This is a genomic window from Kitasatospora sp. NPDC040550 (genome assembly GCF_055594965.1).
This window is the reverse complement of the sequence record NZ_JBVIWC010000003.1, coordinates 110,443-167,414: the sequence shown is the minus strand read 5'-3', so window position 1 is coordinate 167,414 and position 56,972 is coordinate 110,443. Positions and strand designations below refer to the sequence as shown.

48 protein-coding genes and 1 pseudogene (2 of these 49 only partly in view) are annotated in these 56,972 nt (G+C 73.7%); 24 read left to right on the top strand and 25 right to left on the bottom strand.

What is annotated here, in order from left to right; translation table 11 throughout:
- Positions 1 to 1,117 carry the 5' portion of an MFS transporter gene (locus ACZ58X_RS06000; protein WP_470332479.1) on the bottom strand. 101 nt of this gene lie to the left of the window's left edge, so only the first 1,117 of its 1,218 coding nucleotides appear in the window; it begins with the start codon at positions 1,115 to 1,117; its stop codon lies beyond the left edge, outside the window.
- Positions 1,118 to 1,261: 144 nt separating this feature from the next.
- Complete coding sequence (gene proC / locus ACZ58X_RS05995; RefSeq protein ID WP_470332478.1) at positions 1,262 to 2,089, bottom strand: pyrroline-5-carboxylate reductase; 828 nt, start codon at positions 2,087 to 2,089, stop codon at positions 1,262 to 1,264.
- A 185-nt stretch (positions 2,090 to 2,274) separates the two neighbouring features.
- On the opposite strand from proC, the gene ACZ58X_RS05990 reads away from it, so the two are divergent.
- On the top strand, positions 2,275 to 2,724 hold the full coding sequence (locus ACZ58X_RS05990) for a hypothetical protein (RefSeq protein ID WP_470332477.1): 450 nt from the start codon (positions 2,275 to 2,277) through the stop codon (positions 2,722 to 2,724).
- Positions 2,725 to 2,743: 19 nt separating this feature from the next.
- Here ACZ58X_RS05990 and ACZ58X_RS05985 read toward each other — a convergent pair whose 3' ends face one another.
- The 11 genes from ACZ58X_RS05985 to ACZ58X_RS05935 all read right to left on the bottom strand — a co-directional run bounded on the left by ACZ58X_RS05985 (position 2,744) and on the right by ACZ58X_RS05935 (position 15,019).
- The gene (locus ACZ58X_RS05985) at positions 2,744 to 3,259 is read right to left on the bottom strand and encodes a hypothetical protein (protein ID WP_470332476.1); all 516 of its coding nucleotides are present in this window, start codon (positions 3,257 to 3,259) and stop codon (positions 2,744 to 2,746) included.
- 104 nt (positions 3,260 to 3,363) lie between these two features.
- Complete coding sequence (gene ilvD, locus ACZ58X_RS05980) at positions 3,364 to 5,208, bottom strand: dihydroxy-acid dehydratase (RefSeq protein WP_470332475.1); 1,845 nt, start codon at positions 5,206 to 5,208, stop codon at positions 3,364 to 3,366.
- Between the two features lie 219 nt (positions 5,209 to 5,427).
- Positions 5,428 to 6,198 (bottom strand): class I SAM-dependent methyltransferase, encoded by a 771-nt coding sequence (locus ACZ58X_RS05975; RefSeq protein ID WP_470332474.1) that lies wholly within the window; start codon positions 6,196 to 6,198, stop codon positions 5,428 to 5,430.
- A 45-nt stretch (positions 6,199 to 6,243) separates the two neighbouring features.
- Positions 6,244 to 7,047: a sugar phosphate isomerase/epimerase family protein gene (locus ACZ58X_RS05970; protein WP_470332738.1), complete on the bottom strand. Its 804-nt coding sequence runs from the start codon at positions 7,045 to 7,047 to the stop codon at positions 6,244 to 6,246.
- A gap of 576 nt (positions 7,048 to 7,623) precedes the next feature.
- Complete coding sequence (locus tag ACZ58X_RS05965) at positions 7,624 to 8,586, bottom strand: Ppx/GppA family phosphatase (protein WP_470332473.1); 963 nt, start codon at positions 8,584 to 8,586, stop codon at positions 7,624 to 7,626.
- A 121-nt stretch (positions 8,587 to 8,707) separates the two neighbouring features.
- The gene (locus tag ACZ58X_RS05960; protein ID WP_470332472.1) at positions 8,708 to 9,562 is read right to left on the bottom strand and encodes a glycerophosphodiester phosphodiesterase; all 855 of its coding nucleotides are present in this window, start codon (positions 9,560 to 9,562) and stop codon (positions 8,708 to 8,710) included.
- 140 nt (positions 9,563 to 9,702) lie between these two features.
- Positions 9,703 to 11,013, bottom strand: coding sequence for an SUKH-4 family immunity protein (locus ACZ58X_RS05955; RefSeq protein ID WP_470332471.1), 1,311 nt, complete (start codon positions 11,011 to 11,013; stop codon positions 9,703 to 9,705).
- A gap of 88 nt (positions 11,014 to 11,101) precedes the next feature.
- Complete coding sequence (locus ACZ58X_RS05950) at positions 11,102 to 11,512, bottom strand: type II toxin-antitoxin system VapC family toxin (RefSeq protein ID WP_470332470.1); 411 nt, start codon at positions 11,510 to 11,512, stop codon at positions 11,102 to 11,104.
- 79 nt (positions 11,513 to 11,591) lie between these two features.
- Positions 11,592 to 11,741 carry a FitA-like ribbon-helix-helix domain-containing protein gene (locus ACZ58X_RS05945; RefSeq protein WP_470332469.1) on the bottom strand — a complete coding sequence of 50 codons (150 nt, stop codon included), beginning with the start codon at positions 11,739 to 11,741 and terminating at the stop codon, positions 11,592 to 11,594.
- 67 nt (positions 11,742 to 11,808) lie between these two features.
- Positions 11,809 to 14,520: a toxin glutamine deamidase domain-containing protein gene (locus ACZ58X_RS05940; protein ID WP_470332468.1), complete on the bottom strand. Its 2,712-nt coding sequence runs from the start codon at positions 14,518 to 14,520 to the stop codon at positions 11,809 to 11,811.
- A gap of 28 nt (positions 14,521 to 14,548) precedes the next feature.
- Positions 14,549 to 15,019, bottom strand: a complete 471-nt coding sequence (locus ACZ58X_RS05935) for a hypothetical protein (RefSeq protein ID WP_470332467.1) — start codon at positions 15,017 to 15,019, stop codon at positions 14,549 to 14,551.
- A 239-nt stretch (positions 15,020 to 15,258) separates the two neighbouring features.
- Between ACZ58X_RS05935 and ACZ58X_RS05930 the strand changes: the two genes are divergently transcribed.
- The gene (locus ACZ58X_RS05930) at positions 15,259 to 16,080 is read left to right on the top strand and encodes a DUF3109 family protein (RefSeq protein WP_470332737.1); all 822 of its coding nucleotides are present in this window, start codon (positions 15,259 to 15,261) and stop codon (positions 16,078 to 16,080) included.
- 54 nt (positions 16,081 to 16,134) lie between these two features.
- Here the strand turns inward: ACZ58X_RS05930 and ACZ58X_RS05925 are convergent, their stop codons facing one another.
- Entirely contained in the window at positions 16,135 to 17,304 is a 1,170-nt protein-coding gene (locus ACZ58X_RS05925; protein ID WP_470332466.1) for an NADH-quinone oxidoreductase subunit D, read from the bottom strand.
- On the bottom strand, positions 17,301 to 18,317 hold the full coding sequence (locus tag ACZ58X_RS05920; protein ID WP_470332465.1) for an SAM-dependent methyltransferase: 1,017 nt from the start codon (positions 18,315 to 18,317) through the stop codon (positions 17,301 to 17,303). Before ACZ58X_RS05920 ends, ACZ58X_RS05925 begins: the two co-directional genes overlap by 4 nt.
- 129 nt (positions 18,318 to 18,446) lie before the next feature.
- Between ACZ58X_RS05920 and ACZ58X_RS05915 the strand changes: the two genes are divergently transcribed.
- From ACZ58X_RS05915 to ACZ58X_RS05840, 16 genes and pseudogenes are all read left to right on the top strand, one after another.
- Entirely contained in the window at positions 18,447 to 19,676 is a 1,230-nt protein-coding gene (locus tag ACZ58X_RS05915; RefSeq protein ID WP_470332464.1) for a sensor histidine kinase, read from the top strand.
- A gap of 26 nt (positions 19,677 to 19,702) precedes the next feature.
- Complete coding sequence (locus ACZ58X_RS05910; RefSeq protein WP_360225820.1) at positions 19,703 to 20,392, top strand: response regulator transcription factor; 690 nt, start codon at positions 19,703 to 19,705, stop codon at positions 20,390 to 20,392.
- Between the two features lie 87 nt (positions 20,393 to 20,479).
- Entirely contained in the window at positions 20,480 to 21,427 is a 948-nt protein-coding gene (locus ACZ58X_RS05905) for a Rossmann-like and DUF2520 domain-containing protein (RefSeq protein ID WP_470332463.1), read from the top strand.
- A complete protein-coding gene (panC, locus tag ACZ58X_RS05900; protein ID WP_470332462.1) occupies positions 21,427 to 22,332 on the top strand; it encodes a pantoate--beta-alanine ligase in 906 nt (301 codons plus the stop codon). The genes ACZ58X_RS05905 and panC overlap by 1 nt, the downstream gene beginning before the upstream one ends.
- A 52-nt stretch (positions 22,333 to 22,384) precedes the next feature.
- Positions 22,385 to 22,834 (top strand): aspartate 1-decarboxylase, encoded by a 450-nt coding sequence (gene panD, locus ACZ58X_RS05895; RefSeq protein ID WP_470332461.1) that lies wholly within the window; start codon positions 22,385 to 22,387, stop codon positions 22,832 to 22,834.
- Positions 22,835 to 22,849: 15 nt separating this feature from the next.
- Positions 22,850 to 24,523 (top strand): L-aspartate oxidase, encoded by a 1,674-nt coding sequence (locus tag ACZ58X_RS05890; protein WP_470332460.1) that lies wholly within the window; start codon positions 22,850 to 22,852, stop codon positions 24,521 to 24,523.
- Between the two features lie 4 nt (positions 24,524 to 24,527).
- Positions 24,528 to 25,496 (top strand): carboxylating nicotinate-nucleotide diphosphorylase, encoded by a 969-nt coding sequence (nadC, locus tag ACZ58X_RS05885; RefSeq protein WP_470332459.1) that lies wholly within the window; start codon positions 24,528 to 24,530, stop codon positions 25,494 to 25,496.
- 59 nt (positions 25,497 to 25,555) lie between these two features.
- On the top strand, positions 25,556 to 26,341 hold the full coding sequence (locus ACZ58X_RS05880; RefSeq protein WP_360225803.1) for a type III pantothenate kinase: 786 nt from the start codon (positions 25,556 to 25,558) through the stop codon (positions 26,339 to 26,341).
- A gap of 173 nt (positions 26,342 to 26,514) precedes the next feature.
- On the top strand, positions 26,515 to 27,264 hold the full coding sequence (locus ACZ58X_RS05875) for a hypothetical protein (protein WP_470332458.1): 750 nt from the start codon (positions 26,515 to 26,517) through the stop codon (positions 27,262 to 27,264).
- A gap of 103 nt (positions 27,265 to 27,367) precedes the next feature.
- Positions 27,368 to 28,924: pseudogene (lysX, locus tag ACZ58X_RS05870) on the top strand (bifunctional lysylphosphatidylglycerol synthetase/lysine--tRNA ligase LysX); the annotation flags it as partial.
- Between the two features lie 248 nt (positions 28,925 to 29,172).
- Positions 29,173 to 29,637: a BlaI/MecI/CopY family transcriptional regulator gene (locus tag ACZ58X_RS05865; protein WP_470332457.1), complete on the top strand. Its 465-nt coding sequence runs from the start codon at positions 29,173 to 29,175 to the stop codon at positions 29,635 to 29,637.
- Positions 29,638 to 29,646: 9 nt separating this feature from the next.
- The gene (locus tag ACZ58X_RS05860) at positions 29,647 to 30,183 is read left to right on the top strand and encodes an amino-acid N-acetyltransferase (protein ID WP_465739470.1); all 537 of its coding nucleotides are present in this window, start codon (positions 29,647 to 29,649) and stop codon (positions 30,181 to 30,183) included.
- A 91-nt stretch (positions 30,184 to 30,274) separates the two neighbouring features.
- Complete coding sequence (locus ACZ58X_RS05855; RefSeq protein ID WP_360225788.1) at positions 30,275 to 30,625, top strand: histone-like nucleoid-structuring protein Lsr2; 351 nt, start codon at positions 30,275 to 30,277, stop codon at positions 30,623 to 30,625.
- A gap of 660 nt (positions 30,626 to 31,285) precedes the next feature.
- A complete protein-coding gene (locus tag ACZ58X_RS05850; RefSeq protein ID WP_470332456.1) occupies positions 31,286 to 33,805 on the top strand; it encodes an ATP-dependent Clp protease ATP-binding subunit in 2,520 nt (839 codons plus the stop codon).
- Between the two features lie 273 nt (positions 33,806 to 34,078).
- A complete protein-coding gene (locus tag ACZ58X_RS05845) occupies positions 34,079 to 36,424 on the top strand; it encodes an immune inhibitor A domain-containing protein (protein ID WP_470332455.1) in 2,346 nt (781 codons plus the stop codon).
- Between the two features lie 406 nt (positions 36,425 to 36,830).
- Positions 36,831 to 37,763, top strand: coding sequence for a M23 family metallopeptidase (locus ACZ58X_RS05840; RefSeq protein WP_470332454.1), 933 nt, complete (start codon positions 36,831 to 36,833; stop codon positions 37,761 to 37,763).
- Between the two features lie 10 nt (positions 37,764 to 37,773).
- Here ACZ58X_RS05840 and ACZ58X_RS05835 read toward each other — a convergent pair whose 3' ends face one another.
- Positions 37,774 to 38,403, bottom strand: coding sequence for a TetR/AcrR family transcriptional regulator (locus ACZ58X_RS05835; protein WP_470332453.1), 630 nt, complete (start codon positions 38,401 to 38,403; stop codon positions 37,774 to 37,776).
- Positions 38,404 to 38,638: 235 nt separating this feature from the next.
- Here ACZ58X_RS05835 and ACZ58X_RS05830 point away from each other — a divergent pair, with 235 nt between their 5' ends.
- Entirely contained in the window at positions 38,639 to 40,234 is a 1,596-nt protein-coding gene (locus ACZ58X_RS05830; RefSeq protein ID WP_470332452.1) for an MDR family MFS transporter, read from the top strand.
- Between the two features lie 59 nt (positions 40,235 to 40,293).
- On the opposite strand, the gene ACZ58X_RS05825 is transcribed toward ACZ58X_RS05830, so the two are convergent.
- Positions 40,294 to 41,211, bottom strand: coding sequence for an HhH-GPD family protein (locus ACZ58X_RS05825; protein ID WP_470332451.1), 918 nt, complete (start codon positions 41,209 to 41,211; stop codon positions 40,294 to 40,296).
- Positions 41,212 to 41,446: 235 nt separating this feature from the next.
- On the opposite strand from ACZ58X_RS05825, the gene ACZ58X_RS05820 reads away from it, so the two are divergent.
- Positions 41,447 to 42,313, top strand: a complete 867-nt coding sequence (locus ACZ58X_RS05820) for a hypothetical protein (RefSeq protein ID WP_470332450.1) — start codon at positions 41,447 to 41,449, stop codon at positions 42,311 to 42,313.
- A 155-nt stretch (positions 42,314 to 42,468) separates the two neighbouring features.
- Here the strand turns inward: ACZ58X_RS05820 and disA are convergent, their stop codons facing one another.
- Complete coding sequence (gene disA, locus ACZ58X_RS05815; protein WP_470332736.1) at positions 42,469 to 43,527, bottom strand: DNA integrity scanning diadenylate cyclase DisA; 1,059 nt, start codon at positions 43,525 to 43,527, stop codon at positions 42,469 to 42,471.
- A gap of 202 nt (positions 43,528 to 43,729) precedes the next feature.
- Positions 43,730 to 45,265, bottom strand: a complete 1,536-nt coding sequence (gene radA, locus ACZ58X_RS05810) for a DNA repair protein RadA (protein WP_470332449.1) — start codon at positions 45,263 to 45,265, stop codon at positions 43,730 to 43,732.
- 150 nt (positions 45,266 to 45,415) lie between these two features.
- Between radA and ACZ58X_RS05805 the strand changes: the two genes are divergently transcribed.
- On the top strand, positions 45,416 to 47,329 hold the full coding sequence (locus ACZ58X_RS05805; RefSeq protein ID WP_470332448.1) for a BACON domain-containing protein: 1,914 nt from the start codon (positions 45,416 to 45,418) through the stop codon (positions 47,327 to 47,329).
- Between the two features lie 223 nt (positions 47,330 to 47,552).
- On the opposite strand, the gene ACZ58X_RS05800 is transcribed toward ACZ58X_RS05805, so the two are convergent.
- The 6 genes from ACZ58X_RS05800 to ACZ58X_RS05775 form a co-directional block, all read right to left on the bottom strand.
- The gene (locus ACZ58X_RS05800) at positions 47,553 to 47,996 is read right to left on the bottom strand and encodes an SHOCT domain-containing protein (RefSeq protein WP_470332447.1); all 444 of its coding nucleotides are present in this window, start codon (positions 47,994 to 47,996) and stop codon (positions 47,553 to 47,555) included.
- 185 nt (positions 47,997 to 48,181) lie between these two features.
- Positions 48,182 to 48,772 (bottom strand): NUDIX domain-containing protein, encoded by a 591-nt coding sequence (locus ACZ58X_RS05795; protein WP_470332446.1) that lies wholly within the window; start codon positions 48,770 to 48,772, stop codon positions 48,182 to 48,184.
- On the bottom strand, positions 48,769 to 49,926 hold the full coding sequence (locus tag ACZ58X_RS05790; protein ID WP_470332445.1) for a type III polyketide synthase: 1,158 nt from the start codon (positions 49,924 to 49,926) through the stop codon (positions 48,769 to 48,771). Before ACZ58X_RS05790 ends, ACZ58X_RS05795 begins: the two co-directional genes overlap by 4 nt.
- A 47-nt stretch (positions 49,927 to 49,973) precedes the next feature.
- Positions 49,974 to 51,182, bottom strand: coding sequence for a cytochrome P450 (locus tag ACZ58X_RS05785; RefSeq protein ID WP_470332444.1), 1,209 nt, complete (start codon positions 51,180 to 51,182; stop codon positions 49,974 to 49,976).
- Between the two features lie 185 nt (positions 51,183 to 51,367).
- A complete protein-coding gene (locus ACZ58X_RS05780) occupies positions 51,368 to 52,069 on the bottom strand; it encodes a response regulator (RefSeq protein WP_470332735.1) in 702 nt (233 codons plus the stop codon).
- A 59-nt stretch (positions 52,070 to 52,128) separates the two neighbouring features.
- Entirely contained in the window at positions 52,129 to 52,983 is an 855-nt protein-coding gene (locus ACZ58X_RS05775) for a sensor histidine kinase (RefSeq protein ID WP_470332443.1), read from the bottom strand.
- Between the two features lie 139 nt (positions 52,984 to 53,122).
- Between ACZ58X_RS05775 and ACZ58X_RS05770 the strand changes: the two genes are divergently transcribed.
- The 3 genes from ACZ58X_RS05770 to ACZ58X_RS05760 form a co-directional block, all read left to right on the top strand.
- Positions 53,123 to 53,848: an ABC transporter ATP-binding protein gene (locus ACZ58X_RS05770; protein WP_470332442.1), complete on the top strand. Its 726-nt coding sequence runs from the start codon at positions 53,123 to 53,125 to the stop codon at positions 53,846 to 53,848.
- The gene (locus ACZ58X_RS05765) at positions 53,845 to 56,154 is read left to right on the top strand and encodes an ABC transporter permease (protein WP_470332441.1); all 2,310 of its coding nucleotides are present in this window, start codon (positions 53,845 to 53,847) and stop codon (positions 56,152 to 56,154) included. The genes ACZ58X_RS05770 and ACZ58X_RS05765 overlap by 4 nt, the downstream gene beginning before the upstream one ends.
- A 110-nt stretch (positions 56,155 to 56,264) precedes the next feature.
- A protein-coding gene (locus ACZ58X_RS05760; RefSeq protein ID WP_470332440.1) for a hypothetical protein crosses the window boundary here: on the top strand, positions 56,265 to 56,972 show its 5' portion. Its footprint extends 549 nt past the window's final position; the window shows 708 of its 1,257 coding nt (coding positions 1–708); the start codon lies at positions 56,265 to 56,267; its stop codon lies beyond the right edge, outside the window.

Below are 56,972 nucleotides of genomic sequence, written 5' to 3'. Positions count from 1 at the left end.
AGCGGTACGAACTCGCGTCCGCGATCGCCCCGACCAGCGGCGAACCGACCAGGAAGCCCACGTAGTTGAAGAGGTTGAGCCGGGCCACGGCGGCGTCCGAGTCGGCCGGGAAGAGCCGGCCGCCGGCCGCGAACACCTGCGGGATGATCGCGCAGATGCCGAAGCCGAGCACGGTGAACGCGGCGATGCCCGCCCAGGCGGCGGGCGCCAGCGCGGCCAGCCCGAAGCCCAGCGCGGCCAGCGTGGCGCCGCCGCGCACCACCGGGACGGCGCCGAAGCGCTGCACCGCGCGGTCGCCCAGGGCCCGGCCGAGCAGCATCGCCACCATGTAGCCGAGGTAGGAGAGTTTGGCGAGGTCCTCCGGGCTGCCCAGGCCGTCGGTGAGGTACTTGACGCTGTAGTTGGAGACCGAGGCGTCCGCGATGTACGCGAAGGCCATCGCCAGGCAGAGCGGCAGCAGCGGGCGCCAGGGGATGGTCCGGGCGGCGGCCTCGGCGGCCTCCCGGACGGCGTCGCCGAGTTCGGCCGGTCCGGCGAACCTGGTGCCGGTCAGCACCGCGAGCGGGGCGATCACCGCCGCGGCCGTGCCGAACAGCACCGGCAGCCCCAGGTCGTCGTGCGAGCCGAGGGCGGCGATCGCGGCGCCGATGATGCCGCCGAGGCTGAACGCCGCGTGGAAGCCGATCATGATCGAGCGGCCGTAGCGGTGCTGGAGGCCGACCCCGAGCATGTTCATACTGGCGTCGAGCGCCCCCACCAGCAGCCCGAAGGCGCCCAGCGCGAGGGCGAGTTGCCACAGCGCGTCGCCCAGCCCGGCGCCCGCCAGGCTGAGGCAGACGGCCGGCTGGACGGCCCGCAGCACGGCCCGGGCGCCGGTGCGCTTCACCAGCTGCTCGGAGAGGATCGAGCCCACTCCGGCCAGGATCGGCACCGCGGCCAGGAAGACCGGCAGCAGGCCGTCGCTCAGCCCGTACCGGTGCTGGATCTCCGGGATGCAGGTGACCAGCAGCGCGAAGGTGGTGCCCTGGAGCAGGAAGCTGACGGCGAGCGCGGCCCGCCCGGCCCGCAGGCCGGGCGTCGTCGCGGCCGGGGCGGGCACGGGCGGTGCGGCACTCATGTGGACCTCCACGCACGGGCCCGCGCGGGCCCTGGTACGGGCCCCGCTACCGGCCGGTAGAACGATGTTGGCCGAGAGCGTAGGCGGTGCGCGGGGTTTGCGGGAGGGGTCGTGCAGGGACTTCCGCCGCGGGCGGCCGCCCGGTCACTTCCCGCCGGAGGCCAGCTCCCGGGAGCGGTCCCGGGCCGCCTCCAGGGCGCCGAGCAGCGCGGCCCGCACCCCGTGGTTCTCCAGCTCGCGGATCGCCGCGATGGTGGTGCCGGCCGGGGAGGTGACCGCCTCGCGCAGCTTAACCGGGTGCTCGCCGGAGTCGCGCAGCATCACCGAGGCGCCGATCGCGGACTGCACGATCAGGTCGTGCGCCACCTGCCGGGGCAGCCCGAGCAGGATGCCCGCGTCGGTCATCGCCTCGACCAGGAAGTAGAAGTAGGCCGGACCCGAGCCGGACAGCGCGGTGGCCGCGTCCTGCTGGGCCTCCGGCAGCCGCAGCGCCTTGCCGACCGAGCTGAAGATCTCCTCGGCTCGCGCCAGGTGCTCCTCCCGGGCGTGCGAGCCGCCGGAGATGACGCTCATCCCCTCGTCCACCAGCACCGGCGTATTGGGCATCACCCGGACCACCGGGGTGCCGGCCGCGAGCCGCTCCTCGAACCAGGCGGTCGGGACGCCGGCCGCCGCCGAGATCACCAGCCGGTCCGGGCTGATGTGCGGGGCCAGCTCCTCCAGCAGGGTGCCCATGTCCTGCGGCTTGACCGCGAGGATCAGGGTGTCGGCGAGCTTGGCGGCCTCGGCGTTGGAGACGGCCGGCACGCCGTAGCGGTCGGCGAGTTCGGCCGCGCGCTCGGGGCGGCGGGCGGTCACCAGGACGTCCGCCGGGTCGGTGCCGGCCCGCAGCAGGCCGGAGAGCAGGGCCTCGCCGATCTTGCCGGTGCCCAGGAAGGCGATCTTCTGTCCGTGTGCTGCGCTGCTGCCCATGGTCCGCTCCTTGCCTCGGTACTGCGGCCATCCTCGCACCGCGCGGCGGCGCCCGTCCGGACCGTCCGGTCCGTGGTCCGCGGGGCCCGGGAGAGCCCGGAAGGGCCTGAGTGCTGTGCCCCTAGGGAGAAAACTCGGGGGTTTCCCCTATGGCCTCCGGGCCCGGGCGGGCGCACCGTGGAGCCATGGCACACGACGAGATGTCCCGACGTGAGAACCGGCAACTCGCCGCCGCCTCGGCGACGATGGGCCCGTGGCGGACGGCCGCGGGGGTCGGTGCGGTGGTGGGCGCGACCGCCCTGGGGATCGAGGCGATCTCCGGGGACTGGTCGCTGGCCATGCTGGCCGGACCGGCCGGCTGGGCCCTGTTCTTCCTCTTCCTGGTCGGCACCGTCGGCGGTCAGCTGCGCCGCGACACCACCGACCGGCGGCTGCGCCGCTGGGCCGACGCTCACCCGTGGCAGTCGGCGCTCCCGGCGGCCGGCGGGCTGCTGGTGCTGAACACCCTGGCGCAGTACTTCCTCGGCGACAGCGGGCTGTTCGGCTCGTTCTTCATCTCGCTGCTGCCGGCCGGCCTGCTGCTGGTGATCGCCGGGGTGGTGGGCTCGGTGAAGCAGGCCCGCGGCAAGGGCTAGCCGGGCACCGGGTCGGCGGTCAGCGCTTGCGCTTGCCGCCGGGTCGGCCGCCGCGGCCGGCCTGGCGCTTCTCGTACTGCTCGACGGCCTTCCGGTGGGCGGCCCGCCGGACCGCCTCGCCGGGGGCCTCGACCAGGCTGCGGGCGAAGTAGGCGGCCAGGCTGCCGGCCCCGCCGATCAGCCAGACGGCGCCGAGCGACTTCTCCTCGGCCATCCAGCCGGTCAGCTGGTCCCTGCCCTCGGTGAGCACCTTCCAGGTGCGCCGGACGGCCATCAACGAGCAGACCGCGATGGCGGCGGTCAGCAGCCCGTTCAGGAAGCCGCCGCCGCTGTCGGAGAGGGCGACGCCCTCGACGCCGAGGCGCAGCACCAGCACGGCGGCGGCGGTGGCGGCCAGGGCGCCGACCGAGACGCCGACCCGGCGCAGCCAGTAGCCGTTGTCCCGGTTGAGCCAGGAGGTGCCGAAGAAGCGGATCGGCTCCGGCTCGGGGGCGCCGGCGGGCTTGGGGGCGGGGGTGGGGGGCTGCTCGCTCACGTCGTCGATTATCACCCGGGCGCGGCCCGTGGCACCGCGCCCGGGGGACGACGGCGGCGGAACCGTCCCGGACCGCGGGACGGCTCCGCCGTGGCCGTACGGGCTCAGCCGAGCTTGCTGACGTCCCGGACCGCGCCCTTGTCGGCGGAAGTGGCCATCGCCGCGTAGGCCCGCAGCGCCTGGCTGACCTGGCGTTCGCGGTTCTGCGGCCGGTAGCCGTGCCCGGCCTCCAGCGCGCGGCGGCGCTCGGCGAGGACCTCGTCCGGGACCTCCAGGGAGATCGTCCGGGCCGGGATGTCGATGGCGATGGTGTCGCCGTCCTCGACCAGCGCGATGGTGCCGCCGGAGGCCGCCTCCGGGGAGGCGTGGCCGATGGACAGGCCCGAGGTGCCGCCGGAGAACCGGCCGTCGGTGATCAGCGCGCAGGCCTTGCCGAGGCCGCGGCCCTTGAGGAAGGAGGTCGGGTAGAGCATCTCCTGCATGCCCGGGCCGCCCTTGGGGCCCTCGTAGCGGATGACGACGACGTCGCCCTCCTTGACCCGCTTGGCGAGGATCGCCTCGACCGCGTCCTCCTGGGACTCGACGACGACAGCCGGGCCGCTGAAGGTCCAGATCGACTCGTCGACGCCGGCCGTCTTCACGATGCAGCCGTCCTCGGCGAGGTTGCCGTACAGCACCGCGAGGCCGCCCTCGACCGAGTAGGCGTGCTCGACGCTGCGGATGCAGCCCTTGGCGGCGTCGGTGTCCAGCGAATCCCAGCGCTCGGACTGCGAGAAGGCCTCGGCGGAGCGCTTGCAGCCGGGGGCGGCGTGCCACAGCTCGACGGCCTCGGCGGACGGCGAACCGCCGCGCACGTCCCAGGTCTTGAGCCACTCCGCGAGCGAGTCCGAGTGCACGGTGTGCACGTCCTCGTTGAGCAGCCCGCCCCGGTACAGCTCGCCGAGGATGGCCGGGATGCCGCCGGCCCGGTGGACGTCCTCCATGTAGTACGAGCCGTTGGGCGCGACCTTGGACAGACAGGGCACCTTGCGGGAGATCGCGTCGATGGCCCGCTGGTCGAAGTCCAGCTCGGCCTCCTGGGCGGCGGCGAGCAGGTGCAGGATGGTGTTGGTCGAGCCGCCCATGGCGATGTCCAGGGCCATGGCGTTCTCGAAGGCGGCGCGGGTGGCGATCGCGCGCGGCAGGACGGAGGGATCGTCCTGGCCGTAGTGGCGGTTGGTGATCTCGACGACCGTGCGCCCGGCCCGCTCGTACAGCGCCCGGCGGGCGGTGTGGGTGGCGAGCACCGAGCCGTTGCCGGGCAGCGAGAGGCCGATCGCCTCGGTGAGGCAGTTCATCGAGTTGGCGGTGAACATGCCCGAGCAGGACCCGCAGGTCGGGCAGGCGTTCTCCTCGATGATCGCGATGTCCTCGTCGGAGACGTTCTCGTTCACCGCCTGGGAGATCGCGTCGACCAGGTCCAGCTTGCGCACGGTGCCGTCGACCAGGGTGGCCTTGCCGGCCTCCATCGGACCGCCGGAGACGAACACGGTCGGGATGTTGAGGCGCAGCGCGGCCATCAGCATGCCGGGGGTGATCTTGTCGCAGTTGGAGATGCAGATCAGCGCGTCGGCGCAGTGCGCGTTGACCATGTACTCGACCGAGTCGGCGATCAGGTCGCGCGAGGGCAGCGAGTAGAGCATGCCGCCGTGGCCCATCGCGATGCCGTCGTCGACGGCGATGGTGTTGAACTCGCGCGGGATGCCGCCGGCCTCCTTGATCGCCTCGGAGACGATCCGGCCGACCGGCTGGAGGTGGGTGTGGCCCGGGACGAACTCGGTGAAGGAGTTGGCGACCGCGATGATCGGCTTGCCGAAGTCCTCGCGGGCTACGCCGGCGGCCCGGAGAAGCGCCCGGGCGCCTGCCATGTTGCGACCGTGGGTGACCGTACGGGACCTCAGCTCGGGCACTGTGCTCCACTCCTTCGGGGCTCTCGCCGGCGCCCCGCCGGTGAGGGGGCGCGGGGGCCGTTGTGGCTTACGAGCCTACGCCCGCCGTCCGGCCGGCGGACGGTGCGTCCGCGATGCGGGCAGCCGGGGCGGGGCTCCGGCCCGGCTGCCCGGCGACGGACGGGCGGTGGACGGGCGGCGGACCGGCAGGGGCGCGGGCGGCGGACGGGCGGCTCGCGGTCAGGCCGGCTTGACGGCCACGGTGAGGTCCAGGCTGAACGGTTCTGCGACCACGCCGTCCGGGAACTCGACGGCCATCGCCTCCCGCTCGGCGGCCAGCACCGGGGCACGCTCCTCGGGGCTGAGCGAGGCCAGGTAGGAGCGGGAGGTCAGGTCGGTGAGCACGTGCTCGACGGTGACCTGCCGCTCCCAGTGCAGCACCGCCCGCTCGACCGCGAGGCCGGCCGGGGCGAAGTGCCGGGTGTGGCCGCTGATCCCGCCGTAGCCGCGGTAGCGGCCGGGCAGCGCGGCGGCCAGCCGTTCGGCCCGGGCCCGGACCCACGGCACGGTCTCGTCGTGCACGTTCCACCAGGTGGCCAGGGCGCCGCCCGGCCGTAGCACCCGGAGGGCCTCCGGGACGGACCGCTCGGGCCTGGTCCAGTGGAAGGCCTGGGCGTAGCCGATCAGGTCGGCGGAGGCGTCGTGGAAGGGCAGGTCGTCGCCCGTGCCGCGGACCAGCGGCAGGGCCGGCGAGGAGGCCAGGAACTGGGCGGCCATGCCGTCGCTGGGCTCGACCGCGACGACCTCGGCGCCCCGGGCGGCCAGCAGCCGGGTGGCGATGCCCGTGCCGGCGCCGACGTCCAGGACCCTGGCGCCCTTGAGGCTGCGGCCCCAGAGCCGCTCCACCGCGTCGAACAGCTCGTCGGGGTAGCCCGGGCGGCCGCGGTCGTACTCGGCGGCGACCGCGCCGAAGCTCACGGCGAGTTCCCGGTAGTCCCGATCCTCCGTCATGTGTCCCCCTCCGAGCGGAAGTTCGGACCCGGTCGGGCCCGGTGCTCAGCGTACGCGCGAGGGGGTGGCGAGGTGCAAGCGGGTGAAGGCGAGGGCCTCGGCCAGGTCGGCCTCGCGTTCGGCGGGGGACGCGGAGCGGCGGGTGTTGACCTCCAGCACCACGTGGCCGTCGAAGCCGGTGCGGGCGAGGTGCTCCAGCAGTTCGGCACAGGGCTGCTTGCCCCGGCCGGGGATCAGGTGCTCGTCCTTGCCGGAACCGCTGCCGTCGGCCAGGTGGACGTGGGCGAGCCGGTCGCCCATCCGCTCGACCATGGCGAAGGCGTCGATCCGGGAGGTGGCGACGTGCGAGAGGTCGATGGTGAAGTGCCGGTACTCCTCGTCGGTGACGTCCCAGCCGGGGGCGTACGCCAGCACCTCGCGGTCGCGGTAGCGCCACGGGTACATGTTCTCGACGGCGAAGCGGACGTCGGTCTCGCCCGCCATCCGGTTGATGCCCTCGACGAACTCGCGGGCGTACTGCCGCTGCCAGCGGAACGGCGGGTGCACCACGACCGCGCCGGCGCCGAGCTTCTCGGCCGCCGCCCGGGCCCGGACCAGCTTGGTCCACGGGTCGGTGGTCCAGACCCGCTGGGTGATCAGCAGGCAGGGGGCGTGCACGGCCAGGATCGGCAGCTGGTGGGCGTCGGAGAGGCGGCGCAGCGCCTCCAGGTCCTGGCTGACCGGGTCGTTCCAGACCATCACCTCGACCCCGTCGTAGCCGAGCTTGGCGGCCAGCTCGAAGGCCACGGCGGTGCTGGCCGGGTACACCGAGGCGGTGGACAGCGCGACCTTGGTGTCCGGGATGTGCAGGGTCGGGTGCTGGGGCAGCACCAGCCGGTCGGTGGTGCGCAGCAGCGGCGGGCGGGCGGCGTCGCGCTTGGCGGCCTTCACCGAGCGGACGGACTGGACGGCGGCCTTGGCGGCGCCGGCGGCCCGGGCGGTGCGGGTCTCCTTGGGCGGCTGTCCCGCGGTCCCGGCGGCTTCGCGGGCCGTGCTCCGCTTGGCCGCGGCCTTCCCGGTCTTCGCAGCCTTCTCGGTCTTCGCGGCCGCGGTCTTCTCGGCCGGGGTCGTGCCGGCCGGCGGCTGCTCGCTCTGCTGCTGGTCCGCGACCCGGTCCGCCGCCGTGGCGGCGGCCTTGGCGCTCTTGGCGACCTTGGCCACCTTGCCCGCCTGTGCCGCGGTGGCGCCCTTGACCGCCTTGCCGAGACCGGCCTTGCCGAGCCGGCCGCGCGGGCCGGCCGACCGCGGCTGCCCGTCCGCTCCGGGAGCGCGGCCCTCCTGCGTTCCGTCCTCGCCCGCTGGTTGCACCACGGGAGACAGCGTAAGCGGAGCGCGCCCCGAACGGGGGCGGACGCCCGGCGGAGTGACCGCCGGCACGCTCCCCCGCTACTGGGTGAGCGCGGGGCGGCGCTGGTCGGCGGGGCTGTCCATGGCGTCCAGCTCGCGCAGGATGATGCCCTCGCGCAGCGCCCACGGACAGACGTCCAGCTCGTCCAGACCGAACAGGTCCATCGCGGCGTCCGCGACCAGGGCCCCGGCCAGCAGCTGCTTGGCCCGGCCCTCGGAGACCCCGGGGATCTGCGCGCGCTCGGCGACGGTCATCGTGGACAGCCGCGGCAGCCAGGCGGCGAGCCCGCTGCGGGTGAGCCGGCGGTCGGCGTACGGGCCGGCGTCGGCGGGGGCGGCGCCGGTCATCCGGGCCAGCTGCTTGAAGGTCTTGGAGGTGGCGACGGCGTGCTGCGGCGCCCCGAGCCGGGAGATCTCGCCGACCACGTTGGCGATCTCGGCGCGGACGTGCCGTCTCAACTCGCGCAGCGCGTCCGGGTCGGCGACGTCCCCGGGCAGCCAGCGGGCGGTCAGCCGCCCGGCGCCGAGCGGCAGCGAGCAGGCGACGTCCGGCTGCTCGTCCAGGCCGCACGCGATCTCCAGCGAGCCGCCGCCGATGTCCAGGTTGAGCAGCCGGCCGGAGGACCAGCCGAACCAGCGGCGGACGGCCAGGAAGGTGAGCCGGGCCTCGTCCTGCCCGGAGAGCACCCGCAGTTCGATCCCGGTCTCGGCGGCGACCCGGCGCAGCACCTGCTCGCCGTTGGCGGCCTCGCGGACGGCCGAGGTGGCGAACGGCAGGATGTCGACCACGCCCTTGTCCTCGGCGACCCGCAGCGAGGAGGCGATGTGGCCGATCAGCCGGTCGACGCCGGCTTCGCTTATCGCGCCGGAGCCGTCGAGCAGCTCGGCCAGGCGCAGTTCGGCCTTGTGCGAGTACGCGGCCAGCGGGGCGGCACCCGGATGGGCGTCCACCACGAGGAAGTGGACCGTGTTGGAACCTACGTCGAGCACACCGAGTCGCATAACTCTCCACGCTACGCGATCCGGCCGTGGAGGAGATCGGTTGTGACCGTATTCGCGCTGGTCCAGGTCGTTCCCGACCGTTCCGGGTGCGATCGGTGGGTGTTCCCCGACGGCCGTGGACTCAGTGGCCGCGCGGGCCGGCCCGGCGCTCGGTGCGGCAGTTGGCGTCCACCCAGCGGCGGGCCGGGCCCGGGGTGTCCGTGATCAGGCCGTCGGCGTCCCGGGCGGTCATCAGCTGCCAGGCCTCGTCGCCGTCCAGCGTCCAGACGTAGACCTCGCGCCCGGCCTTGCGCTCGGCCGCGATCCGGGCGGCACTGGCCAGGCCCGCGTCCAGGGCGACGCCGTCCAGTTTGAGGTCCCCCGGGTCCTCGGCGATCCCGCCGCTCTGGATCAGCACCACCGGCAGGGCGGGGGCCTCCGCGTGGGCCTGGCGCAGGTTGGCGACCGAGAAGGAGTAGAGCACGACGTGCGCCCGGCTGCCGGCCGCGATCCGGGCGATCCGGGTGACGTCCTCGGGGCGCTGCCACTTGATCTCCATCAGCAGCGTGGCGCTGCTGGTGGAGAGCCGCTCGAGCAGTTCCTCCAGGGTCGGGACGGGCTGGGCGCCACCCGGACCGACGGTCACCCGCAGGGCGGCGACCTGGGCGGCGGTCAGGTCCGCGACGGCGCCCTTGCCGTTGGTGGTGCGGTCCACGGTCGGGTCGTGCATCAGCACCGGGACGCCGTCCCGGGTGGTCTGCACGTCGGTCTCCAGCCAGTCCGCGCCCTGGTTCAGGGCGGTGTCGAAGGAGGCCATGGTGTTCTCGGGCGCGTTGAACGGCGCTCCCCGGTGCCCGATCACCACCGGGGAGGCGCACACCGGCGGCGCGGCGGCCGAACGGGCCTGCAACGCGGGACCGGCGGAGGCGCACCCGGTGGCCAGGACCGCGAGCGCGGCGAGGACGGCCGTCTGGGCGGCGCGGGGCGGGGCGGTCACGGCTCGGTGCTCCGGTTTCGGTCGCTCGGGGTCGGCTGGTACGCGGTCATCTGATCCTTCTGACAGCCCCGCACCGACGTCCGGTTCCCGGTCCGCCGGGATCGCCGGGATCGGCCGGATCGCCACGGCCCGCGGCCGGATCAGAGCAGGCCGTCCCACAACTGTTCCACGATGACGGCCCACCAGTTCTCCGGATCGCCGTAGACCGTACCGTCCAGCTCCGCCAGCCCCCGCTGCAGGGCGTCCACCGCCGTGCCCGCCGCGGCCGGCTCCAGCCCGCGCAGGGTCGGCCACCAGCCGGCGAACAGCTCCAGGCAGCGGACGAAGGCCCGCAGGTCGGCGTTGCAGTGACGGGCCGTCGCGTAGTCCGGGTCCACCGCCCGGACGGCGCCCTCCGCCGGGTCGAGGGTGATCAGCGCCCAGCCGTCCGTCCCCAGCACCAGCTGCCCGGCCGCCGCCGTCCGCTCCCGCTCGGCCGCCCGGGTGCCGCGGCCGAGCGCGGCGAGGTACGGCGCGAGCGGGGGCAGCACGGTGCCCGGGCGGGAGCCGTCCGCGATCGCCTCCACGCCCGGGTGGTGCAGCGCGAAGAAACCGTCCACCGCCTTCGGCAGCCCGACCGCCAGCAGCAGTGCCGCCGCCTCCCCGGACAGCTCGGCGCGCACCACGTCCGCCGGGTCGAAGCGCTGCACGCCCGCCGGACCGAACCGCCCGGCCAGCCGCTGCGCCAGGTCGGCGTCCGGCTCCGCCGGCAGCGGCGGCACCGCCCGCGGGAACGGCACCCGGTTGCGCCCCGGCCCGTCCGGCGCGTCGTACCCGCCGGGCCCGGCGGCCAACTCCCGCACGGCGGAGGCCCGGTGGTCGAAGCGCGGGCCGTACGGCAGGTCGAAGTCCAGCCGGACGTGCGGCAGTTCGGCCGCCAGCGCGTACGACCAGTAGCCGCCGGGCAGGGCCGCCATCCGCAGGTCGGTCCGCACCGCGAGCACGTCCTGCGCCGCGACGCCACGCTCCCGCAGCCACCACCAGCCGCGCAACGCCGGATGCGGCAGCCCGGCCGCCGAGCGCAGCGCCAGCGCGTGGGTGGCGCCGGTGGCGTCCCGGTAGGTCAGCTCGGCCCGGGCGCCCCGGCCGGTGGCCGGCGGCCGGGTCGGGTCGTGGCCGCCGGCACCGACGAAGTCCCGGTAGAGCCCGACCACTTCGTCCACCGGAACGGACGGCCAGACCGTGAACCGCCCGCTCTCCCGGTCCACCACGGCACACGCGGCCCCGACCTCCTCGGGCGCCCGCCGCTCCCCCGTCCGCGGGTCCACCTCCACCCGCGGCGGCTCCGCCCAGACCACCCACCCCAGCTCGAACTCGTGCGCGCACACCCGCCGCGCCACCCCGGCCCCCTGCGGCAGATCCCCGTTGATCCACCGGTGCCCCGCCTCCACCGCCTGCGCCCGCGCGATCACCCGTGCACCCCCGTCGTACCGACTCCGAACCCCACCATCATCCAGCCCGGCCACAGGGCCGGCCGACCACAGCGAGGACGACGCCGGGTCAGTTCGCGCCGAAGGCCTCGATGCCGCACTGTGCGACGCCGCTTCGGTCGATCCTCCCGTCGCCGGTGATCAGCGTCACGGCCGGCGCCTCGGCCAGGGCGACGTGCTGAGCGTCATGGGCGCTCAGATGGCTGTGGAGCGCCTGGATGCGATCCCAGAGGGCGAGCGTCCCGTGTCGGATGAGAGGGAGTTGCCGGTAGGCATCGACGGCCTTGGCGACTTCCCGTTCCGCGAGCTTGCCGGCCCGCCGCATGCCGAGCAGGGCGGACCGGAGCTCGTAGTCGATCAGCGCGGGAACGGCGACGGTATCGGCGGTGCCCACCCGCGCCCGCACGGCGAGGCCGAGCGGGTCGCGGTCGACGAGGACGTGCACCAGGGCGGAACAGTCGAGGACGACCGTCTCGCTCACCGCCCGGACCGTCCCTCGTCGACCGCGGCCGGCACGTCCTCCGCGCTGACGCCGGCGGTGGCCTCCCGGTTCAGTCGGATCACCATCTCCGCCGGCCTGGGCTCGGAGACCTCGCGCGCGCGATGAGGTCGAGGCAGCAGGCCTGGAGCGACGTACCGGACTGGGCAGCACGACCCTTCAGGGCCTGGAGCTGGTCTTCCGGGACGTCCCGGATCGTCAAGGCAGTCATGCCCGCAGTTCAGCGCCGGTGCGTGCACGATGCAGGCATCGGTGCCGGTCCCCGGCTCCGAGGGTGCTCAGGCCGCGGCCAGGTCCAGGGGCCGGCCCTCCGGGGTGAGGGCGATGGCCCAGAGGCCCTGGGTGGCGGGGTGGAGCGGGGCGGGGCCGCCGCGGGCGAGTTGGTGGTCGAGGTAGGTGACGGTGTCCCGGTGGTTGACGGCGTTCCAGGCGTGCGGGCGGCCGTAGGCGTCCAGGGTGAGCAGGACGGCCTGGGCGCCGTGCCCGGCCCGGCGGAGTTCGGCGGCGAGGCGGGTGAAGGCCTGGCCGCCGTCGCCGAGGTCGCGGAAGGGGGCGCCGAGTTCGCGTTCGGCGCGGTCGCGGCCGCCGCGTTCGCCGGCGTCGCCCTCGGTGGGGATGCGCGGGGCCGCGCAGGTGGGGCGGCCGGTGTAGGTGTCGACGGCGGAGAGGGCGATCTCCAGGCTGTTGTTGGCCCGGCCGGGTTCGCGGTGGCCGCCCGCGTTGACGGCCTCGGCCCAGCCGCCGGCCGCCGGGTCGGGGTGGCGGGCGGGCAGGTCGTCCTGGTCGCGGGGGACTCGGCGTTCGAGTTCGGCCTGGTGCTGGGGGTCGACCGGGCCGAGCCCGCCGGGCCGTCCGTACGGGCGGCTGTCGGCGATGGTGCGCGGCCGGGGTTCGTCGGGGCCGTCGGCGAGCGGGCCGCGGCGGGCGCGCAGGGCGAGCTGGAGGGCCATCGCGTGGGCGGTGGCGACCGGGACGGCGCCCCAGGCGAGGGTCGGGTCGGCGAGGGCCGCGGCGGTGTCCCGGCGGCGGCCGTCGGGGTGGTGGGGCTCGGGCCGGCCGATGACCGGGGTGGTGCCGACGATAGGCGGCTCGGCCGGCGGCGGCGGTGCGGTGGCCGGGCCGTGGGTTCCGGCCGGGCTGCGGGGCGCGCCGGGCTGCGGTCCGGCGGCCACCGGGGCACCGCCGACGGGCGCGCCGGCTACGGGCGCACCGACGACGGGCGAGCCGGCCACGGGCGCACCGGCCCCGACGCCGCTGCCGAAGGGCGCGGCCGGGTGCGCCGGGTATCCGCCGCCCGCGGCGAGCGGCCCGGGCCCGACGGCGCCGATCGGACCGGCCACCGGGTAGCCGCCCGAGGAGGCCGGCGTCCCGAACGGCCCGGGCGCACCGACCACGCCGACCACCCCGACCGACCGGACGACCGGGGGCGCGTCCGGCGCCGGGCCGTAGCCGGGTCCGCCGGTGGACGGCACGGCGACGGGCGCGGGCGGCGCGGCCACCGAGTCGGTCCGTACGGTCACCGGCACGCTGCCGCCCCCGCCGCCGCCCCCGGTGTGCGTGGGCGCCTGGAGCGGGTAGTCCCCGTCCGACCAGCCCGACGCCACCGCCGGGCCGCCCTGGTGGGCGGGGGCCGCGGCCCGGACCGGCGGCCCGTCGTCCCGGGCGGGCGGCGACCAGTCGGCGGCCGCGGCCACGGCCCGGTGCGAGCCGCCGTACGAGGGGCCGGTGGCCGCGGCGGCCGGGTCGGCCGTCGGCGCCGACGACGGGACGGCCGTGGGGTCCGCGGTCGACGACGCCGTGGCGAGCACGGACGGGACGACCGGCGCGGCGGCCTGGTCCGCCGTCGGGAGCACCCCCGGCACCTTCGGGTCGCCGCCGGGGGCCTTCGGGTCCCGCGGGTCGGTCAGGTCGGCGAGCGGCAGCCCGTGCAGGTCCTTGCCCGCCTGGTCGGTGAGCACCGGCTGCCCGTGCTCGTCGAGCCGGACGGCCAGGTCGGCCACCCCGACCACCGGCTTGCCGTCCGGTCCGGTCACCACCAGCAGCCCGGCGGCGTCGGCCACCGGCGTGCCGTCGGAGCGCAGGATGACCGGCCTGCCGTCCGCGCCGAGGACGGGCTGCCCGTGCGCGTCGAGCGCGACGCTGAGGCCGGGCACGCCGACCAGCGGCTTGCCGTCCTTCCCGGCGAGCACGACCAGTCCGGTGCCGTCCTTGCCGAGCACGCCCGGTTCGCCGAGGGCGGCGGGCAGTCCGGCGGCGAGCGGGTCGAAGCCGCCCGCGGTGCGGTAGGAGGCGGTGGTGACGCCGGGGGTGGCGGCGGTGCCGAGGCGCAGCAGGGCGACGGCGGAGGGGTCCTTGAGCGCGGTGGCCAGGGCGTCCTTCATGCCGCGGCCGAGTTCGGCGAGCAGTCCGGCGATCTTGAGGGCGGCGGTCTCCACCGCGACGGCCTCGATGCCCGCGGCGACCTGGCCGGCGGCGGCGTTCCTGACGCCGTCCGCGAAGCCGGCGACGGACTTCGCCAGTCCGCCGAACACCCCGGTCTGCCCGGTCTGCCCGGTCCGGTCGGCGCTGCGGGCCACCTCGGCGGCGGTCTGCTGGACCTTGGCGGCCTGCTCCCTGGCCTGCTGCAGCTCGGCGGCCAGGTTCCGCAGGGTGGCGATGATCTCGGCCTTGCAGCCGTCGACGTCCTGTGCGGCGGTGTCGAAGGCGGCGGCGACCAGTCCGACGGCGGTGTGGGCGTCCGGCAGGCGGCCCTTGCCGCCGTCGCTGTAGGTGCGCCAGTACGCGGTGAAGGAGTCGACGGCGTGGCCGGAGTTGTCGGCGGCCACCCGCTGGGCGGACTCGCCGCCCCGGCGGGTGATCCGTTCGGCCTCGGCGGCGAACTCCCGCCAGTGCGCGGCCGCCGTGCGCAGGGCAGCCTCGTCGGCCTGCGGCCACGGGTGGCCGGTCCTGGCCAGGAGCGGGACCAGTTCCTCGGGCAGTTTCCGGGACACGCGCTTCTCCCCCTTCGAGCCGGGCCGTTCAGACCGACATGTCCTGGGGGACGGCCGGTGCCGCCCCCGGGGTTGCCCCGGTGCCCGAAGTCGTCGGCGGGCCCTGGTAGCCGGCGGGCCGGGCGACCGCCCCCGGTACGGCTCCGACCGGCCCGGTGTTCGCGCCGAAGCCGTCCGCCGTCGAGGTGTCGGTGTCGGTGGTCCGCTCGGCCATGGTGTGCAGTCCGGCCCCGACCCTGCCCAGCCGGCCGGCCAGGGCCTTGAGCCCGCCGAGGAGTTCGCCGTGCGCCGGGCCGTAGACGGCGGCGAAGGCGCTGCCCGGCTGGTCGGTGCCCCAGGGCGTGCCGAGCGCGGCCAGGTCCTTCTCCAAGGTGCCCGCGGCCTTGCCCAGTTCGCGCCCGAGCTTCTCGAACTCCCGCCCCTCCCCGTGGAGTTCCCACGGCTTGAGGGTGAACCCGGTGCCGTCGCCGTCGGACGTACCGGTGCTGCCGCCTGCCATCCCCGTACCTCCCCGTAGCGGACCGCGGCCGCCATCCTAGGCACGCGCCCGGTCGGCTCCGCACCGACAGCAGGACCTCTTCACCCCGCCTTCACCGCGTCCCCGGCGCGCGCCGGGCGTCGCCCACCGGCCCGTACGCCCCCGCGAAGCTCTACCCTTGCCGGGTGGCACCAGCAGAAACGTCCAAGAAGAAGGCCAAGGCGAAGCCCCCGGCCGCCCCCGCCCCCGTCGACCTCGCGATGCCGACCCTGCGCCGCGAGATCCCGCGCGACGAGGTCCCGCTCGACTTCCCGCGTGCCTGGGTCGAGTTCGCCGACCCGGCCGACGAGGAGCAGGTCTTCCGCTGCGACCTGACCTGGCTGACCTCCCGCTGGTCCTGCGTCTTCGGCCAGGGCTGCCACGGCATCCGCGAGGGCCGCGGCGAGTCGGACGGCTGCTGCACGCTGGGCGCCCACTACTCGGACGAGGACGACGAGAAGCGCGTCCTCGGCCACGCGGCCCGGCTGACGCCCGAGCTGTGGGAGAACTTCGCCGAGGGCACCGACGCCAAGGGCCGGATCCGCTCCGACGGCGGCGTCACCATGCTGGACGAGGACGGCGACCGCCAGACCCGCCGGGTCGGCGGCGCCTGCATCTTCGTGAACAGCCCGGACTTCGCGGGCGGCGCCGGCTGCGCCCTGCACGCGCTGGCCCTCAAGGAGGGCCGCGAGCCGCTGGAGACCAAGCCGGACGTCTGCTGGCAGCTGCCGGTCCGCCGCACCTACGACTGGATCGACCGCCCCGACGACACCCGCTACCTCCAGGTGACGATCGGCGAGTACGACCGCCGCGGCTGGGGCCCGGGCGGCCACGACCTGCACTGGTGGTGCACCGGGGCCCCGGCCGCGCACCAGGGCGCGGTGCCGGTGTACGTCAGCTACCGCCCCGAGCTCACCGAGCTGATGGGCCGCAAGGCGTACGAGGTGCTGGCCCGGCTGTGCGAGGAGCGGATCGCCACCAAGGGCGACCGCAGGGTGGCCCCGCACCCGGCGGACCCGGTCAAGAAGCCCAAGAAGGACTGACCCGCCCGCCGGTACCGGCCCCCCGGTACCGGCGCACCCGCCGGCACCGGGCGCCTACTTGTCGATGTCGCCGACCACGAAGAACATCGACCCGAGGATCGCCACCATGTCGGCGACCAGCGTCCCGGGCAGCAGCTCGGTGAGCGCCTGGATGTTGTTGAAGGACGCCGAGCGCAGCTTGAGCCGCCACGGCGTCTTGTCACCGCGCGAGACCAGGTAGTAGCCGTTGACCCCGAGCGGGTTCTCGGTCCACGCGTAGGTGCTGCCCTCGGGCGCCTTGAGCACCTTGGGCAGCCGCTGGTTGACCGGGCCGGGCGGGAGGGTGGCGAGCTTGTCGAGGCAGGCGTCGGCGAGGTCCAGCGAGTTGCCGGTCTGCTCCAGCAGGCACTCGAAGCGGGCGAGGCAGTCGCCCTCCTCGCGGGTGACGACGGTGAGCACCTGCCGCAGCTCCTCGGAGCCGTACGCCAGGTAGGGCTCGTCGCGGCGCAGGTCGAGGTCGAGGCCGCTGGCCCGGGCGATCGGGCCGCTGACCCCGTACGCCTGCGCCTGGGCCGCGGTGAGGACGCCGACGCCGGCGGTGCGGGCGCGGAAGATCTCGTTGCCGAGGACGAGGTCCTCGAAGACCGGCAGCTGGGAGCGGACGGTGGCGACGGCGGCGCGGACCCGGCCGAGCCACCCGGCCGGGAGGTCCTCCTTGAGGCCGCCGACCCGGTTGAACATGTAGTGCATCCGGCCGCCGGAGGCCTCCTCCAGCACGTGCTGGAGGTCCTCGCGGCCGGTGAAGGCGTGGAAGATCGGGGTGATCCCGCCGAGCTCCAGCGGGTAGGAGCCGAGGAACATCAGGTGGTTGAGCACCCGGTTGAGCTCGGCGAGCAGGGTGCGGATCCACACCGCCCGCTCGGGGACCTCCATGCCGAGCATCCGCTCGACGCCGAGCACCACGCCGAGTTCGTTGGAGAAGGCGGAGAGCCAGTCGTGCCGGTTGGCCAGCATGATGATCTGCCGGTAGTCACGGGCCTCGAACAGCTTCTCCGCGCCGCGGTGCATGTAGCCGATCACCGGCTCGGCGGTGACGATCCGCTCGCCGTCGAGCAGCAGGCGCAGCCGCAGCACGCCGTGGGTGGCCGGGTGCTGCGGGCCGATGTTGAGCACCATGTCGGTGGTGCCCGCCCCGCCGGTGAAGTTCTCGGCTCCCGCCCCGATGCCGACCGTGGTCTCCCTCATGACTCCAGAGTCTGCCATCCCGGCAGGGCCGCCAGGCTTTCCGGTACCGACATGCGGACGGCTTGCAGGACCCATCCGAAGCCGCCCAGTCCGGCCGGGTCGGTGAGTTCGGCGCCCTCCCCGGCGCCGCTCAGCGCCCGCAGGTAGCCGGCCGGGTCGGTGGAGGCGAGCGCCAGCGGCGGGCGTCCGCCGCTGACCCCGAGCGCGCGCAGGGCCTCGCGCTGCGTCGTCCACAGGCTGTGGAGACCGGGGACGGCGACGGCGTCCAGCGCGACGTGCGCGGTCACGTCGCAGGAGCCGTCCGGCACCGGGGCCACCTCCCGGCCGCCCCGGAAACCGGTGAAGGTCCCGAACGGCGGCCGCCGCCCGGCCGTGTGCCCGTAGTCGACGGCGACGGCCAGTCCGCGCTCCAGCCCGGCCACCGCCCGGGCCCAGGCGGCGTCCCGGGGCGCCCCGAACTCCACCACCGCCCCGGGCCCGACGGCCGGCCACCAGCGCTCGGCCCAGGCCGCGTCCGCCGCCGAGACGGGTTCGCCGAGCCGCTCCTCGCCGGTCGCGGTGTCCACCTCGCGGTAGCGCAGCACGCCGTCCCCGTCGACCTCCCCGGCGTCCAGCGGCACGTTGTCCAGCCACTCGTTGGCGAACAGCAGCCCGGTCACCCCGCGCGGCGGCTCCGTCGTCCACAGGACTGTGGACGGAAGTCCGGCGGGCCGGCCGGCGAGTTCCACTCCGTACGGGCGCAGCCGCCCGAGCACCGGCCCGGGCAGTTCGGCCAGCACCCCGGCCAGCAGTTCGCCGCGCCCGGCCCCGACGTCGATCAGGGCCAGCTCCTCCGGACGACCGAGGGCCTCGTCAACCTCCAGCAGCAGCCGGGCCACCGCACGGGCGAACCTCGGCGAGGCGTGCACCGAGGTCCGGAAGTGCCCGGCCGGGCCCTCCGGCCTGCGGTAGAAGCCGCCGTCCCGGTCGTACAGGGCCCGTTCCATGGCGGGCGCCCACCGCATCCACGTCATGGGCCGGGACGCTACCCGGCGGCACGCGGCCCCTCCCAACCGGAGCGGGGCCGTCTCCGACCTACGGAGTAGGACGGATCGCCCTACCGGCGGACCTGGGCACCTCGTACGACTGCCTAGGCTGGACACGTGCATCGACTCAACGCCTGGCTCCGCCGTCACCCCATGGTGGTCGACGCCGTCTGGGCGTCGTTCGTGCTCTTCTTCGCCCTGGTGTCGGACAGCTCCTCCGGCGACGGCTGGCGCCGCAACTCCGAGATCCTGGTCGCGGTGCTGCTGCCGCTGCTGATGGTCTTCCGCCGCCGCTTCCCCGACGTCACGGTCGCCGCCGCCACCGGCGTCGGCCTCGGCCAGGTCGCCGCCGACATCGACCCGGGCGCCTCCTCCATCGCCTACCTGGTGTTCGCCTACACCGGCGCCGCCTTCGGCCAGAAGTGGACCTCCCGGCTCGCGCTGCTGGCCGGGCTCTCCGCCGGCCCGCTGGCGTTCTGGCGGATGCACCTGGTGAAGACATCCACCACCGACCACACCGGGGTGTACGTCTCCCGCCCGTACGGCGTCGCCGAGGCGGTGCTGATCACCGTGCTGATGAGCACCCCGTTCATCCTCTGCTGGGCCTGGGGCCGGCTGACCAGGGTGCGGCGCGCCTACCTGACCGAGCTGGAGGACCGCGCGGCCCGGCTGGAGCGCGAGCGGGACGCCCAGTCCAAGGTCGCGGTCGCGGCCGAGCGGGCCCGGATCGCCCGCGAGCTGCACGACGTGGTCGCGCACAACGTGTCGGTGATGATCGTCCAGGCCGACGGCGCCGCCTACGTGCTGGACAACTCCCCGCAGCAGGCGAAGGAGGCGCTCGGCACGATCGCCTCCACCGGGCGGCAGGCGCTGGTCGAGATGCGCCGCCTGCTGGGCGTGCTGCGCACCGCCGACACCGCCGAGGAGTACGTCCCGCAGCCGGGCGTCGAGGAGCTGCCCGACCTCCTGGAGCAGGTCCGCACGGCCGGGCTGGAGGTCGACTACGCGACCTCCGGGCACCCGCGCGAACTCCCCCGCGGGGTCGAGCTGACGGTCTACCGGATCGTCCAGGAGGCGCTCACCAACGTCCGCAAGCACGGCGGCCCCGACGTGCACGCCCGGGTCGCGGTCGACTTCGGCGAACGCGAGCTGGCCGTCCTGGTGGAGGACGACGGCCGCGGCAGCACCGACGAACAACTGGCCACCGGCGGCACGGACGGTCTGGGCCACGGCCTGATCGGCATGCGCGAGCGGGTCGGCATGGTCAGCGGCAGCCTCGACGTGGGCCCCCGCCCCGGCGGCGGCTTCCGGATCCGCGCCGTCCTCCCGCTCAAGGCGGCGCACTAATCCCCCCGTCCCTGTTAGGAGCCACCTTGACCATCCGCGTGATGCTCGTCGACGACCAGGAGCTGCTGCGCACCGGCTTCCGGATGATCCTCCAGTCGCAGGGCGACATCGAGATCGCCGCCGAGGCGGGCGACGGCGCCCAGGCCCTGGACCTGCTGCGGCACACGCAGGTGGACGTGATCCTGATGGACGTCCGGATGCCGCGCCTGGACGGGGTGCAGGCGACCCGCCGGATCTGCCTGGCCGAGGACGGCAGTCCGCTGCCGAACGCCCCGCACGTGCTCATCCTCACCACCTTCGACCTGGACGAGTACGCCTTCGCCGCGCTCAAGGCCGGGGCCAGCGGCTTCCTGCTCAAGGACGTCCCGCCGACCGAGCTGGTGGCCGCGATCCGCGCGGTGCACGGCGGGGACGCCGTGGTCGCCCCGACCACCACCCGGCGGATGATCGACCGCTTCGCCGAGGTGCTGCCGACCCCGCACAGCGCGCCCGGCTCGGACGTCCTGGGCCCGCTGACCGAGCGCGAGCGGGAGGTGTTCCTGCTGGTCGCCCAGGGCCTGTCGAACGGCGAGATCGCGGCCCGGCTGGTGCTCTCCGAGGCCACCGTGAAGACCCACGTCGGCCGGATCCTGGCCAAGCTGGGGCTGCGCGACCGGGTCCAGGCGGTGGTGCTGGCGTACGAGGCCGGGCTGATCCGGGCCGGGGCGTCCGACTAGGTTCGACCGCCGGCGCCGCCCGTACACTGGGGCGGTACGTCCGGTACCCGACGCGGACCGGAACGGTCATTCAGGACAAGGGTGGACATGGATTCGTCCGACTTCGCCGACTTCGGAGAGTTCGCCCCGCTCGCCGACGGCCTCGGCGACCCCAGCAGCCGACCGGCCCGGCTCGCCGTCGGCGTGGTCGGCACCGGCCGGGTCGGCCCCGCGCTGGGCGCCGCCCTCCAGCTCGCCGGGCACACCGTGGTCGCCGCCTCCGGGGTGTCCACCGCCTCCCGCCGCCGTGCCGAGTCCCTGCTGCCGGGCGTGCGGATCGTCACCCCGCCGCAGGTGATGGCCGCCGCCGACCTGGTGCTGCTGACCGTCCCGGACGACGCGCTCGCCGACCTGGTGGCCGGGCTGGTCGCCACCGGGGCGGTCCGCCCCGGCCAGCTGCTGGTGCACACCTCCGGCGCGCACGGCGTCGGCATCCTGGAGCCCGCCACCCGGGCCGGGGCGCTGCCGCTGGCCCTGCACCCCGCGATGACCTTCACCGGCACCTCGGTGGACCTCGCCCGGCTGGCCGGCTGCCCCTTCGGGGTGACCGCCCCCGAGGAGCTGCGGCCGGTCGCCGAGGCGCTGGTGGTGGAGATGGGCGGCGAGCCCGAGTGGGTGCCCGAGGAGGTCCGCCCGCTCTACCACACCGCCCTCGCGCACGGCGCGAACCACCTGGTCACCCTGGTCGCCCAGGCGATGGACCTGCTGCGCACGGCCGGCGTCGCCGAGCCCGGCCGGATGCTCGGCCCGCTGCTCGGCGCCGCCCTGGACAACAGCCTGCGCTCCGGCGACGCGGCCCTCACCGGCCCGGTCGCCCGGGGCGACGCGGGCACCGTACGGCGCCACCTGGCGCAGCTCAGTACGGTGTCCCCGGACATCCCGGCGGCCTACCGGGCGATGGCCCGCGCCACCGCGCAGCGGGCGCTCGCCAACGGGACGATCGACGACGCGTCGGCGGCGGCACTGCTGGACGTACTGAACGAGGAGAAGCACTGATGGCACGCGGGAAGCAGCCGAGCAAGGCCCAGCGGGCGCCGAAGGTCCACCGGGCCGTCGTCACCCACACCGTGGACGACTTCGAGGCCGCGTTCTGGCCGGACGAGAGCCCGGTGGACAACGCCGTGGTGATGACCATGGGCGCCCTGCACGAGGGTCACGCCGCGCTGATCCGGGCCGCCCGCAAGCAGGTCGGCCGGGAGGGCCGGGTCGCGGTCACGGTCTTCGTCAACCCGCTGCAGTTCGGCCCGGCCGAGGACCTGGAGCGCTACCCGCGCACCCTGGACGCCGACGTGAAGCTGGCCGAGGAGAACGGCGCCGACGTGGTGTTCGCGCCGTCCGTCGAGGAGGTCTACCCGAACGGCGAGCCGCAGGTGCGCCTGGCGGCCGGCCCGATGGGCGAGCGCTTCGAGGGCGCCACCCGGCCCGGCCACTTCGACGGGGTGCTGACCGTCGTCGCCAAGCTGCTGCACATCACCGACCCGGACTTCGCGTTCTTCGGCGAGAAGGACGCCCAGCAGCTGGCGCTCATCCAGCGGATGGTCGCCGACCTGGACTTCGACGTCGAGATCGTCGGCGTGCCGACCGTCCGAGAGGAGGACGGCCTGGCGCTGTCCTCGCGCAACCGCTACCTCTCCGAGGAGGAGCGCACCCGCGCCCTCGCCCTGTCCGAGGCCCTGTTCGCGGGCCGGGACGTCGCCGCGCAGGGCCCGAAGGCCGTGCGCGAGGCCGCCTCGGCCGTCCTGGACGGCGCCGAGGGCGTCACCCCCGACTACCTCGCCCTGATCGACCCGCACGACTTCTCCGAGGCGGCGGACGACTTCCAGGGCGAGGCGGTGCTGGCCGTCGCCGCGAAGGTGGGCTCGACCCGCCTGATCGACAACGTCCGCATCATCGTTCGGTAGTTCCGCAGTCAGAACCCCCTCAGGCATGCACTCACAGGAGGCGTGACCCGCAATGCTCCGCACCATGCTCAAGTCCAAGATCCACCGGGCCACCGTGACCCAGGCCGACCTGCACTACGTCGGCTCGGTCACGGTGGACGAGGACCTGCTCGACGCCGCCGACCTGCTCCCCGGCGAGCTGGTCCACATCGTCGACATCAACAACGGCGCCCGGCTGGAGACGTACACCATCGCCGGCCCGCGCGGCACCGGCGTGATCGGCATCAACGGCGCCGCCGCCCGCCTGGTCCACCCGGGCGACCTCGTCATACTCATCGCCTACGGGCAGATGGACACGGCCGAGGCCAAGGGCTACGAGCCGAAGGTCGTCTTCGTGGACGAGCACAACCGGATCACCGGCTTCGGCGGCGACCCCGCCGAGGCACCGGAGGGCAGCGGACTGCTGCGCGGGGACACGGCGTACCGTGACGAGGACGGCGCGGCCACCACGGCCACGCGCTGAAGGAGCCACTGAGCCATGTCCGTTACGCATCGCCTCACCGCCCCGGCCCCCGGGTGGACCGCCACCACCGACGTGGTCGTGGTCGGCTCCGGGGTGGCCGGTCTCACCGTCGCCCTCAACGTCCGCAAGGCCGGCCTGCGGGTCCTGGTGGTCACCAAGGCCGTGCTGGACGAGGGCTCGACCCGCTGGGCCCAGGGCGGCGTCGCGGCCGCCCTGGGTGAGGGGGACACCCCCGAACAGCACCTGGACGACACCCTGGTGGCCGGCGCCGGCGTCTGTGACGAGGAGGCCGTCCGCACCCTGGTCACCGAGGGCCCGGACGCCGTCCGCCGGCTGATCGCCACCGGCGCCCTGTTCGACCGGGGCGAGGACGGCGAGATCCTGCTGACCCGCGAGGGCGGCCACCACCGCCGCCGGATCGTGCACGCGGGCGGGGACGCGACCGGCGCCGAGATATCGCGCGCCCTGGTCGCCGCCGTCCGCACCGACCCGGACATCGAACTGATCGAGCACGCGCTCGTCCTCGACCTGCTGACCGACGCCGAGGGCCACACCGCCGGGCTGACCCTGCACGTGATGGGCGAGGGCCAGCGCGACGGCGTCGGCGCCGTCCGGGCCCGCGCGGTGGTGCTCGCCACCGGCGGCATGGGCCAGGTCTTCTCCGCCACCACCAACCCGGCGGTCTCCACCGGCGACGGCGTGGCACTGGGCCTGCGGGCCGGCGCCGCCGTCACCGACCTGGAGTTCGTCCAGTTCCATCCCACCGTGCTCTGGCTGGGCCCGGAGGCCGAGGGCCAGCAGCCGCTGGTCTCCGAGGCGGTCCGCGGCGAGGGCGCCCACCTGGTGGACGCGGACGGCGTGCGCTTCATGGTCGGACAGCACGAGCTGGCCGAACTCGCCCCGCGCGACGTCGTCGCCAAGGCCATCACCCGGCGCATGCAGGAACAGGGCGCCGAGCACATGTACCTGGACGGGCGGCACTTCGGCGCCGAGATGTGGGAGCACCGCTTCCCCACCATCCTCGCCTTCTGCCGGGCCAACGGCATCGACCCGGTCACCGAGCCGATCCCGATCGCCCCGGCCGCGCACTTCGCCTCCGGCGGCATCCGCACCGACCGGCACGGCCGCACCAGCGTCCCGGGCCTGTACGCCTGCGGCGAGGTCGCCTGCACCGGGGTGCACGGCGCCAACCGGCTGGCCTCCAACTCGCTGCTGGAGGGCCTGGTCTTCGCCGAGCGGATCTCCGCCGACCTGGCGGGGCTGCACGCGGCCGGCGAGCTGCCCGAGCGCACGGTGGACGTCGCCGCGGCGCGGGCCGCGCACCCGGTGCCGCTGCCGGGCTCCGAGGCCCGGGCCGAGATCCAGCGGCTGATGTCGCGGGGCGCGGGGATCCTGCGCTCGGCCGCCTCGATGGCCGACACCGCAGCCGGACTGGCCCTGATCGCCGAGCAGGCCCGTTTCCACGTGGCCGAGGAGAAGCCGGCCGACCCCCGGGTGGAGACCTGGGAGGCGGCCAACCTGCTGCTGGTCGCCACGGCGCTGGTCGAGGCCGCCGCGCAGCGCGAGGAGACCCGCGGCTGCCACTGGCGCGAGGACTTCCCCGAGCGCGACGACGCCCACTGGCGGCGTCACCTGATCACCACCCTCGCCGCCTCCGGCGACCCCGTCAGCACCCCCGAGGAGCAGTAGAACCATGACCCACGCGCACGAGGAACTCCCCATGGCCGACCAGGGCGGCTGCGGCGACGGCTGCGCCTGCGGGGACGGCGAGGGCTACGAGACCGGCCTGGACCCGCAGCTGGCCGAACTGCTGGAGGAGGCCGGACTGGACCCGATCGAGGTCGAGGACATCGCCACCCTGGCGCTGGCCGAGGACCTGGCCGGCGGCGAGGACGTCACCTCGGTGGCCACCGTGCCCGCCGACGCGGTCGCGACCGCCGACTTCACCGCCCGTGAGGCCGGTGTGGTCGCCGGCCTGCGGGTCGCCGAGGCGGTCGTCTCGCTGGTCTGCGAGGAGGAGTTCGAGGTCGAGCGGCACGTCCAGGACGGCGACCGGGTGGAGGCCGGCCAGGTGCTGCTGTCGGTCCGTTCGCGCACCCGCGACCTGCTGACCGCCGAGCGCAGCGCGCTCAACCTGCTCTGCCACCTGTCCGGCATCGCCACCGCGACCCGGGCCTGGGCGGACGCCCTGGAGGGCACCGGCGCGGTCGTCCGGGACACCCGCAAGACCACCCCGGGCCTGCGCGCCCTGGAGAAGTTCGCGGTCCGCTGCGGCGGCGGCGCCAACCACCGGATGGCGCTCTCGGACGCCGCCCTGGTGAAGGACAACCACGTGGTCGCCGCGGGCGGCGTGGCCGAGGCCTTCCGGGCCGTCCGAGCCGCGTACCCGGAGCTGCCGGTCGAGGTCGAGGTGGACGAGCTGGCGCAGATCCCCCCGGTGCTGGACGCCGGCGCGGAGCTGATCCTGCTGGACAACTTCACCGTCGAGCAGTTGAAGGAGGCCGTCGCGCTGGTGGCCGGCCGGGCGAAGCTGGAGGCCTCCGGCGGGCTGACCCTGGCCGACGCGCGCGCGGTCGCCCAGACTGGTGTCGACTACCTGGCCGTGGGCGCGCTGACCCACTCCTCGCCGATCCTGGACATCGGCCTGGACCTGCGCGCCTGACCGTCAGGTCGAGAGCGGTTCCCGCCCCGATCCCGTCCCGACTCGCAGAAAGCGTTCCCGTGCTCCTCACCATCGACGTCGGCAACACCCAGACCACGCTCGGCCTGTTCGACGGCGAGGAAGTGGTGGAACACTGGCGGATCTCCACCGATCCGCGTCGCACGGCGGACGAACTGGCGGTGCTGCTGCACGGGTTGACGGGCAACCGCACCGCGGTCCGGGAGGCCGCGGTGGAGGGCCTGGCGATCTGCTCCTCCGTCCCCGCCGTGCTCCACGAGCTCCGCGAGGTGACCCGCCGCTACTACGGCGACGTCCCCGCGGTGATCGTGGAGCCCGGCGTGAAGACCGGGGTGCACGTCCTGATGGACAACCCCAAGGAGGTCGGCGCGGACCGGATCGTCAACGCGCTGGCCGCCAACCACCTGTACGGCGGCCCGTGCATCGTGGTCGACTTCGGCACCGCGACCACCTTCGACGCCGTCAACGCGCGCGGCGACTACGTCGGCGGCGCGATCGCCCCCGGCATCGAGATCTCGGTCGAGGCGCTCGGCGTCCGCGGCGCCCAGCTGCGCAAGATCGAGCTGGCCCGGCCGCGCAACGTGATCGGGAAGAACACCGTCGAGGGCATGCAGTCCGGCATCCTCTACGGCTTCGCCGGGCAGGTCGACGGCCTGGTCGAGCGGATGGCCCGGGAGCTGGCCAAGGACCCGGACGACGTCCAGGTGATCGCCACCGGCGGGCTCGCCCCGCTGGTCCTCGGCGAGGCCACCACCATCGACGAGCACGAGCCCTGGCTGACCCTGATCGGCCTGCGCCTGGTGTACGAGCGCAACCGGCCGAGCTGACCCCACCGCCGTCCCCGCCGTCCCCGCTGCCCCGCGCCCCCGGTCACTCGGCTGACCCGGCGGGCGCGGGGCAGCGTCGCGCGTTCGGCGAAAGGTTTCTCCAACGGGCCGATCGTGCGGAATTCCGCGCGACGTTACCGACAAATCGGATATTCCTCACGTAGTGTCAACCCATGCCTACGCCACACGGATCGCGCGGCGGCATGGCCTTCAGCGCCGACGAAGTCCGCGTGCTGCGCCGAGCCCTCGCCCAAGCCCTGCACCCCGCCGTCCCCGTCCACCTCCAGGGGCCCGACCGGACGGCGCTCGCCGGGCCGGGCGCCGAACTGTGGGCGGAGGACGTCCAGGACGCCCTGCACCTGACCGAGGCGATCGACGAGGCCGTCCAGGAGGGCGGCCGGCTGCGCGCCTTCCTGCTCGCCGACCTCGGCCGCTACCGCGCCGCCCTGCCCGGCAGCGCCGCCGGCTACCTGGAGCGCCTGGAGGAGGCGGTGGCCGACGGCTACCTGCCCGGGCCGGAGGACCTCACCGCCCTGCGCGGGCTGACCCGCCAGCCCTGCGGCCACGGCGAGCGGGCCCGCCGCTCCCGGCTCGCCGGGCGCTGCCACGCGCTGGCCGAGGCCGCCGTCCGCGAGCGCCTGGCGCTCTCCACCGGGCACCCGCGCCACCTGGTGGCCGTACCGAACCCCGCCGCACCACCCAGCAGTCACCCCACCCCTGTAGGAGGACGGATCACGATGAGCAGCACCGACTCCCGGGACTCCCGCCCGGAGCAGCCCGCCGCCGCGCAGACCCCGCCCCGCCCGCACCGGATGCCCACCCCGGCCGAACTGTTCGGCCGCCGCCCCAAGCCTCCGGCCCGGCCCGCTCCGGAGGCCGGGCGGGACGGCGAGGAGGTCGAACTCGCCACCGGCACCGGCTGAGCCCACCCGCACCCGCCCCGGAGGGGAGGCCGTCGATCCGACGGCCTCCCCTCCGGCGTCATCCGGTCGCGGAGCACGGTGTACGGCTGGCTACCCTTGTGGGGTGAGCGATCAGAGCCTTGTCCCCGCGACCGACGACCTTCCCGAGCAGATGCGCGTCCGGCGCGAGAAGCTGGACCGGCTCCGGGCGGCCGGGGTCGACCCGTACCCGGTCGGATTCCCCCGCACCAGCACCATCGCGGACCTGCGTGCCAAGCACCCGGACCTCGAACCCGACACCGCGACCGGCGAGCGCGCCGGCATCACCGGCCGGGTGATCCTGTCCCGCACCGGCGGCAAGCTGTGCTTCGCCACCCTGCGCGACGGCTCCGGCGACCTCCAGGTGATGCTCTCCCTGGACAAGCTCGGCGCCGAGCGGCTGGCGGCCTGGAAGTCCGACATCGACCTCGGCGACCAGGTCGGCGTCGAGGGCGAGGTGATCACCTCCAAGCGCGGTGAGCTGTCGGTGATGGTGGACCGCTGGGAGCTCACCGCCAAGTGCCTGCGCCCGCTGCCGGACAAGCACAAGGGCCTGACCGACCCGGAGGCCCGGGTCCGCCAGCGCTACGTCGACCTGATCGTGAACCCCGAGGCGCGCGAGATCCTGCACCTGCGCAGCAAGGTCGTCCGCTCGATCCGCCGCACCTACGAGGACCGCGGCTACATCGAGGTCGAGACCCCGATGCTGCAGCCGGTGCACGGCGGCGCCAACGCGCGTCCGTTCAAGACGCACATCAACGCGTACGACATCGACCTCTACATGCGCATCGCCCCCGAGCTGTACCTCAAGCGGCTGGTGGTCGGCGGCGCCGAGAAGGTCTTCGAGATCAACCGCAACTTCCGCAACGAGGGCGCGGACTCCACCCACAACCCGGAGTTCACCTCGCTGGAGTCGTACGAGGCCTACGGCGACTACGACACCCAGGCCGAGCTGATCCGCGCGACGATCGTCAACGCCGCCCGGGACGCCCTGGGCACCACGGTGATCAAGGGCGTCGACCCGCACGGCGTGGAGCACGAGATCGACCTGGCCGAGCCGTGGGCCGAGGTCAGCGTCTACCCGGGCATCTCCGCCCACCTGGGCGTCGAGGTCACCCCGGAGACCTCCGTCGAGGAGCTGCGCGCGCTGGCCACCGAGCACGGCATCCCGTTCGAGAAGAACTGGGGCCACGGCCAGATCGTGCTGGAGATGGTGGAGCGCCTGCTGGAGGAGAACGCCGTCCGGCCGACCTTCATCAAGGACTACCCGACCGAGGTCTCCCCGCTGACCCGCCAGCACCGCTCGATCGCGGGCGTGGCCGAGAAGTGGGACCTGGTGATCTTCGGTACCGAGATCGGCACCGCCTACTCCGAGCTGGTCGACCCGGTCGAGCAGCGCGCCCGGCTGACCGCGCAGTCCCTGCTGGCCGCCGGCGGCGACGTCGAGGCGATGCAGGTGGACGAGGACTTCCTGCGCGCCCTGGAGTACGCGATGCCCCCGACCGGTGGCCTGGGCCTCGGCGTGGACCGCCTGATCATGCTGCTGACCGGCAAGAACATCCGGGAGACCGTGCTCTTCCCGCTGGTGAAGCCGGAGCCGAAGGCTTCCGCCGCCGCGGCGGAGAAGACCGAGGAGGAGTGACCTGATGGACTACGTCAGCGCGATCGTGCCGCCGCTGGTCATGGCGATCGGCTTCGGATTCCTGGTGCGGGCCATCATCCGCAGCCAGGGCGGGGCCCAGAAGGCCAAGGAAGACATCGACTGATCGACTGACGCCGTCAGCCGCTCCGGACCACCCGCGCCGCCATTCCCGATTCCGGGGGTGGCGGCGCGCCGGTTTGGCGCACTTCACAAGATTTGCCCCATTCACTCCCTATCCTGGCCGCACTATGGTCCGGCAACTCGGCGAACTTGAGAACGCCATCATGACCCGGGTGTGGCGGTGGAACCGACCGGTGACGGTTCGCGAGGTTCTCCTGGATCTGCAGTCGGAACGCGAAATCGCGTACACCACGGTGATGACCGTCCTGGACAAGCTGCACCGAAAGGGCTGGTTGCGCCGCGAGCGGGTGGGCCGGGCCTATCGATATGAACCGGTCTCCTCGCGTGAGGCGTACACGGCGGCTCTGATGAACGACGCCTGGGCCACCGGCGACAATCCCGCGGCGGCCCTGGTCCACTTCTTCGGCCTGATGTCGCCGGAGCAGCGCGAGGCCCTCCGGGACGCCTTGCGGGTCGCGGCCTTGTTCCCGCCCGATCCGGCGGCGGATCAGCCCGCCCCGGATTCCGCCGGGGACGGCCCGGATACCGGCCGGGCGGATACCGGGGAGACCCCGCCGGGCACGACGCGATAACGTCCCGCCATGGAGGTCACCATCCGCCGCGCGCGGACCACGGATGTACGGACCGTACGCGGGCTCATCGACGCCTACTCGCGCGACGGCATTCTGCTCGACAAGCCCACAGTCACACTGTTCGAATCCGTCCAGGAGTTCTGGGTCGCGGAACGCGACGACAACGGCGCGGTGGTGGCCTGCGGCGCCCTGCACGTGATGTGGGAGGACCTCGCCGAGGTCCGTACGCTCGCGGTCGATCCGTCCTGCCGGGGCTTCGGGATCGGGCACCTGCTGTTGGAGAAGCTGGTGCAGACCGCCCGCTGGCTGGGCGTCCGTCGGATTTTCTGCTTGACGTTCGAGGTTCCGTTCTTCGCGAAACACGGTTTCGTCGAGATCGGGGAGCTCCAGGAAACCGATGATGGTACGACAGACCCGGCGGCGATCGCTACGGATGTCTATGAAGAACTCCTCCGCTCGTACGATGAAGGTGTCGCGGAGTTCCTCGACCTGGAGCGGGTGAAGCCCAACACACTGGGCAACTCACGCATGCTGCTGCACCTCTGAGCGGCTCCGCGCCGGTCAAGGGTTTGTGTTTTCCGCAGAAAGGCGCTTTCCTTTCCTTAGGCAATGGGTCGTTTAGCGGAAAGGGAAGCCCGTGGCACAGAGGGTGCAGGTCATTCTTGAAGACGATCTCGATGGCGGTTCGGCGGACGAGACGGTGACGTTCGCGCTCGACGGCGTTGCCTACGAGATCGACCTGAAGAGCGCCAACGCGGACAAGCTGCGCGGTCTGCTGGCGCCCTACGTGGAGAAGGGCCGCAAGCAGAGCGGCCGGCTGGCCGGCGCCCGCCGCCCGGGCCGTGCCGCCGCGGCGCGCCCGTCCGGCAGCGCCCCCGACACCGCGAAGGTCCGCGCGTGGGCCAAGGAGCAGGGCATGGAGGTCAACGACCGGGGCCGGGTGCCGAGCACCGTCCGCGAGGCCTACGACAAGGCCAACGCGGCCTGACCCCGGCGCCACCACCGGCCCGCCGGAGCGGATGCGGGGCCCCGGCGGCCGCGTACGGCACCGACGACACACGCGCGGGGCGCGGAGGTGACACCTCCGCGCCCCGCGGCGCGCACCGGGCCGGCCGCCGCACCGGCGGCCCCGGGGCCCGGGCCGGCCGGGGCTGCGGGCTCGGGCGGCGGAACAATCACGAGCTGTGCAACGCTGTAGGGGCGAAGCGGTAACGCGGACACCCCGGGATGGCGTACGACCGTCCCCGGCCGCCGTCGAACCACCGTCACCGCGGCCGGACTTCTCGCCAGGCGAACACCGCCACCGCGGAAACTGCGCGAGAACCGCCCCGATACCGGGTATGAATGCAGGTGGACGGGTTCTTCGACCCGTCCAGGGGCAGCATGTGCGACCGGCCGAAGAGGGGTCGGCTCCGCCCCGGCGACTCTTGTTCGCCGATGGCGTAGCGGTTTCCGGTGCATCCGGCCCACCTGTGGGAACACCGATTCCCAGCATCAGGTTGGGATTGGTGTCGGCTGGTCGCGCAGCATCTCGCTCCTCTACCGGGGAGTGAATCCGTGGGCCGCGCCGCTGAGCGGGACTAGCATGCGGAAGGACAGGGCGGGGACGGACCCCGAACTGCCCGACCGCTCTGAGGAGCGATAAACGATGTTCGAGAGGTTCACCGACCGCGCGCGGCGGGTTGTCGTCCTGGCTCAGGAAGAAGCCCGGATGCTCAACCACAACTACATCGGCACCGAGCACATCCTCCTGGGTCTGATCCACGAGGGCGAGGGCGTCGCCGCCAAGGCCCTGGAGAGCCTCGGGATTTCCCTTGAGGCCGTGCGCCAGCAGGTCGAGGAGATCATCGGCCAGGGCCAGCAGGCCCCGTCCGGTCACATTCCCTTCACCCCCCGGGCGAAGAAGGTCCTGGAGCTGTCGCTCCGGGAGGCCCTGCAGCTCGGCCACAACTACATCGGCACCGAGCACATCCTGCTCGGCCTGATCCGCGAGGGCGAGGGCGTCGCCGCCCAGGTCCTGGTCAAGCTGGGTGCCGACCTCAACCGGGTGCGCCAGCAGGTCATCCAGCTGCTCTCCGGTTACCAGACCAGCGGCGGCAAGGAGTCGGCCACGGCCGGCGGGCCCGCCGAGGGCACCCCGTCGACCTCGCTGGTCCTGGACCAGTTCGGGCGCAACCTCACCCAGGCCGCCCGCGAGGCCAAGCTCGACCCGGTCATCGGGCGCGAGAAGGAGATCGAGCGGGTCATGCAGGTGCTGTCCCGCCGCACCAAGAACAACCCGGTCCTGATCGGTGAGCCCGGCGTCGGCAAGACCGCCGTGGTCGAGGGCCTGGCGCAGGCGATCGTCAAGGGCGAGGTCCCGGAGACGCTCAAGGACAAGCAGCTCTACACGCTGGACCTGGGCGCCCTGGTGGCCGGCTCGCGCTACCGCGGTGACTTCGAGGAGCGCCTCAAGAAGGTGCTCAAGGAGATCCGCACCCGCGGCGACATCATCCTGTTCATCGACGAGCTGCACACCCTGGTCGGCGCGGGCGCCGCCGAGGGCGCCATCGACGCCGCCAGCATCCTCAAGCCGATGCTGGCCCGCGGCGAGCTGCAGACCATCGGTGCCACCACCCTGGACGAGTACCGCAAGCACCTGGAGAAGGACGCCGCGCTGGAGCGCCGCTTCCAGCCGATCCAGGTCGCCGAGCCCTCGCTGCCGCACACCATCGAGATCCTCAAGGGTCTGCGCGACCGCTACGAGGCCCACCACCGGGTCTCCATCACGGACGCCGCCCTGGTCGCCGCCGCCACCCTGGCCGACCGGTACATCTCGGACCGCTTCCTGCCGGACAAGGCGATCGACCTGATCGACGAGGCCGGCTCCCGAATGCGCATCCGCCGGATGACCGCGCCGCCGGACCTGCGCGAGTTCGACGAGAAGATCGCCGACGTGCGCCGCGAGAAGGAGAGCGCGATCGACGCGCAGGACTTCGAGAAGGCCGCGTCCCTGCGCGACGACGAGAAGCAGCTCCTGCAGGCCAAGGCCAAGCGCGAGAAGGAGTGGAAGGCCGGCGACATGGACGTCGTCGCGGAGGTCAACGAGGAGCTCATCGCCGAGGTCCTGGCCACCGCCACCGGCATCCCGGTCTTCAAGCTGACCGAGGAGGAGACCTCCCGGCTGCTGCGCATGGAGGACGAGCTGCACAAGCGCGTCATCGGCCAGAAGGACGCCATCAAGGCGCTCTCCCAGGCCATCCGGCGCACCCGTGCGGGCCTCAAGGACCCGAAGCGCCCCGGCGGTTCGTTCATCTTCGCCGGCCCGTCCGGCGTCGGTAAGACCGAACTGTCCAAGACGCTCGCCGAGTTCCTCTTCGGCGACGAGGACGCGCTGATCGCGCTCGACATGTCCGAGTTCTCCGAGAAGCACACCGTCTCCCGGCTGTTCGGCTCCCCGCCCGGGTACGTGGGCTACGAGGAGGGCGGCCAGCTGACCGAGAAGGTCCGCCGCAAGCCGTTCTCGGTCGTCCTCTTCGACGAGGTCGAGAAGGCCCACCCGGACATCTTCAACTCGCTGCTGCAGATCCTGGAGGACGGTCGTCTGACCGACTCCCAGGGCCGCGTGGTCGACTTCAAGAACACCGTCATCATCATGACGACCAACCTCGGCACCCGGGACATCTCCAAGGGCTTCAACCTGGGCTTCGCGGCCACGGGTGACACCCAGACCGGGTACGAGCGGATGAAGGCGAAGGTCGGCGAGGAGCTCAAGCAGCACTTCCGCCCCGAGTTCCTGAACCGCGTCGACGACATCGTGGTGTTCCACCAGCTGTCCGAGGACGACATCATCCAGATCGTCGACCTGATGATCGACAAGGTGGACGAGCGGCTCAAGGACAAGGACATGGGCCTGGAGCTCAGCGTCGAGGCCAAGAAGCTGCTGGCCAAGCGCGGCTACGACCCCATCCTGGGTGCCCGTCCGCTGCGCCGCACCATCCAGCGCGAGATCGAGGACCACCTCTCCGAGAAGATCCTCTTCGGCGAGCTGCGGGCCGGCCACATCGTGGTCGTGGACGTGGACGGCGACGGCAAGGACGCCAAGTTCACCTTCCGCGGCGAGGAGAAGTCGGCCGTCGCGGACACCCCGGCCGCGGTCGCTTCGTCCGGTCCGGACCTGACGAAGTAGACCAACATTTAACAGACAACTTCACAGCCACGAGCCCCCGGCGTTCGCGCCGGGGGCTCGTTGCGTTCCGGGTTCCCTTGCAGGGCCCGGACCAGGCGTTCTCTGAGCGACCGTCAGCTGACATGAAATCGGCGAGCATAGCGCCGTGGCCATGTCAGGGTCAAGGTCTATCTTTTCCAGCTCCACTTCGGTCAAATGACGTCCACCTGTCTTTCATATTGGTTTACCGGGCCTTGGCCAAGAGTCAGCTCGGTCGGGGAGGGCGTCACAACGTTGAAGACCACCAGGAGAGCCGCAGCGGTCACCACCGCGGCGGCGGTCATAGTCACGCTCGGCGCGGGCCTGTTCCCGAGCAGCGCCGTCGCGGCCGGCTCGGCACCGGTTCCGAAGGACCCGGCCGAGGCCGTCCAGAACACCGAGCACAACATCCCGGGCCCGCTGACCGCCAAGGTCGACGCGGAGAAGAAGGCCGCCACCGAGCAGCTGCTCAACGGCACCGCCCAGGTCGAGCAGCACAACGGCAGCACCAGCGTGAAGCTCGGCAAGGACAAGTACGTCGAGCTCGCCCGTGAGCGCACGGACAAGATCTTCACGATCCTGGTCGACTTCGGCGACCAGGTCGACAACACCACCAAGACCGCCGACGGCAAGGTCAAGTACGGCGGCGACCCGGGCCCCAAGCACAACGAGATCGCAGCGCCCGACCGCGCCACGAACAACTCGACCGCCTGGCAGGCCGACTACAACCAGCAGCACTACCAGGACCTGTACTTCTCGAAGGACAAGCCCTCGCTGAAGACCTTCTACGAGAAGCAGTCCTCGGGCCGCTACTCGGTCGACGGCGTGGTCTCGGACTGGGTCCGGGTGCCGTGGAACGAGGCCCGGTACGGCTCCGACTACTGCGGCTCCAACGTCTGCCCGAGCGCCCAGGACCTGATCCGCGACGCCGTCGACATCTGGTACAAGGACCAGCTGGCGAAGGGTCAGACCGACGCCCAGGTCAAGGCGACGCTGGCCCAGTACGACCAGTGGGACCGCTACGGTTCGCACCACGACGGGAACTTCAACCAGCCCGACGGGTACATCGACCACTTCCAGATCGTGCACGCCGGTGAGGACAAGTCGGCCGGTGGCGGCAAGCAGGGCAGCAAGGCCCTGTGGGCGCACCGCTCGTACGTCTACGGCAACCTGACCGGCCAGGCCGGTCCGGACAACAACAAGCTCGGCGGCGTCCAGGTCGGCAACACCGGCCTCTGGATCGGCGACTACACGATGCAGCCGGAGAACGGCGGCCTCGGCGTCTTCGCGCACGAGTACGGCCACGACCTCGGTCTGCCGGACCTCTACGACACCGCCGGCAAGGGCATCGACAACTCGGTCGGCTTCTGGTCCCTGATGTCCTCCGGCTCCTGGCTCGGCGAGGGCAAGGACAGCATCGGCGACATGCCGAACGACCTCGACGCCTGGAGCAAGTACCAGCTCGGCTGGCTCAAGGCCGACCGCGCCAAGGCGGGCACCGAGTCGACCCACCACATCGGCCCGGTCGAGTACAACACCAACCTTCCGCAGGCGCTCATCGTCGACCTGCCGAAGAAGAGCATCACCACCGACATCAACAAGCCCTTCGCCGGCAACAACGAGTGGTGGAGCGGCAGCGCCGACAACCTGAACGTCACGCTGACCCGCGAGATCGACCTGACCGGCAAGACCAAGGCCAGCATCAACGCCAAGGCCTGGTACGAGCTGGAGCCGGACTTCGACTACGCCTTCGGCGAGGTCTCCACCGACGGTGGCAAGACCTGGACCGTGGTGGACGGCACCTGGAACGGCGCCGCCCTCCCGAAGGAGAACGGCCGCCCGGCCCTCAGCGGCCTCACCGCCGCCTGGGGCGACCTGTCGTTCAACCTGGACGCCTACGCCGGCAAGAAGATCCAGTTCCGCTACCACAACACCACTGACGGCGGTCTGCACTACCGCGGCTTCGCGGCGGACAACGTCGCCGTGGTCGCCGACGGCGCCACCGTGTTCAGCGACGACGTGGAGAACGGCGACAACGGCTGGACCGCCGCCGGCTTCACCCGCTTCGGCGGCTCGTACACCAAGGACTACGCGCAGTACTACATCGCGGAGAACAAGCAGTACGTGTCGTTCGACCAGACCCTCAAGACCGGCCCGTACAACTTCGGTTCGGCCGCCAAGCCCAACATGGTCGAGCACTACTCGTACCAGCCCGGCCTGCTGATCTGGTACTGGGACGAGTCGCAGACCGACAACAACGTCAGCGCCCACCCGGGCCACGGCCTGGTCCTGCCGGTCGACTCGCACCCGGCCCCGATCAAGTGGTCCGACGGCACCCTGATGCGTCCGCGCATGCAGGGCTTCGACTCGACCTTCGGTTCGCGCCGCGTCCCGGCGCTGACCCTGCACAAGGCCGACGTCGAGACCGTCATCCCGAAGTCCAAGGGCGTCGACGAGTTCAACGACCTGAAGTCCTGGTGGTCGAAGGACGACCAGTACGCCGGTGTGGACGTGCCGAAGACCGGCACCAGCATCGAGGTCGAGAACGAGTCCGCGAACTACCTGGAGACCTGGATCCGGGTCCGCCCGGTCGACAACTGATCGTCCTGACGGTCAGGCCGTGATCGCGCGGCACTGAGTTCTCCACGTCCGGCCCGCCCCCGCCACCGCGCGGGGGCGGGCCGGACGCATTTCCCGACGGCCGGCCCCGCCCGGGACGCCGGGCGCCGGGTGGCGCTGGTCACAGCGGTTCGGCGCGGTACGACCGGGCCTAGTAGTCGGCGGGACCGGACCGCGGCACGGACCCGGTCGGGCCTCGGCGATCCGATCTCATGATCATTACTCCGTCGGCCTGAATCCCCGGCACCACGCCGACTACACGGGGTAGTACATCGCCGGGTTTGGGGCTGCGCTCGGTGACGGTTAAAGCTGAGTGCTCCCCCGCGCAGCCGAACGCCCGACCGGGCGTTCCGTGCTGCCCCCGTACGACCGTGAGGTACGACCCGCGATGTCCAACGTCCCGCCCGTGGGGCCGGCCCTGCGCCGGCTCGCCGTCCGCGCGACGGCCCAGGCGGCCGTCTGGCAGCCGCGGATCACCCAGGCCCTCCGCAGCCGTGCCGTACCGCCGCTGCGCCTGCTCGCCACCCCCCGGCACGCCACCCTGCCGGGCAGCCGGCAGCGGACCGAGCGCGACCACGCGGTGGCCTCGGCCGGGGCGACCGCCGCGCTGCTGGCGGGCGTGCTGCTGATCGCCGCCCCGGGCAGCGCCTCGGCGCAGACCGTGCGGCCGACCACGCCGGGCAGCTCGGCGTTCACCGCCCCGCGGGCGGAGGTGCCCAACCCGGGCCTGGTGCAGGTGGCCGGCCCGAGCCCGTACAAGCTGCCGGACGACGCCGCCTCGGCGCAGGCCTTCGTGGCGGTGGCGCCCAACCTGCTGCCGCTCGACCCGGCGGCGGAGCCCGCGCCCGCCGAGCAGTCCGCCGAGCAGCCCGGCCCGCAGCCCGAGGCCGCACCGGCCCCCGCGCCCGCGCCGGACTGGTCGGCGCCGGCGCCGGACGCGCCCACCAGCAATCCGTTCGGCGTGGCCAACTCCGGGTACGCCGCCGGGTACCACACCGGGGTGGACTTCGCGGTCTCCCCCGGCACGCCGGTGCTGGCGGTCGGCGACGCGACCGTGGTCTCGGCCGGCTGGGACGGCGCGTACGGCAAGGAGGTCGTGCTGCGGCTGGCCGACGGGCACTTCGCGCAGTACGCGCACCTGTCGGCGGTCTCGGTGTCGGCCGGCGACCGGGTGCCGGCGGGCCGACGGGTCGGGCTGTCCGGGAACACCGGCAACTCCACCGGGCCGCACCTGCACTTCGAGATCCGCACCAGCAACCGCTACGGCGCGGTGGTCAACCCGATCGCCTACCTCTCCGGGCACGGCGTCACGGCGTTCTGAGGACCGCCGCTCAGTCCCGGGCGGGGTGGCCGATCCGGCTGCTGATCTCCAGCGAGACCTCGCGGGCCGCTTCGAGCGCCTCCTCCAGGTCCGCGGCCGGCAGCTTCTCGCCCCACACGTTCTCGGTGTCGCCGCAGTCGGAGGAGTCCTGCTTGAGCAGGAAGAACGCCGAGTGGGCGGTGAACAGCGCCATCGTCGCCCGCAGGCGGTCCCGGAACCCGGCGTCGGGCCCGTGCACCAGCTGCATCATGGTGATCACGCGCTCCCGGAAGGCCAGCCCGGCCGGGGACTCGCGCAGCGCGGGCTGGTTCTCGTGGAAGAAGCGCAGCAGCGGGGCCCGCTCGGTCATCCCGTCCGCGTAGCGCCGGATCATCTCGTCGCGCATCTCCGGGCTCCAGGCCTGCTGCTCCCGGCCCCACGCGATGATCTCGTCGATCGGCGCGGCCATCCGCTCGACGATGCCCAGGACGATGTCGTCCTTGGTCTTGAAGTGGTAGTACAGCGCGGCCTTGGTGACGCCCAGTCGGTCGGCGATCTCACGCAGCGAGGTCTGCTCGTAGCCCTGCTCCGAGAAGAGCTCCAACGACACCTCGATGATGCGAGCCCGGGTGTCGCTGCGGGGGCTGTGCGGAGTGCCCATGGCCTGCCTCGTTGACTGCGTCGGTGACTGCTGCGGTGACGGTCCTGCGGACCCGGGGTGGCGTCCGCCCCGGGCCCATTCTCCCTGCCCAGGCGCTCGGTCTTAAAACTGGCTTGACGACCGGCTAGTAAAAAGCCTACCGTGCCGACGATCGATAAACTAGCCGGGCGTCAAGTAAGTGATCCGCAACGCGGCGCGAGGCCCGTCCGAAACACCCTCCGGGAGACCCCACCCCATGTCACAGTCCAAGACCGCCGGCCCGGTACCGGAGGACAAGACGACCGAGGAGGAGCAGCCGCGGTCGCCCCGCGAGATCCGCCTCGTGATGGTCGGCTTGGTCGTCACGATGCTGCTGGCCATGCTCGACAACCTGATCGTCGGCACCGCGATGCCGACCATCGTCGGTGACCTCGGCGGTGCCGAGCACCTCTCCTGGGTGGTCACCGCCTACACCCTGGCCACCGCCGCCTCCACCCCGATCTGGGGCAAGCTCGGCGACCTCTACGGCCGCAAGGGCATCTTCCTGACCTCGATCGTGATCTTCCTGGTGGGCTCGGCGCTGTCCGGCCTGTCCCAGAACATGAACGAGCTGATCGGCTTCCGCGCCGTGCAGGGCCTCGGCGCCGGCGGTCTGATGGTCGGCGTCATGTCGATCATGGGTGCGCTCGTCCCGCCGCGTGACCGCGGCAAGTACCAGGGCATGTTCGCCGCCGTGATGGCCCTCGCCACCATCGGCGGCCCGCTGGTCGGCGGCTTCATCACCGACCACCTGAGCTGGCACTGGACCTTCTACATCAACCTGCCGCTCGGCCTGATAGCCCTCGCCGTGGTCGTCGTCACCCTCAAGCTGCCGAAGGTCACCAACACCGCCCGGATCGACTACCCGGGCGCCGTGCTGCTCACCGCGGGCATCACCTCCCTGGTGCTGATCACCACCTGGGGCGGCCAGCAGTACGCCTGGGGCTCCAAGGAGATCCTCGGCCTGGCCGCGCTCGCCGTCGCCTCGCTGATCGCCTTCTGCTACGTGGAGCAGCGGGCCCAGGAGCCGATGCTGCCGCTGAGCCTGTTCAAGAACCTGAACTTCACCCTGGTCTCGATCATCGGCTTCGTGGTCGGCTTCGTGATGTTCGGCTCGACCGTCTTCCTGCCGCTCTACCAGCAGATCGTCCAGGGCGCCTCGGCGACCAACTCCGGCCTGCTGCTGATGCCGATGATGTTCGGCATGCTGGTCGTCTCGCTGGTGGTCGGCCAGGCCGTCACCAAGACCGGCAAGTACCGGGTCTTCCCGATCATCGGCACCGTCGTGATGACCGCCGGCATGGTCCTGCTCTCCACCATGGGCGTCGGGACCAGCAGCTTCACCTCGGCCTGCTGGATGGTCGTGCTCGGCGCCGGCATGGGCTTCCTGATGCAGATCACCATGCTGGTCGCGCAGAACAGCGTCGAGCTCAAGGACATGGGCGTGGCCAGCTCCACCGCCACCCTGTTCCGCACCATCGGCGGTTCCTTCGGTGTCGCGCTGTTCGGCGCCCTGTTCAACAACCGGGTGAAGGACACCATGACCTCGCGCCTGGGCGAGCAGGCCTCCGCCGGCGGCGGGGCGAAGGACCCGGGCCAGATGAGCCCGGCCGAGCTGCGCAAGCTGCCCGAGGTCGTCCAGGACGCCTACCACCACGCGGTGTCCAACGGCATGCACACCGTCTTCCTGTGGGGCGCCGGGGTGGCCGTGATCGCCATCGCCGCCTCGCTGTTCCTGCGCGAGGTGCCGCTGCGCGGCGCCGGCAAGGGCGAGAAGGCGGCCGAGGCCTCGCTGGAGGCCGCGGCCGTCTGACGGCCCCCGCCCGCGTACGGCGCCCCCGGGAGAAGGGACTCCCGGGGGCGCCGCCGTGTCTACTGGGGCAGCCGGTAGACGCCCTGCTCGACCGGCTCGACCAGGCCGTCGGCGACCAGGCCGTCCAGTGCCCGGGCGCGCTGCACCGCGTCCGGCCAGACCGCGTCCAGCCGGGCCTGCGGGACGGTGCCGTGCGCCTCGCGCAGCACCGCGAGCAGCTTGCCGCGCACCTGGCGGTCGGTGCCCTCGTAGGTCTGGCCGCGCCGGGCCGGGCCCTCGTACGGCGGGCGGCCGGCCCGCTGCCAGGCGCAGACGGTGAACAGCGGGCACTCCCCGCACTCCGGGCCGCGGGCGGTGCAGACCAGGGCGCCCAGCTCCATCACGCCGACCGCCCAGGTGGCGGCCGTCCCGGCGTCGTCCGGCAGCAGCGCGGTCGCGGTCCGGCGCTCGGCGGCGGTGGTGGCGGTGGCCGGGTACTCGACGCCGGTCACCGCGCGGGCGAAGACCCGGCGGACGTTGGTGTCCAGCACCACGTGCCGCTGGCGGAAGGCGAAGGAGGCGACGGCGGCGGCGGTGTACTCCCCCACCCCGGGCAGCGAGAGCAGCGTGGCGTGGTCGTCCGGGACCTCCCCGCCGTGCTCCTCGGTGATCGCCGCGGCGGCCGCGTGCAGGCGCAGCGCGCGGCGCGGGTAGCCCAGCCGGCCCCACATCCGGACCGCCTCGCCGGGCGCCTCGGCGGCGAGGTCGGCGGGGGTGGGCCAGCGGGTCATCCAGGCCTGCCAGGCGGGCAGCACCCGCTTCACCGGGGTCTGCTGGAGCATGAACTCGCTCACCATGACGGCCCAGGGCGTCGCCTCGGGGGTCCGCCAGGGCAGGTCGCGCTTGCTCGCCTCGTACCAGTCGATGACGGTCGAGTGCAGCAACGGCAGGGGCAGGGGCGGCGCGGGGGCGGCTTCGGCGGCGGTGATGGCAGTCATGGCCCTTCGATCCTCCCACGGCGGTGCGGTCGGGCCGAAGCGGATGCGGGGGCTCCGGACGGACCGTTCTCCGTCGCTCTCTCCTCGGTTCCCGCCCGGGTATCCGGGTGAAAGGACTCCCTCGAACGGATCAAATGGCGGATCATGTGAAAGAAGGGGCGACTGTGCGGTGTTGGTGAGTCAATCGCCACACGCAGTCCCATAGAGTTTGATCGTGCCCTCTTTGCGTCAACCCGTGGGACCGCTGCCGGCCTCGATCTACTGGCGTCGGCGTGTCGTCGTGCTCGTCGCCGTCGCGGCGGTCGTCGCCCTGATCGCCTGGCTGATGACCGATCAGGGCGGGGGCGGTGACGACGGCTCATCGAGCAAGGCCGCGCAGCCCGTACCGTCCCAGAGCCAGACGCCCGCTCAGGCGATCACGCCCGGCGCCTCGCCGAGCGGCCCCGCGGCGCACCCGGCCGGCGGCGGCTCCGGCGGCGGGCCGGTGGCCAGCGGCGGCGGCAGCGAGGTCGGCCTCAGCGGCGGCGCCACGGGTGGCGGCGCCGGCGGCTCGGGCGGTGCCGGCGGGTCCGGCGGGTCCGGGGGCTCGGGCGGGGCGGGCGGTTCCGGCGGCGGCAGCCCCGCGCCCGGCGGTACCGGCGGCTCGGGCGGCGGCGCCCCGGCGGTGAACACCGCCGAGGTGATGGCGCTCCCGGTCTGCTCCTCCTCGCAGGTCGCCCTGGAGCTGGCCGGCACCCAGAACTCGTACCAGCCCAAGGACAAGCCCAAGCTGGCGCTCACGGTCAAGAACTCCTCCGGCGCCAACTGCCGGGTGGACCTGGGCCGCACCGCCTCCGTGATCACGGTCAGCAGCGGCAGCAACAACGACCGGGTCTGGTCCTCCGGCGACTGCCCGCCCGACAAGGGCAACATCTGGGTGCAGATCCCGGCGAACGGCAGCCAGACCGAGACCTTCACCTGGGACCGCAGCCGCAGCAAGCCGCAGTGCGCGACCGCCGACCAGAGCGCCCCGGCGAACGGGACGTACGTGGTGCTGGCGGAGCTCACCGGGCTCTCCGGCGACAAGGTGTCGGCCCGGACCTCGATCCGACTGGACAACTGAGCGTCCGTCACGTCCGCACGGAGCCCCCGGCCGCCGAGCGGTCGGGGGCTCCGCACGTCGGCCCGTCGGCCCGTCGGGGCCCGCGTCCCGGGACGCGGAACGGCCCCCGGGGAAGCGTTTCTCCGGGGGCCGTTCGTGGTCCGCTGCGCGTCCGGTCAGACGTAGCGCTCCAGGATGGACGATTCGGCAAGGCGGGACAGGCCCTCGCGGACCGAGCGGGCCCGGGTCTCGCCGACGCCCTCGACCGTCTGCAGGTCGTCGATGCTGGCCGCGAGCAGCTTCTGCAGGCCGCCGAAGTGCTCGACCAGGCGCTCTATCACCGTGTTGGGCAGGCGCGGGATCTTCGCCAGCAGGCGGTAGCCGCGCGGGGAGACGGCGGAGTCCAGGGACTCCGGCGTGCCGGAATAGCCGAGCGCCTTGGCGACCGTCTGCAGGTCCAGCAGCTCGGCGTGGGTGAGTGCCTCCAGGTCGGCCAGCACCTCGGTGACCGTGCGGCCCTTCTTGGCGGCGCGCTCCGGGAAGTAGTCCCGGGCGACCAGTTCGCGCTCCGGCTCCACACCGGCGATCAGCTCGTCGAGCTGGAGCGAGAGCAGGCGGCCGTCGATGCCGAGCTCCAGCACGTAGCCCGCGATCTCGGTGGCGATCAGCCGGACCATCTCCAGGCGCTGGGCCACGGCGGTGACGTCCCGGACCGTCACCAGGTCCTCGATCTCCAGGGCGGAGAGCGTACCGGCCACCTCGTCCAGGCGCAGCTTGTAGCGCTCCAGGGTAGCCAGCGCCTGGTTGGCGCGGGAGAGGACGGTGGTGGAGTCCTCCAGCACCCGGCGGGTGCCGTTGACGTACATGGCGATCAGCCGCATCGAGTGCGAGACCGCGACCACCGGGAAGCCGGTCTGCCGGTTGACCCGCTCGGCGGTGCGGTGGCGGGTACCGGTCTCGTCGGTGGGGATGGTGGAGTCCGGCATCAGGTGGACGCCGGCCCGGACGATCTTGGTGATGTCCTTGTCCAGCACCACGGCGCCGTCGAGCTTGCACAGCTCGCGCAGCCGGGTCGCGCTGAACTCGACGTCCAGGACGAAGCCGCCGGTGCACAGGGACTCGACGGTCCGGTCGAAACCCAGCACGATCAGGCCACCGGTGTTGGCCCGCAGGACCCGTTCCAGTCCGTCACGAAGCGCGGTACCGGGCGCGATGGCGGTGAGGGAGGCCCGCAGCAGGGCCTCCTCACGGGAGGCCTTGTCCGCCCCCCGGTCGCTGGCTGCCACGTGACTCCTCCGGTCGACCCCGTGCCGCGCGCCTCGCGCCGTGCGCCGGTCCGCGGTCTGTTGCTCTGTCGCTCAGTACCGCTCCGGTACTGCCTTCTGGCCAATGAGACTGGGGAAAGTCTAACTGCGTGCGGCTTCGGCAGGGCTTGGGTCAGCGGAGTTCGTCGGAGTCGAGCGGCTCCCAGCCGTCCATCAGCTCCTCCGGGTACGCCGGGACCCGGGGTGCGCGGGGCGCCAGCGGGGCCGACGGAGCCTCACCACGCGCCTCGGTACGGGCCTCACCACGGGCCTCGGAGCGCGGCTTGGCGGCGGCCCGGCGGCGGCCCGGGATGGCCCGCAGCGCCTCGCCGATGTCGGCCACCTCGACCACCTTCATGCCCGGCGGCACCTTGCCCGGGTCCGGCGGGACCAGGGCGTGGGTGAAGCCCAGCCGGTGCGCCTCGGCCAGCCGGCGCTGCACACCCGTCACCCGCCGCACCTCGCCCGCCAGGCCGACCTCACCGATCGCCACCAGGTTGCTGGGCAGCGGGGTGTCGGTGGAGGAGCTGGCCACCGCGAGCGCCACCGCGAGGTCCGCGGAGGGCTCGGTCAGCTTCACCCCGCCGACCGTCGCGGTGTAGATGTCCTGCTTGCCGAGCTTCACCCCGCCGTGCCGCTCGACCACGGCCAGGATCATCGCGATCCGGGGCGACTCCAGGCCCGAGGTGGTGCGCCGCGGGGAGGGGATCTGCGAATCCACCATCAGCGCCTGTACCTCGGCGACCAGCGGGCGCTTGCCCTCCAGGGTGACGGTGAGGCAGGTGCCCGGGACGGGCTTGTCACGCCTGGTCAGGAAGAGACCGGACGGGTCGGCCAGGCCGACGATGCCCTCGTCGTGCAGCTCGAAGCAGCCCACCTCGTCGGTGGCGCCGTAGCGGTTCTTGACCCCGCGGATGAGCCGCAGCCGGGCGTGCCGGTCACCCTCGAAGCTCAGCACCACGTCCACCAGGTGCTCCAGCAGGCGCGGACCGGCGATCTGGCCGTCCTTGGTGACGTGGCCGACCAGCAGGGTGGCCATGCCCCGATCCTTGGAGGCCCGGATCAGCGCGCCCGCCACCTCGCGGACCTGGGCCGGGCCGCCGGGGGCGCCGTCCAGCTCGGCGGAGGCGATGGTCTGCACCGAGTCGAGGATCAGCAGGCCGGGGTTGACCGCCTCGATGTGCCCCAGCACCGCGCCGAGGTCCTGCTCGGCGGCGAGGTAGAGGTGCTCGGAGAGGGCGTCGATCCGGTCGGCGCGCAGCCGGACCTGCCCGGCCGACTCCTCGCCGGTGACGTAGAGGGTGCGGTGCTGGGCGGTGGCCGCCTTGGCCGCGACGTCCAGCAGCAGGGTGGACTTGCCGACGCCGGGCTCGCCGGCCAGCAGCACCACCGCGCCGGGCACCAGGCCGCCGCCGAGCACCCGGTCCAGCTCCGGCACGCCCGTGGAGCGGGCCGTCGCCACCTGGCCGTCCACCTGGGCGATCGGCCGGGCGGGCGCGCTGACCGGGCCCGCGGCGGTGGTGCGGATCGGCACCGCGCCGTACTCCTCGACCGTGCCCCAGGCGTTGCACTCCGGGCAGCGGCCGACCCACTTGGGCAGCTGGTTGCCGCACTCGGTGCAGCGGTAGGCCGGGCGCGGCTTGGCGGTGGTCTTGGAACGCGGAGGCATGCGGCCCACGGTAGCGGCTGGGTGTGACAGCGGCGGACCACCGTCGGACCGGCCGCGCGCCCACACAGATGGGCGATGTTGTTACCCGAAAGAAGTACATACGCGGCGAACGGCGGGGACGGGCCGCCCGCTGCTCCTACCGTCGGACGGGTGACAACGCGAACTGTTGGGCCCGTCGGGGCTGCGGACGCCGTGCTCGCGGCGTACGACCGGCAGGTGGACGGCCTGTTCACCTACTGCCTCTCGGTGCTGTGCGAGCACGACGCGGCCGCCGGCGCCCTGCGCGAGGTCCGCGAACTGGCCCGGCGGCACGGCAACCGGCTGGCCGAGCCCGGACTGGTCCGGGCCTGGCTCTTCTCGCTGGCCCGGTACTGCTGCCTGCGGCGGCTCGCGGACGGGGCCTGCCCGGACGGCGGCACCGGCCCGGCTGACGGCACCGGCCCGGAAGCGGGTGCGGGGCCCGGGGCGGAGCCGACCGGGGCCGAGGCGGTCCGGCGGCGGCGCGAGCTGGCCTCGCTCGCCTGGCCGGAGGCGGCCGGTACGGACCCGGAGCAGCGCGAGGCGCTGGAACTCTCCGTCCGGCACCGGCTGACCCCGCTGGAGGTGGCGGCCGTCCTGGGCCTGCCGTTCGAGCGGACCCGGGCCCTGCTCGCCGCCGCCGAGGCCGAGGTGGCCCGGACCAGGGCGGCGCTGCTGGTGCTCGGGGTGGGCAGCTGCCCCGAGCTGGACCGGCTCGGCGGGGCCGGGGCCGAGTCCTGGCGGGACTGGGTGCTCGGCCCGGCGCTGCGGCGGGAACTGGTGCAGCACGTGGTGGACTGCCCGACCTGCCGGGGGACGGCGGAGCGGGTGGCCGCCGGCGGGGCGGCGGAGGGCGCGTCCGGGCTGTCGGGGCTGCCGCTGCTGACGGCACCGGCCGCGGTGGGCGGGGCGGTCCCGTCCCCGGTGGGCGCGGCGCAGCCCCCGACGGCGGCGGCCGGAGGGCGGCGGGGTGCCGTGGCGGCCGAGCCGGGGCTGCGCTTCGACCACGGCGGCTTCCCCCGGCACCGGGCGCCGGACGCGGGCCGGAGCCTGGCGGTCCGTCGGCGGGTGGTGACCACCGGGGTACTCGCGGCCGTCCTGGCGGCGCCGGTGGTGGCGCTCTGGGCCGGGCACCGGGGCGGCGCCGGGGCGGGGGCGGCGGCCTCGGTGTCGGCGGTGCGGGTGGACGGGGCCGGGTCGGACGCCGGGCAGCGGCCGCCGTGGTCGGCCGGGGTGGGCGCGGTCGCGGGGATGCCCGGGCTGGAGCTGGCGGGTGCGGGTGGCGGCGGGGCGGCCGGCGCGGGTGGCGGAAGCGGTGCAGAAACGTTGCTCCCTGGCTTTCCGCGGCTCACCCTGCAGGGGCCGCTGGTCCCGGTACCGGCCCACGGCGCGACCCCGCTCGGCAGCCCCGCCCTGGTCGCCGCCCCGGCCCCCGCGGTCGAACGGGCCTCCGCGCCGGGCACGGGCGACCCGGCGCCCGCCGGGCTGCTCACCGTCGAGGCCGGGGAGTACGGCAGCCGGACGGTGCTCACCCTCACCAACTCCGGCAGCACGGAGATCCGCTGGCACGCGGTGACGGACGCCGGCTGGCTCCGGCTCAGCCGCGACGCCGGGACGCTGGCGCCGGGACAGCGGATCACCGTGATCGTCACCGTGGACGAGGACCTCGCGCCCACCACCCACTGGACGGCCCGGATCGCGCTCCCGCCCTCCCAGGCGGTGGTCACCCTGGAGGGCGGGCCGCAGAACCGGGGCGGCTCCGCGTCCTCCTCGGCGGAGCCCTCGGCGGGGAGCTCGTCGCCGCCCTCGTCCGGGTCTTCCTCGGGGCCTTCCTCGGGGCCGTCGTCCTCGGGGCCCTCGTCGGCCCCCGCCTCGCCCTCCGCACCGGCGTCCCCCGCGACGACGGCCCCGCCGCAGCCCACCGCGACGCCGAGCCGGACGGTCCCGCCGTCGCCCTCCGGATCACCGAGCAGCGCCCCCGCGACCACGGCGTCTCCGACGGCCGGTGCCTCGCCGCACCCGACGGGGGCGGCGACGGGGCGCTGAGGGAGGCGGGCCGCACGGCCGCGGGGGGGGGGGGGGGGGGGGGGGGGGGGGGGGGGTTTTGGGGGGTGTGGGGGGGGGGGGGGGGGGGGGGGGGGGGGGGGGGGGGGGGGGGGGGGGGGGGGGGGGGGGGGGAGGGGGAGGGGGGGGGGGGGGGGGGGGGAGAGGAGGGGGGGGGGGGGGGGGGGGGGCCCCCCCCCCCCCCCCCCCCGGCCGCTCCGTCCGCTCACGCCAGGAGCTTGTCCTTGGCCTTCTGGTACTCCTCGTCGGAGATGGCGCCCCGCTCCTTCAGGTCCGCCAGTTTCGCCAGGTCCTCGACGTGGCCGCGGCCGCCGGTACCGCCCTCCGCGGGCGTTCCGGCCGCCGCGTCCCGGATGTAGGCCCGGACCGCCGCGTCGGTCTGCTGGGCCTGTTCGATGTCCCGCTTCCCCATGCCCTGGCCGCGGGCGATCAGGTAGGCGAGGATGCCGATCAGCGGCAGGATGATCACCAGGACCAGCCAGCCGGCCTTGCCCCAGCCGCTGAGGTCGTGGCTGCGGAAGATGTCGGTGATGATCTTGAACAGCAGGAAGAACCAGAGGATCCAGAGGAACAGCTCCAGCATCGTCCAGAAGATGTTGAGCACCGGGTAGTCCACGGCCAGCGACGCGGCCAACGAATAGGTGTCCATGGCCGAGTCATATCACCGCAAAACGGACACCGCTCTCTGCTGTTCGGCCGTTCCGGTGGTCTTCCGCCCCGACGGGAATATCCCGGACCGGGAGTGACCTCGTGCCGGGAGCCACCTCGGAGCAGGAGCCGCCTCGGAGCAGGAGCCCACCTCGCACCGGCGGCCACCTCGGACCGGGAGCGGCCTCAGCTCCGCCCGGCCCGCCGTCGCAGCTCGACCGCCAGCCCGATCAGCTCGCCCCACCAGGCGTCGTGCCCGCCGAGCAGCAGCCGCTGCGCCTCGGCGACCGGGACGGCCCGGACCTCGACCACCTGCTCGCCGTCCGCCGGGTTGGTCGGCGTGGAGTCCAGCTCGACCTCGCCCCAGCCCCACAGCCAGGCCTTGTCCGGGTGCGGCTGCCACGGCCGGTACGGCACCAGGTCCTCGGTGTGGCAGCGGTGCGCGCCCAGCCAGGCCGGCTCGCCGAGCAACCGGGCGCCGGCCTCCTCGCGCAGCTCCCGCGCCAGGCAGTCGGCCACGGACTCGTCCTTCTCCCGGGTGCCGCCGGGCAGGAACCAGTGGTTCCGGTCGTCCCGGCAGAGCACCACGCCACCGTCCGCGAATCCGACCAGGTGGATGTTGGTGACCAGCTCGTCCGGCGGCAGCACGGTGGAGAACTGCGCGTCGTAGCGCCCCCAGGCCCAGTACTGCGGCGCGTGCAACGCCGGGAACAGGGCGGCGAGTTCGGCGGCTCTGGCGGAGGTGTCGGTGTCGGTGCGGTCCGTGGTGTCTGTCATTCCGTGATCGTAGTGCCGGCCGGGAAACGGCAGGGGGCGGCCTGGTGGACGAGGGCGATGTCGGAGGTGGAGATGGCGCGCGGGCGTCGGCGCACCGGTTCGACCGGGGTGTCGGCCCAACTGCCGAGGGAGATCTCGGCGGTGATGCCCGGTCCGAAGCCGGCGATCAGGCCGGTGGTGCCCTCGGCGACGCCGCCGTCGGCGAACAGCCGGGCCAGGGCGTCGAAGACGACGGCGCTGGCGATGTTGCCGCGCTCGGTCAGCGTGGCCCGGCTGTAGCGGAAGGTCGAGGGCTCCAGGTTGAGGAAGTGGCAGAGGTCGTCCAGGATGCGCGGGCCGCCGGCGTGCACGACGTAGAAGCCGAGTCCGGAGACGTCCCAGCCGTGCTGCCCGGCCAGGGTGCGCAGCGCGGGGGCGAGCATCTCCATGGTGCCGGGCACCCGCTTGTCCAGTTGGAAGTGGAAGCCGGTGTCCTTGACCCCGTACGAGATCCAGCCCTCGGTGTCCGGGACGAGGTGCGAGCCGTTGCGCTCGACGTGCACCCCGCGGCCGCCCCGGCCGCGCATCACCACGGCGGCGACGGCGTCCCCGAACAGGCCGTTGGAGAGCAGCGAGCCGACTTCGAGGTCGCTCGGCTGGTAGCAGAGCGAGCAGAACTCGCAGGCGACGATGAGCACGTTGGCGCCCGGGTAGGCGCGGCAGAAGTCGTGGGCGCGGTTGACGGCGGCGCCGCCGGCCGCGCAGCCGAGCTGGGCGATCGGCACCTGGCGGGTGTCGGAGCGGAAGCCCATGGTGTTGATCAGCCAGGCGGTCATCGACGGCATCATGAAGCCGGTGCAGGACACGTAGATGATCAGGTCGATGTCCTGGGCGCCCAACTCGGCGTGGGCGAGCGCGCGTTCGACCACCTCGGGGACGCGGCGCTTGGCCTCCCGCTCGTACACCTGGTTGCGGTGGGTGAAGCCCGGGTGGGTGAGGGTCTGCTCGATCGGCTGGACCAGGTGCCTGGTGCGCACCCCGGTGTTCTCGATCAGCCGCAGGGCCAGGCCGAGTTGGGGGTGCCCGGCGTGCAGGGTGCGGGCCAGGTCGAGGGTCTCGTCGAGGGTGATGACGTGCTCGGGCACGGCGACGGCGGGGCGGCAGAGTGTGGCCATGGGTGTGGGTCTCCCCGGTGCGGGAACGGTGTGTCGAGGGGAGCGGGCTACCAGGCGACCGGCAGGGTCTGCGGGAAGCGCCAGATCGAGCCGGATTCCCAGTCGAGTTCGGCCGGGTCGACGGCCAGCCGCAGCCCGGGGAAGCGGCGCAGCAGGGTGCCGATCGCGACCTGGAGCTCCATCAGGGCGAGGTGCGAGCCGAGGCAGCGGTGCTGGCCGTGGCCGAAGGCCATGTTGACGGGCCCGTCGGTGCGGTCCAGGCGCAGCTCGTCGGGGTGTTCGTAGGCGGCCGGGTCGCGGTTGGCGGTGAGGTAGGAGACGTGCACGGCCTCGCCGGCCCGGATCAGCTCGCCGCCGAGCTCGACGTCCTCGGTGGCGATCCGGGCGATGCCGGGGCCCTGGCGGAACGGGATGAAGCGCAGCAGCTCCTCCAGGGCGCGGGGCAGGTCCTGGGGCCGGGCCCGCAGCGCGGCGAGCTGCTCGGGGTGGGTGAGCAGGGTGTAGGTGATGTTGCTCAGCTGGTAGGTGCTGGTGTCGTGGCCGGTGACCAGCAGGACCATCGCCATGACGGCCAGTTCGTCCGGGTCGAGCAGGTCCTCGCCGTCGCGGGCGGTGGCGAGCGCGCTGATCAAGTCCTCGCCGGGGTGGGCCCGGCGTTCGGCGGTGAGCTCGGTGAAGTAGGCGCGCAGGCCGGCCTTGGCCTCCTCCTGGCCCTCGCGGCTGCCGGGGCCCATCCGCATCATCGCGACCGCCCGTGCGCGCAGCTGGTCGCGGTCCGGTCCGGGGATCTCCAGCAGCTCGCAGATGGTGTGGAGCGGGAGCCGGGCGGAGAGGAAGTGCGCGAGGTCGGCGGGGGCGCCGTGCTCGACCATCTCGTCGAGGAAGCCGTCGACGATGGCCTGCGTCCGGGGGCGCATCCGCTCGACCTGGCGATTGGTGAACCCCTGGGCGACCAGGCGGCGCAGCCGGTTGTGCTCGGGCGGGTCCATCAGGTTGATGGACTCGGCCTGGGCGATGGTGGCGGGCGTCATCCGCGGCAGGTCGCGGCCGATGCCCGCGGCGCGGCTGAACCGGCGGTCGGTGGTGACCAGTTTGACGTCCTCGTAGCGGGTGGCCAGCCAGGCCTCGCCCGCGCCGTGGGGCAGTCGGACCCTGGCGATCGGGGCCTCGGTGAGCAGCCGCTTGAGGAGGGGGTCGAACTCCAGGCCGTCGGTGTGGTGGAAGGGGCAGTCCCACACGGGGGTGGTGGTGGTCACGGGCCTGTCCAATGGTCTTCGTCCTGCGGGTGGTGCCGCGCGGACGGTGTTCGTCGCTCCGGTCGCGGATACGCAGATGCTCCCCCATGGACTGGCAAAAATGTGAATCCTTCGAGCGGTTCCCCCTAATGAGTGAGCTACCTGATTGTCATGCGAATCATCGTGACGGGTAAGGGAATTGACGGTCAGTCGTTCGCACCCGGTGCGACCAGTCCGGTCTCGTAGGCGAGCACCACCGCCTGGGCCCGGTCGCGCAGGTTCAACTTGGCGAAGATCCGGGCCACGTGGGTCTTCACGGTCGACTCGCTCAGGGTCAGTTCGACCGCCAACTCGCCGTTGGACAGGCCGCGTCCGAGCAGGCCGAGCACCTCCACCTCGCGCGGGGTGAGCGGTGCGAGGTCGCGGTGCGGCCGCGGCGCGTCGGCGCCGCGCGCGGCGGGGTGCGGGGCGCCGGCCGCGAAGCGCTCCACCAGCCGGCGGGTGATCGACGGGGCGAGCAGGGCGTCCCCGGTGTCCACCAGCCGTACGGCGGCGGCGAGGTGGGCCGAGGTGACGTCCTTGAGCAGGAAGCCGCTGGCGCCGGCGGACAGCGCCGCGTAGACGTAGTGGTCCAGGTCGAAGGTGGTCAGCATGATGACCCGGCAGCCGGGCACCGCGGCCAGGATCCGGCGGGCCGCCTCCAGGCCGTCCATGGTCGGCATCCGGATGTCCAGCAGGGCCACGTCCGGCCGGTGCAGGGTGGCGGCGGCCACCGCCTCGGCGCCGTCGCCGGCCTCGGCGACCACGTCGATGCCGCGCGCGGTGAGGATCATCCGGAAACCGGTGCGGACCAGCTCCTGGTCGTCGGCGATCACCACCCGGGGGCGGCGCTGCTCGGTCTGCTCCACGGTGCCCTCCAGCGCGTTCACGGTGCCCTCCCGGGCGTTCACGGTGCCCTCCCGGGTGTTCACGGCCGGTCCAGCGGGTACGGCCGGTCCAGCGGGATGCGGGCGCGGACCCGGTAGCCGCCGCCGAGCCGGCGCCGGGCGTCCAGGTCCCCGCCGTACACGGCGACCCGCTCGCGCAGGCCGATCAGTCCGCGCCCGGCGCCGTCCGCCCGCCGGAGGGCCGGAGCGGGGGCGGGCCTGCCGGAGAGCACGCTCGGGCCGCTGTTCAGCACCTCCACCCGCAGGTAGTGGTCCGCGTACCGCACCGTCACCTCCGCCGTCACCCCGTCCCCGTGCTTGAGCGCGTTGGTCAGCGCCTCCTGGACGATCCGGTATGCCGTCACGTCGACGCCGCCGGGCAGCGGCCGCGGCTCGCCGGAGACCCGCACCTCCACCGGCAGCCCGGCGAAGGCGAAGCGGTCGATCAGCGGGCTCAGCCGGCCGAGGCTCGGCTGCGGCGCGAAGCCGTCGAGCTCCGGCTCCTCGCTGCCGTCGGCGGCCGGGGCGAGCAGGCCCAGCAGGTGCCGCAGCTCCGTCATGGCGTCCCGCCCGGCGGCCTCGACCGCGCCCATCGCGGCCGCCGCCTCCTCCGGCATGGTGGCCAGCACCTCGCGGGCGGCCCCGGCCTGCACCACCATCAGGCTCACGTTGTGGCTGACGATGTCGTGCAACTCGGCGGCGATCCGCGCCCGTTCGGCGTCCACGGCGGCGCTCGCGGCGCTCTCCCGCTCGCGCTCCAGCAGCCAGCCGCGCTCGCCGATGGCCGTCCGGTACAGCCGCCGCGCCCGTACCAGCGCGACGCCCAGCCAGCCGGCGCCCGCGCAGGCGGTGCCCGCCGTCGCGACCGCGATCCAGTCCGTTCCAGTTCCCCACACGGCGCCAGCCTCCCAGGCCGGAGCTTGATCGACATCATCCGGGGGTGCCGCCCGCATACATCCCGGGTACTACGGCGGCCCGCGGTTACACCCGGGGTGGGACGCCCGGCCCGGGAGGCCGCGCCTACCGTCGTCGACCATGAGCAACGACCACGACGGGACCACCCGGCCCGACGACGCGCCGTACGTCGTCGAGCTGTCCGGGGTGCACAAGGAGTTCGGCGACGCCAAGGCGCTCGACGGCGTCGACCTGCGGATCCGTGCGGGTGAGGCGGTCGCCGTGATGGGCCCCTCGGGGTGCGGCAAGTCCACCCTGCTGAACATGGTGGCCGGGCTGGACCGGCCCAGCTCCGGCACCGTCCGGGTGCAGGGGCAGGACCTCGGCGGGCTGAACGAGAACGGCCTGGCGCTGTTCCGCCGCCGCCACATCGGCATGATCTTCCAGTTCTTCAACCTGATCGACGACCTCCCGGCCCTCGACAACGTCGCCCTGGCCGCCCAGTTGACCGGCACCGGCGCCAAGCAGGCGCGCCGCCGGGCGCTGGAGCTGCTGGACGAACTCGGCGTCGCGCACCGCAAGGACGTCTACCCGGCCACCCTCAGCGGCGGTGAGCGCCAGCGGGTCGCGGTGGCCCGCGCCCTGATGAACCGTCCGGCGCTGCTGCTCGCCGACGAGCCGACCGGCGCGCTGGACAGCCGCTCCGGCGAGCAGGTGATGGACCTGCTGATCGACCTCAACCAGATCGGGCAGACCCTGCTGATCGTCACCCACGACCCCAACCTGGCCACCCGCTGCGCCAGTCGGCTGGTCGAGGTCGCGGACGGCAAGGTGGCGCGGGAGCGGATGCTGGAGGGTTCATCGTGAACGGCGCTGTGTGGCGGGCCTCCCGGGCGGCCGTGAAGCGCCGCCGGGTGCAGACCGTCGTGATCGGCCTGGTCGTCTTCTGCTCCACCGCGACGGTGCTGCTCGCCCTCGCGGTGATCAGCGCCGCCCGGGCCCCCTTCGACACCGCCTTCGAGGGCGAGCACGGCGCGCACGTCAGTGCCCTGTACGACCCGGCCAAGGCCTCAGCGGAGCAACTGGCGGCCACCGCCCACCGGCCGGGTGTCGCGGCGGCCGCCGGGCCCTTCGACCAGGCCGTGGTGACCGTCCCCACCGACTGGATCGGCCACCCGCCGGGCCCGCTGACCCTGGTCGGCCGGCCCGACCCGGCGGCCGCACCGGTGGACCGGGTGGAGGTGCTGTCCGGCCGCTGGGCCACCGCTCCCGGCGAGGTGGTCATCGACACCCCGGGAGGCGGGTCGGCGAAGTACCTCGGCACGCCGATCACCACCAGCACCGGGGTGAAGCTCACCATCGTCGGCTTCGCGACCGACATGAGCCAGTCCGCAGGCGGCTGGGTCACCCCCGAGCAGGCGGCCGCCCTGCACCCCACCGGGCGGCAGATGCTCTACCGCTTCACCGACGCGGGAACCCCCCAGCAGCTCACCGCCTCGCTCGCCAACGCCACCGAGGGCCTGCCGAAGGACGCCGTCGCCAGCGGGCAGTCCTACCTGGTGCTCAAGCAGGCCTTCTCGGCCGGCGCCGACGCCTACCTGCCGCTGATGACGGTCTTCGGCGTGCTCGGCCTGATCGTCGCCGCCCTGATCGTCGGCAACGTGGTCAGCGGCGCGGTGGTCTCCGGCTACCGGCACATCGGGGTGCTCAAGTCGATCGGCTTCACCCCGCGCCAGGTGGTCACGGTCTACCTGACCATGGTCTCGGTGCCCGCCGTGGTCGGTACGATCCTCGGCACGGCGGCGGGCTGGGCGGCCTCGTACCCCATCCTCAGGACCGCGTTCAGCGGGATCGCGACCGGCACCGCCGTGATCGAGCCGGCCGGCTGGCTGCCCATCGCCACCCTGCTCGGCGTCCCGCTGCTGGTCGCGCTCGCCGCGTTCGTCCCGGCCTCCCGGGCCCGCCGGCTCTCCGCCGCCCAGGCCATCTCGGCGGGCAGCGCCCCGCGCACCGGGCGTGGGCTCACGGTCCAGCGCCGGCTGAGCGGCACCCGGCTGCCGCGCGCCGTGAGCCTCGGCCTCGGCCAGCCCTTCGCCCGCCCGGCCCGCACCGCGCTGACCATGGCGGCGATCGCGCTCGGCGTGGTCACCGTGACCGTGACCACCGGGCTGACCCGCACCCTGGCCGCGTCGATGGCCGCGCCGGACCACCGGACCCACATCAACGTGCAGACCGCCGTCTTCTCCGGCAGCGAGCTCGCGCCCCGGCTGACCGCGGAGCAGACCGAGGCGATGCTGCGCGCCACCCCCGGCGCCGACCAGGTCTCCGTCCGCGGCCTGGTCCGGGTCGGCATCGTCGGCCAGCCCCAGCCGGTCTTCGCCAGCTTCTACGGCGGTGACGCCATGGTCGACCACCGGCGGCTGAACGTGGTCGAGGGCCGCCTGGCCACCGGGCCGGGCGAGGCCGAGGCCGGGCCGGCCTTCCTGGACCAGCACGGGCTCAAACTCGGCGACCGGGTCACCCTGGCCCTGGACGGCCGGCAGACCACCGTCACCCTGGTCGGCCTGGAGGTCCAGGGCAACGCCAACGCGATCACCTCCAACGCCGCCACCAGGGCGCTGCTCACCTCCGACCCGCACGTGGTCGAGTACGACGTCCGGCTCGCCGACGGCGCCGACGCGGCGGCCTACCGGAAGGCCGTCACGGACGCCGACCCGAGCCTGGGGGCCTCGATCGTCACCCCGAGCACGGAGGGGTCGGTCGTCGCGATCAAGACGTTCAGCACGACCTTCTCCGTCCTGCTGTCGGTGGTCGCCGCGCTCGGCGTCTTCAACACCCTGCTGCTCACCATCCGGGAGCGCCGCCGTGACCTCGGGATGCTCAAGGCGATCGGGATGACGCCCCGGCAGGTGGTCGGGATGACGGTCACCTCGGTGGCCTGGCAGGGTGTGGTCAGCGGGATCGTCGGCATCCCGGTCGGGATCCTGGTGCACCGGCTGATCGCCGAGCACGTCCGGATCATCCACTTCACCGACTCGATGATCGACATCTGGGGCGCCCCGCTGCTGGCCGCCCTCGCCCTCGCGGGCGTCGCGATCGCCGTCCTCGGCGCGCTCGTGCCGGCCCGATCGGCGGCCCGGCTGCCGATCGCCGAGGTGCTGCACAACGAGTGAACCCGGTCGGGACGCGGCGGACGCCCGGGCGGCCGGGACCGGCCGGGCGGGGAACCGCCCGGCCGGTCCCGGCGTCCCACTTCCCGTCGACACCGGGGGAGTTGAGGCCAGTGACCGCCAGTCGTACCGGAACCGGCCTGCGGGCCACCGCCGCCACGCTCGGCGGCGTCCTACTGTTCCGGCTCGGCCAGATCCTGCCGCTGCCCGGCGTCGACCCGGCGGTCCTGGGCCGGGTCGCCGACCGCACCCTGCCGGGCGACCAACTGCGCGGCCTGGTCGACCTGGTGACCGGCGGCGGGCTGTACCGGCTGGCGCTGCTCCCGTTCGGCGTCCTGCCGGTCCTGCTCGCCCGACCGCTGGTGCTGCTCCTCACCCGGCTGCACCCCCGGCTCGCCGCGCTGCGCCCCGAGCACCTGGGCGGCAGCCGCGCGGGAATGCGGCGGCTGGAGACCCGGACCACCCTCGCCCTCGGCCTGCTCGGCGGCCTGGTGCTCGGCCTCGTCGCCGCCTCCGGCCGGCTGCTGCCGTCCCCGGCCGCGGGCGACGGCGTGCTGCGGCTGCCCGGCGCGCCCGCCGTCGCGGTGATCACCGGCTGCACCGCGGCCGGCGCGCTGGCGGTGCTCCGGCTCGCCCGGTGGCTGAGCCGGCGCGGGCTCGGCGACGGGGTGTCGGTGCTGCTGCTCGCCCAGGTGCTCGCCGTCCTGCCCGGCCAACTGTGGGCGGTGGAGCGGGAGTCCGGCCCAGGCGGCTACGCACTGGTGCTCGCGGCGGCGCTGTTCGCCCTGCTGGCGACCACCGCGCTGGTCATCGCCGGGCGC

Excerpts from the sequence above, each read along its gene's own strand:
- ACZ58X_RS05795 (WP_470332446.1), bottom strand. The coding sequence starts at position 48,772 with ATGACAGACACCACGGACCGCACCGACACCGACACCTCCGCCAGAGCC.
- ACZ58X_RS05920 (WP_470332465.1), bottom strand. The coding sequence starts at position 18,317 with ATGACGTGGATGCGGTGGGCGCCCGCCATGGAACGGGCCCTGTACGAC.
- ACZ58X_RS05790 (WP_470332445.1), bottom strand. The coding sequence starts at position 49,926 with ATGGCCACACTCTGCCGCCCCGCCGTCGCCGTGCCCGAGCACGTCATC.
- panD (WP_470332461.1), top strand. The coding sequence starts at position 22,385 with ATGCTCCGCACCATGCTCAAGTCCAAGATCCACCGGGCCACCGTGACC.
- radA (WP_470332449.1), bottom strand. The coding sequence starts at position 45,265 with ATGCCTCCGCGTTCCAAGACCACCGCCAAGCCGCGCCCGGCCTACCGC.
- ACZ58X_RS05770 (WP_470332442.1), top strand. The coding sequence starts at position 53,123 with ATGAGCAACGACCACGACGGGACCACCCGGCCCGACGACGCGCCGTAC.
- proC (WP_470332478.1), bottom strand. The coding sequence starts at position 2,089 with ATGGGCAGCAGCGCAGCACACGGACAGAAGATCGCCTTCCTGGGCACC.
- ACZ58X_RS05875 (WP_470332458.1), top strand. The coding sequence starts at position 26,515 with ATGCCTACGCCACACGGATCGCGCGGCGGCATGGCCTTCAGCGCCGAC.
- ACZ58X_RS05930 (WP_470332737.1), top strand. The coding sequence starts at position 15,259 with ATGCCGACCCTGCGCCGCGAGATCCCGCGCGACGAGGTCCCGCTCGAC.
- ACZ58X_RS05850 (WP_470332456.1), top strand. The coding sequence starts at position 31,286 with ATGTTCGAGAGGTTCACCGACCGCGCGCGGCGGGTTGTCGTCCTGGCT.
- ACZ58X_RS05840 (WP_470332454.1), top strand. The coding sequence starts at position 36,831 with ATGTCCAACGTCCCGCCCGTGGGGCCGGCCCTGCGCCGGCTCGCCGTC.
- ACZ58X_RS05975 (WP_470332474.1), bottom strand. The coding sequence starts at position 6,198 with ATGACGGAGGATCGGGACTACCGGGAACTCGCCGTGAGCTTCGGCGCG.
- ACZ58X_RS05925 (WP_470332466.1), bottom strand. The coding sequence starts at position 17,304 with ATGAGGGAGACCACGGTCGGCATCGGGGCGGGAGCCGAGAACTTCACC.
- ACZ58X_RS05990 (WP_470332477.1), top strand. The coding sequence starts at position 2,275 with ATGGCACACGACGAGATGTCCCGACGTGAGAACCGGCAACTCGCCGCC.
- ACZ58X_RS05835 (WP_470332453.1), bottom strand. The coding sequence starts at position 38,403 with ATGGGCACTCCGCACAGCCCCCGCAGCGACACCCGGGCTCGCATCATC.
- ACZ58X_RS05965 (WP_470332473.1), bottom strand. The coding sequence starts at position 8,586 with ATGCGACTCGGTGTGCTCGACGTAGGTTCCAACACGGTCCACTTCCTC.
- panC (WP_470332462.1), top strand. The coding sequence starts at position 21,427 with ATGGCACGCGGGAAGCAGCCGAGCAAGGCCCAGCGGGCGCCGAAGGTC.
- ACZ58X_RS05825 (WP_470332451.1), bottom strand. The coding sequence starts at position 41,211 with ATGACTGCCATCACCGCCGCCGAAGCCGCCCCCGCGCCGCCCCTGCCC.
- ACZ58X_RS05890 (WP_470332460.1), top strand. The coding sequence starts at position 22,850 with ATGTCCGTTACGCATCGCCTCACCGCCCCGGCCCCCGGGTGGACCGCC.
- ACZ58X_RS05945 (WP_470332469.1), bottom strand. The coding sequence starts at position 11,741 with ATGACTGCCTTGACGATCCGGGACGTCCCGGAAGACCAGCTCCAGGCC.
- ACZ58X_RS05935 (WP_470332467.1), bottom strand. The coding sequence starts at position 15,019 with ATGGCAGGCGGCAGCACCGGTACGTCCGACGGCGACGGCACCGGGTTC.
- ACZ58X_RS05800 (WP_470332447.1), bottom strand. The coding sequence starts at position 47,996 with ATGGACACCTATTCGTTGGCCGCGTCGCTGGCCGTGGACTACCCGGTG.
- ACZ58X_RS05865 (WP_470332457.1), top strand. The coding sequence starts at position 29,173 with ATGGTCCGGCAACTCGGCGAACTTGAGAACGCCATCATGACCCGGGTG.
- ACZ58X_RS05860 (WP_465739470.1), top strand. The coding sequence starts at position 29,647 with ATGGAGGTCACCATCCGCCGCGCGCGGACCACGGATGTACGGACCGTA.
- ACZ58X_RS05905 (WP_470332463.1), top strand. The coding sequence starts at position 20,480 with ATGGATTCGTCCGACTTCGCCGACTTCGGAGAGTTCGCCCCGCTCGCC.
- nadC (WP_470332459.1), top strand. The coding sequence starts at position 24,528 with ATGACCCACGCGCACGAGGAACTCCCCATGGCCGACCAGGGCGGCTGC.
- ACZ58X_RS05830 (WP_470332452.1), top strand. The coding sequence starts at position 38,639 with ATGTCACAGTCCAAGACCGCCGGCCCGGTACCGGAGGACAAGACGACC.